This is a genomic window from Tardiphaga sp. OK245, from assembly GCF_900108575.1.
Lineage (GTDB): Bacteria > Pseudomonadota > Alphaproteobacteria > Rhizobiales > Xanthobacteraceae > Tardiphaga > Tardiphaga robiniae.
Window position 1 is genome coordinate 630,099 of sequence record NZ_FNWZ01000005.1, and the last position, 57,671, is coordinate 687,769.

The 57,671-nt window shown below is 60.8% G+C and carries 41 protein-coding genes (2 of these 41 cut by a window edge); 16 read left to right on the top strand and 25 right to left on the bottom strand.

Going from position 1 to position 57,671, the window contains the following annotated elements:
• Positions 1-671 carry the 5' portion of a formyltetrahydrofolate deformylase gene (gene purU, locus BLW80_RS26075; RefSeq protein WP_244528443.1) on the bottom strand. It extends 208 nt beyond the left edge of the window, so only the first 671 of its 879 coding nucleotides appear in the window; it begins with the start codon at positions 669-671; its stop codon lies beyond the left edge, outside the window.
• A 164-nt stretch (positions 672-835) separates the two neighbouring features.
• Here purU and BLW80_RS26080 point away from each other — a divergent pair, with 164 nt between their 5' ends.
• From BLW80_RS26080 to nadC, 5 genes are all read left to right on the top strand, one after another.
• Positions 836-1,906 carry a LysR family transcriptional regulator gene (locus BLW80_RS26080; protein ID WP_244528444.1) on the top strand — a complete coding sequence of 357 codons (1,071 nt, stop codon included), beginning with the start codon at positions 836-838 and terminating at the stop codon, positions 1,904-1,906.
• Positions 1,907-3,042: 1,136 nt separating this feature from the next.
• Complete coding sequence (locus BLW80_RS26090) at positions 3,043-4,035, top strand: NUDIX hydrolase (protein ID WP_093761006.1); 993 nt, start codon at positions 3,043-3,045, stop codon at positions 4,033-4,035.
• Between the two features lie 52 nt (positions 4,036-4,087).
• Positions 4,088-5,071: a quinolinate synthase NadA gene (gene nadA, locus BLW80_RS26095; protein WP_093761199.1), complete on the top strand. Its 984-nt coding sequence runs from the start codon at positions 4,088-4,090 to the stop codon at positions 5,069-5,071.
• Positions 5,068-6,597 carry an L-aspartate oxidase gene (locus tag BLW80_RS26100; protein ID WP_093761008.1) on the top strand — a complete coding sequence of 510 codons (1,530 nt, stop codon included), beginning with the start codon at positions 5,068-5,070 and terminating at the stop codon, positions 6,595-6,597. The genes nadA and BLW80_RS26100 overlap by 4 nt, the downstream gene beginning before the upstream one ends.
• A 14-nt stretch (positions 6,598-6,611) precedes the next feature.
• On the top strand, positions 6,612-7,478 hold the full coding sequence (nadC, locus tag BLW80_RS26105) for a carboxylating nicotinate-nucleotide diphosphorylase (RefSeq protein WP_093761010.1): 867 nt from the start codon (positions 6,612-6,614) through the stop codon (positions 7,476-7,478).
• Between the two features lie 208 nt (positions 7,479-7,686).
• On the opposite strand, the gene BLW80_RS26110 is transcribed toward nadC, so the two are convergent.
• The 14 genes from BLW80_RS26110 to BLW80_RS30530 all read right to left on the bottom strand — a co-directional run bounded on the left by BLW80_RS26110 (position 7,687) and on the right by BLW80_RS30530 (position 25,935).
• The gene (locus BLW80_RS26110) at positions 7,687-8,391 is read right to left on the bottom strand and encodes a Crp/Fnr family transcriptional regulator (protein WP_158550512.1); all 705 of its coding nucleotides are present in this window, start codon (positions 8,389-8,391) and stop codon (positions 7,687-7,689) included.
• 33 nt (positions 8,392-8,424) lie between these two features.
• Entirely contained in the window at positions 8,425-10,419 is a 1,995-nt protein-coding gene (locus BLW80_RS26115) for a S8 family serine peptidase (RefSeq protein WP_093761012.1), read from the bottom strand.
• 47 nt (positions 10,420-10,466) lie between these two features.
• Positions 10,467-11,651: a phosphatase PAP2 family protein gene (locus tag BLW80_RS26120; protein WP_093761014.1), complete on the bottom strand. Its 1,185-nt coding sequence runs from the start codon at positions 11,649-11,651 to the stop codon at positions 10,467-10,469.
• 18 nt (positions 11,652-11,669) lie between these two features.
• On the bottom strand, positions 11,670-13,409 hold the full coding sequence (locus BLW80_RS26125; protein ID WP_210185352.1) for an adenylate/guanylate cyclase domain-containing protein: 1,740 nt from the start codon (positions 13,407-13,409) through the stop codon (positions 11,670-11,672).
• A 197-nt stretch (positions 13,410-13,606) separates the two neighbouring features.
• Positions 13,607-13,942, bottom strand: a complete 336-nt coding sequence (locus BLW80_RS26130; RefSeq protein WP_093761018.1) for a hypothetical protein — start codon at positions 13,940-13,942, stop codon at positions 13,607-13,609.
• A gap of 146 nt (positions 13,943-14,088) precedes the next feature.
• A complete protein-coding gene (locus BLW80_RS26135; RefSeq protein ID WP_093761020.1) occupies positions 14,089-15,051 on the bottom strand; it encodes a hypothetical protein in 963 nt (320 codons plus the stop codon).
• Between the two features lie 41 nt (positions 15,052-15,092).
• Positions 15,093-18,404 carry a carboxyl transferase domain-containing protein gene (locus BLW80_RS26140; RefSeq protein WP_093761022.1) on the bottom strand — a complete coding sequence of 1,104 codons (3,312 nt, stop codon included), beginning with the start codon at positions 18,402-18,404 and terminating at the stop codon, positions 15,093-15,095.
• A gap of 72 nt (positions 18,405-18,476) precedes the next feature.
• Positions 18,477-20,192 carry an AMP-binding protein gene (locus BLW80_RS26145; RefSeq protein WP_093761024.1) on the bottom strand — a complete coding sequence of 572 codons (1,716 nt, stop codon included), beginning with the start codon at positions 20,190-20,192 and terminating at the stop codon, positions 18,477-18,479.
• Positions 20,193-20,219: 27 nt separating this feature from the next.
• Positions 20,220-21,095 (bottom strand): ABC transporter permease, encoded by an 876-nt coding sequence (locus BLW80_RS26150; protein ID WP_093761026.1) that lies wholly within the window; start codon positions 21,093-21,095, stop codon positions 20,220-20,222.
• Complete coding sequence (locus BLW80_RS26155) at positions 21,092-22,048, bottom strand: ABC transporter permease (RefSeq protein WP_093761028.1); 957 nt, start codon at positions 22,046-22,048, stop codon at positions 21,092-21,094. The genes BLW80_RS26150 and BLW80_RS26155 overlap by 4 nt, the downstream gene beginning before the upstream one ends.
• Before the next feature lie 63 nt (positions 22,049-22,111).
• Positions 22,112-23,665, bottom strand: a complete 1,554-nt coding sequence (locus BLW80_RS26160) for an ABC transporter substrate-binding protein (RefSeq protein WP_093761030.1) — start codon at positions 23,663-23,665, stop codon at positions 22,112-22,114.
• Between the two features lie 19 nt (positions 23,666-23,684).
• The gene (locus tag BLW80_RS26165) at positions 23,685-24,707 is read right to left on the bottom strand and encodes an ABC transporter ATP-binding protein (protein ID WP_093761201.1); all 1,023 of its coding nucleotides are present in this window, start codon (positions 24,705-24,707) and stop codon (positions 23,685-23,687) included.
• 8 nt (positions 24,708-24,715) lie between these two features.
• Positions 24,716-25,777, bottom strand: coding sequence for an ABC transporter ATP-binding protein (locus tag BLW80_RS26170; RefSeq protein ID WP_170849805.1), 1,062 nt, complete (start codon positions 25,775-25,777; stop codon positions 24,716-24,718).
• Complete coding sequence (locus tag BLW80_RS30530) at positions 25,774-25,935, bottom strand: hypothetical protein (RefSeq protein ID WP_170849806.1); 162 nt, start codon at positions 25,933-25,935, stop codon at positions 25,774-25,776. Before BLW80_RS30530 ends, BLW80_RS26170 begins: the two co-directional genes overlap by 4 nt.
• A 191-nt stretch (positions 25,936-26,126) precedes the next feature.
• Here BLW80_RS30530 and BLW80_RS26175 point away from each other — a divergent pair, with 191 nt between their 5' ends.
• Entirely contained in the window at positions 26,127-26,927 is an 801-nt protein-coding gene (locus BLW80_RS26175; protein WP_093761034.1) for a GntR family transcriptional regulator, read from the top strand.
• 108 nt (positions 26,928-27,035) lie between these two features.
• Here BLW80_RS26175 and BLW80_RS26180 read toward each other — a convergent pair whose 3' ends face one another.
• Positions 27,036-35,366 carry an ExeM/NucH family extracellular endonuclease gene (locus BLW80_RS26180; protein WP_093761203.1) on the bottom strand — a complete coding sequence of 2,777 codons (8,331 nt, stop codon included), beginning with the start codon at positions 35,364-35,366 and terminating at the stop codon, positions 27,036-27,038.
• Positions 35,367-35,929: 563 nt separating this feature from the next.
• Here BLW80_RS26180 and BLW80_RS26185 point away from each other — a divergent pair.
• The 3 genes from BLW80_RS26185 to BLW80_RS26195 all read left to right on the top strand — a co-directional run bounded on the left by BLW80_RS26185 (position 35,930) and on the right by BLW80_RS26195 (position 39,497).
• The gene (locus BLW80_RS26185; protein WP_093761036.1) at positions 35,930-37,708 is read left to right on the top strand and encodes a type I secretion system permease/ATPase; all 1,779 of its coding nucleotides are present in this window, start codon (positions 35,930-35,932) and stop codon (positions 37,706-37,708) included.
• 9 nt (positions 37,709-37,717) lie between these two features.
• Entirely contained in the window at positions 37,718-39,043 is a 1,326-nt protein-coding gene (locus BLW80_RS26190; protein WP_093761038.1) for an HlyD family type I secretion periplasmic adaptor subunit, read from the top strand.
• Between the two features lie 157 nt (positions 39,044-39,200).
• Positions 39,201-39,497: a hypothetical protein gene (locus tag BLW80_RS26195; protein ID WP_139285953.1), complete on the top strand. Its 297-nt coding sequence runs from the start codon at positions 39,201-39,203 to the stop codon at positions 39,495-39,497.
• 249 nt (positions 39,498-39,746) lie between these two features.
• On the opposite strand, the gene BLW80_RS26200 is transcribed toward BLW80_RS26195, so the two are convergent.
• Positions 39,747-39,968, bottom strand: coding sequence for a hypothetical protein (locus BLW80_RS26200; RefSeq protein WP_139285954.1), 222 nt, complete (start codon positions 39,966-39,968; stop codon positions 39,747-39,749).
• 115 nt (positions 39,969-40,083) lie between these two features.
• Positions 40,084-40,263 (bottom strand): hypothetical protein, encoded by a 180-nt coding sequence (locus BLW80_RS26205; protein WP_093761044.1) that lies wholly within the window; start codon positions 40,261-40,263, stop codon positions 40,084-40,086.
• A 300-nt stretch (positions 40,264-40,563) separates the two neighbouring features.
• Here BLW80_RS26205 and BLW80_RS26210 point away from each other — a divergent pair, with 300 nt between their 5' ends.
• The gene (locus tag BLW80_RS26210) at positions 40,564-42,066 is read left to right on the top strand and encodes an aldehyde dehydrogenase (protein WP_170849807.1); all 1,503 of its coding nucleotides are present in this window, start codon (positions 40,564-40,566) and stop codon (positions 42,064-42,066) included.
• Between the two features lie 192 nt (positions 42,067-42,258).
• On the opposite strand, the gene BLW80_RS26215 is transcribed toward BLW80_RS26210, so the two are convergent.
• From BLW80_RS26215 to BLW80_RS26225, 3 genes are all read right to left on the bottom strand, one after another.
• The gene (locus BLW80_RS26215) at positions 42,259-43,239 is read right to left on the bottom strand and encodes an aldo/keto reductase (RefSeq protein ID WP_093761048.1); all 981 of its coding nucleotides are present in this window, start codon (positions 43,237-43,239) and stop codon (positions 42,259-42,261) included.
• Between the two features lie 20 nt (positions 43,240-43,259).
• Positions 43,260-44,111 carry an SDR family NAD(P)-dependent oxidoreductase gene (locus BLW80_RS26220; protein WP_093761050.1) on the bottom strand — a complete coding sequence of 284 codons (852 nt, stop codon included), beginning with the start codon at positions 44,109-44,111 and terminating at the stop codon, positions 43,260-43,262.
• A 107-nt stretch (positions 44,112-44,218) separates the two neighbouring features.
• Complete coding sequence (locus tag BLW80_RS26225) at positions 44,219-45,295, bottom strand: substrate-binding domain-containing protein (RefSeq protein WP_068737365.1); 1,077 nt, start codon at positions 45,293-45,295, stop codon at positions 44,219-44,221.
• Between the two features lie 129 nt (positions 45,296-45,424).
• Between BLW80_RS26225 and BLW80_RS26230 the strand changes: the two genes are divergently transcribed.
• The 3 genes from BLW80_RS26230 to BLW80_RS26240 all read left to right on the top strand — a co-directional run bounded on the left by BLW80_RS26230 (position 45,425) and on the right by BLW80_RS26240 (position 49,366).
• Positions 45,425-46,909 (top strand): aldehyde dehydrogenase family protein, encoded by a 1,485-nt coding sequence (locus BLW80_RS26230; RefSeq protein WP_093761052.1) that lies wholly within the window; start codon positions 45,425-45,427, stop codon positions 46,907-46,909.
• A 97-nt stretch (positions 46,910-47,006) separates the two neighbouring features.
• Positions 47,007-47,720, top strand: a complete 714-nt coding sequence (locus tag BLW80_RS26235) for a glutamine amidotransferase (RefSeq protein ID WP_093761055.1) — start codon at positions 47,007-47,009, stop codon at positions 47,718-47,720.
• 152 nt (positions 47,721-47,872) lie between these two features.
• Entirely contained in the window at positions 47,873-49,366 is a 1,494-nt protein-coding gene (locus BLW80_RS26240) for an aldehyde dehydrogenase family protein (protein WP_093761057.1), read from the top strand.
• Positions 49,367-49,450: 84 nt separating this feature from the next.
• Here BLW80_RS26240 and BLW80_RS26245 read toward each other — a convergent pair whose 3' ends face one another.
• The 4 genes from BLW80_RS26245 to BLW80_RS26260 form a co-directional block, all read right to left on the bottom strand.
• A complete protein-coding gene (locus BLW80_RS26245; RefSeq protein ID WP_244528446.1) occupies positions 49,451-51,118 on the bottom strand; it encodes a methyl-accepting chemotaxis protein in 1,668 nt (555 codons plus the stop codon).
• A gap of 146 nt (positions 51,119-51,264) precedes the next feature.
• On the bottom strand, positions 51,265-52,782 hold the full coding sequence (locus BLW80_RS26250) for an acyl-CoA synthetase (RefSeq protein ID WP_093761061.1): 1,518 nt from the start codon (positions 52,780-52,782) through the stop codon (positions 51,265-51,267).
• 83 nt (positions 52,783-52,865) lie between these two features.
• Positions 52,866-54,050 carry an ABC transporter substrate-binding protein gene (locus tag BLW80_RS26255; RefSeq protein ID WP_502688637.1) on the bottom strand — a complete coding sequence of 395 codons (1,185 nt, stop codon included), beginning with the start codon at positions 54,048-54,050 and terminating at the stop codon, positions 52,866-52,868.
• 50 nt (positions 54,051-54,100) lie between these two features.
• Positions 54,101-55,075 carry an NAD(P)H-dependent flavin oxidoreductase gene (locus BLW80_RS26260; RefSeq protein ID WP_089268011.1) on the bottom strand — a complete coding sequence of 325 codons (975 nt, stop codon included), beginning with the start codon at positions 55,073-55,075 and terminating at the stop codon, positions 54,101-54,103.
• Positions 55,076-55,170: 95 nt separating this feature from the next.
• Between BLW80_RS26260 and BLW80_RS26265 the strand changes: the two genes are divergently transcribed.
• The 3 genes from BLW80_RS26265 to BLW80_RS26275 all read left to right on the top strand — a co-directional run.
• The gene (locus BLW80_RS26265) at positions 55,171-56,061 is read left to right on the top strand and encodes a LysR family transcriptional regulator (RefSeq protein WP_092149293.1); all 891 of its coding nucleotides are present in this window, start codon (positions 55,171-55,173) and stop codon (positions 56,059-56,061) included.
• A 230-nt stretch (positions 56,062-56,291) separates the two neighbouring features.
• Positions 56,292-57,266 (top strand): NAD-dependent epimerase/dehydratase family protein, encoded by a 975-nt coding sequence (locus BLW80_RS26270; protein WP_093761064.1) that lies wholly within the window; start codon positions 56,292-56,294, stop codon positions 57,264-57,266.
• Positions 57,267-57,270: 4 nt separating this feature from the next.
• A protein-coding gene (locus BLW80_RS26275; RefSeq protein WP_093761066.1) for an SDR family oxidoreductase crosses the window boundary here: on the top strand, positions 57,271-57,671 show its 5' portion. Its footprint extends 358 nt past the window's final position; only the first 401 of its 759 coding nucleotides appear in the window; its start codon is at positions 57,271-57,273; the stop codon falls past the right edge of the window.

The window sequence follows — 57,671 nt, forward strand, 5'->3', positions numbered from 1 at the left end:
CCGATCAGTTTCACGCCGCGCGCATGCGCCTGGTGATAGGGCCGCGCGCCCTTGAAGCCGGGAAGGAAGCTGTGATGGATGTTGATGCAACGCCCGGACAGATAGCGGGCGAAGTCGTCAGACAGGATCTGCATATAGCGTGCGAGGACGATGAGATCGGCGTTCGTATCGTCAACAATCTCTCTGATCTGCGCTTCCTGATCGGACTTGGTCTCTTTCGTAACGGACAGATAGTGGAACGGAATATCGCCAACCAAACTGACGTTGAGCGAGGAGCGTGGATGGTTGGAGATGATGCCCACAACATCCATGTCAAGCTCGCCAAGCCGATGCCGGTACAGCAAGTCACCAAGGCAGTGATCGAATTTTGAGACGAGAAGAACGACCCGCTTTCGTTCGGAGGAATCCGTGAGCCGCCACTGCATATCGAACTTCCGGGCGATATCGCCGAAGCTCGCCCTCACCGCCGCCGCGCCAGCGTCTTCGATTGCCACCCCGACTCTCATGAAGAAGCGGCCGCTCATGGCATCTTCCATCTGCGCCGCCTCGACGATGTTGCCGCCGCACTCGAACAGGCAACGGGACACGTCCGCGACGATGCCGGGTACGTCACGGCATGACAGGGTCAAAGTGTATTGTTGGGGCACACCCAGTTCGGACTGCAGCGACAAGTGAGCTCCTCAAAACCAAACCCGCGGACCAAGCAGCGGCTTATGCCTCTGCAATCGCGGTAGAATTCGAATTCGGGGGAGCGCGCGCGTGGCCGACTAGCCCATTTCCGGGCTGGCAAGATCGGCTTGAACGTTTCCCCTGATGGCCCGCTGGAGGGCTTCTCGTGGTCAATCTAGCCAGATCGCCGTCATTGAAAATCCAGTATTATCTGATACGAGATATCACTGTGATGGATATCCGACGTCTGGACCTCAACCTGCTGCTTTTGCTCGACGGGCTGTTCAAGGAGCAGAACCTGTCGGCCGTGGCGCGCCAACTCGGCATGAGCCAGCCCATGGCCAGCGCCGGGTTACGAAAGCTTCGCGAATTCTTCGGAGATCAGCTCTTTCTCTCGACCGGACGCGGCATGCGGCCGACGCCGTTTGCAGAATCCATAGCGGGACCGGTGCGGACAGTGCTCTCCACGGTCGATCATCATATCTTGCGGAAGCCGCACTTTTCGCCTGCGGAAAGCGATCGTGTCTTCACGATTACCACGACAGATATCGGCGTATTGATCTTCATCCCGCCGATATTGCAACGGATCCGGGCGGTCGCTCCGAATGTCAGCCTTCGCTGCGTCGCGACATCGCATGAGCATTTGGAAGATGCGCTCGAACGCGGCGAGATTGATCTAGCAATTGGCTACTTCCCCGACCTCATCGGCCCCAACATTGTCACGGAGGATCTTTTCGATCATCCCTTCACATGCATCGCCCGAAGAGACCATCCTGCAATAGGAGACAACCTTTCGCTCGATCAGTTTCTTGCGGCGGACCACATTGTGGTGAGCCAGCAGGGTCGTAGCCAAGAGATTTTTGAACGACGCATCCGTGAGCTGAAGCTGCAGCGCCGCGTCGTCCTTCATTTGCCCCATTTCATGAGCGTGCCGCAGTTGGTCGCGACAAGCGACATGATCGCAACGGTGCCTTTCTCGCTGGGAGCTTGGTACGCCAACGCCGGTCTCAAGTTGATGCCACCGCCAGTTTCCATCCCGCTTATCGAGCTCAAACAGCACTGGCATCGTCGGATGGATAACGAACCTGCGGTTCGCTGGCTGCAATCGATTGTAGCCGAAGAATTGCGCGATCGTGACCCCGCGCTCGCGATGTCCGCAGACTATGCTAGGTCGCGCGCAAAAGCTGCAGCGCTGGCCGCCGCCATACCCCCAGACGGAAAATCGCGTTACCGTTGAACGTGCAAATGCGTTCATCGGACGAGCCGAAAGAACTTGCGGACGTCTGTTACGTAGAGATCCGGCTATTCGAAGGCGGCAAAGTAACCGCCTTTCCCATCTCCGACCAGTGCCGGATGTTACTGAATGAAGTTTGCATCCAGCTCCTAACCGGCGTGATGACCTCCTGCGGGTAGACTATGACTCCAGTCGGAACATTGACGATCTGTGATACGTTGGGCTTACCCGAGCTTTCTCAGGCGGCAGCGATACGGTCAACGCCCCATCCGGTCGCGCTGCGCGGTTTCTCCGAGAAGCCGAAGCCAGGCAGGCGCTCATATCGTTGCTCGGCACTCTGGATACATCAGCTTCGCTGGCCCGGCATCACCGGACGCGCTGGCGACGACGCGCTTAGCTTCCAGCTGGGTAGATTTTGGAAAAGTGAGGTTCTGGATGACCTCCTGTCGGAGGGACCAAAGGTCAACATCCCATGCCGGGCTGAGTGTCGAAAAAACTGCGGAAAACGCCGTAAAGCCCCGATAACATACTGATTTTATTACGGTAGGTGTCGCCATCACACGGGAGAGGTCCAAGGTTCGATCCCTTGTGCGCCCATCATTTAAGCCCGTGATTGCTGGGCTTTTTTCGCTCCCAACTTTTCCTGATAAATAACTCAGCACAGAACGATGCGCGGACGATGCGCAACGATCCGTGGAATGTGCTCCCCTCTCGTTCGCTCGGGGGCTGGGATGAAGATCACGTGGGATGAATAGTGCGGCTCGTTTGATGGCCGCCCGTCGATGTTGATCAAGCGCCTGCTGGATCGCTGGGGCTGGCGTGTCTGGGAACAGAGCACGTAGACAGATAAGGGCGGTGGAAGAAAGTCGGTGAACACCTCGCCCAGCGCGTTTTTCGGCGAGCTTGCCCAGGTAAGATCTCCGACATGCTCGGGAATATCCGCAATCCGCACGCGATCTCATAAGGCCAAGTGGCCAACCGGGATGGCACGTCGGAAAAGTGCGCTGACGCGACCCATTCAAGTCTGGATGACCGCAATTGCCGTGCGCGTCGCGTTGCAGCTTCATGTTAAAATATCGGTGTGGATTCGCGATGCAGCCTTTCACCCTGTACCTACGAACACTTAAGCAGACGAGCTCATGAACCCGCTTGACAGCCCCAATTCCAGGCCAGCGCGTCTGGCAGCGCATTCATCGCCGCAAGGAATTGCGGCTGATCTTGTTGCCGTGCTGGTAGCCGTGACCTCGGGTGAGCCTCGTGTTCTAACGATCCAGGATCAGCGCGCCCTGCCCTCCGGACCTTTCGAACTCGCCCATCGTTCGCTGCAATCGGGGCTACGTGCCTGGGTCGAACGGCAGACACGGTTGCCGCTCGGCTATGTCGAGCAGCTCTACACCTTTGCCGATCGTGATCGCGCTGGCACCACTGCGCAGCATGTCATCTCGATCAGCTATCTTGGCTTGACACGAGAACAACCGACACTTGGCGAACACGAGGCCAGATGGCGCGGCTGGTATAATTATTTCCCCTGGGAGGATCATCGTGACGGCCCACCGCCGCTGGTGGAGAAAGCTCTGCAGCCAGGGCTCAAAGCCTGGGCTTCCGCAGCATCCGATCGGGCGGCGCAGCGTGCTCGTCGGCAGCGCGCCGCCATGCTCTTCGGTTTCGAAGAGCACAGCTGGAACGAGGAACTGGTTCTGCAACGGTACGAACTATTATATGAGGCGAGACTGATCCCGGAGGCGACACGCGGAAATTCCTCAGCATCCACGTCTACCCGTGCGGCTCTATCGAACACGCCGGGTCACCCCATGATCCTGGACCATCGCCGGATTCTGGCCACTGGAATTGCAAGACTCAGGGCCAAAATCAAATACCATCCGGTCGTATTTGAATTGATGCCGGACACATTCACGCTGCTGCAATTGCAACGCTGTGTTGAGGCGCTGGCGGGACGGCAAGTGCACAAGCCGAATTTCCGCCGTCTGATCGAGCAGCAGGAACTCGTTGAAGAAACTGGCGAAACCAGCCAGGACACCGGCGGACGTCCGGCAAAACTCTTCCGCTTTCGCCGTGCCGTCCTTGCGGAACGCGCCATCACCGGAACCAAACTTCCCGTCTCGGGGGCTTGACAATCCTTATACTCGATTACAGTATAATATATGCTCAATGAGAGTATATATCATGCTGTCGATACCTGAACTGCGTCCTTCGGAACATCTCTATGCGAAAGTGCGCCACGCGATCCCCGCGATCGAATGGTCGATGCTGTCAGAAGATATCGACGCGATCATCGCGTTGAAGAAGAGCCGCAACGCGGTCATCCTTGCCCACAATTATCAGACACCGGACATCTTCCACTGCGTCGCGGACATTGTCGGCGACAGCCTCGCTTTGGCGCGCGAAGCGACGCACGTGGAGGCAGACGTCATCGTTCTCGCCGGTGTTCACTTCATGGCTGAGACGGCCAAATTACTCAACCCGTCGAAGACCGTGCTGATTCCCGATCGCGGTGCCGGCTGCTCGCTTGCCGACTCCATCACGCCCGAGGACGTGAGGCTGCTGCGGCAAACTTATCCTGGCGTGCCTATCGTAACTTATGTGAACACCTCGGCCGCGGTGAAGGCAGAGTCGGATATCTGCTGCACCTCAGGCAATGCCAAGGCGGTGATCGAGTCGCTTGGCGTTGAACGCGTGATCATGCTGCCGGATGAATATCTGGCCAGGAACATCGCTGCCGAGACAGCAGTGAAAGTGATTACCTGGACCGGTCATTGCGAGGTGCACGAGCGCTTCAGCGCCGAAGAGGTGCGGCAATTGCGCGAGAACCACCCCGGTGTTGTCGTATTGGCGCACCCGGAGTGCCCGCCAGAGGTGCTGGTGGAGGCCGATTTTTCCGGCTCGACGGCCGCCATGTCGTCCTACGTCGCAAGCAAACGACCACCGCGGGTCGTGCTTCTGACGGAATGCTCGATGAGCGACAATGTCGCCATCCAGTACCCGGACCTCGAATTCATGCGTCCGTGCAATCTTTGTCCACACATGAAGACGATCACGCTCGGCAACATCCGTCACGCGTTGGAGACGATGCAGCACGAGGTCACGATCGACGACAGTGTTGCAGCGCGCGCACGCCTCGCGGTCGAGCGAATGCTGGCCGTCACATGACAGCATTGCACGATACGAACGGCGCTCCCGTCATCATCGGCGGCGGCATCGCTGGCCTCATGACCGCCCTGGCGCTCGCGCCGCAACCGGTGCTGCTCCTGACCGGCGCGCCGCTGGGCTCGGAATCGTCGAGCACACTCGCGCAAGGCGGTATCGCTGCCAGTATCGGGGCGGATGATAATGCTTCGCTGCATCTGGCGGACACACTCGCCGCCGGTGACGGCTTGTGCGACGAAACCATCGCGGCCTCTATCCTCGCCGCAGCGCCCGCAGCGATCGAACAGCTGGCGCGGCTCGGCGTCATTTTCGATCGGGATGCCTGCGGCAAGATCATCCTCGGCCTCGAGGCCGCGCATTCGCGCCGCCGGATCATCCATGCCGGGGGTGACGCAACAGGCCGGGACGTCATTCGAGCCCTGGTCCGCATGGTCCGCAAGACGCCTTCGATCATGGTGATCGAGGGAGCCACGGCACAGCGCCTGGTCGTCGAAGACAATGCAGTGGTGGGTCTTCTCGGCCATACCGGCCCGGGACCCGTGCTCTTTGCCACCGATCGTGTCGTCATCGCGACCGGTGGCATCGGAGGTCTGTTTCTGCATGGGACAAATCCGGCTGGATCCTTTGGCCAGGGCCTCGCGCTCGCAGCACGCGCTGGCGCCGTCATGGGCGATCTTGAATTTATCCAGTTCCATCCGACGGCGCTCGACAGCAAGTCCTCTCCACTGAAGCTCATCAGTGAGGCCGTACGCGGAGAAGGCGCGATCCTGGTCGACGAAAATAGCGATCGCTTCATGGCCGGTGCCCCCGGCGCCGAGCTTGCGTCCCGCGATATCGTTGCACGTGCCGTCTGGCGGCACATCGCGGCGGGGCATCGGGTTTTTCTCGACGCAAGGGGCGTGAAGAGACTCGACTTTGCGCGGCGGTTCCCGGCCATCACGGCACTTTGTCGCGATGCAGGAATCGATCCGGTTACGCAGCCAATCCCAGTCCGTCCCGCTGCGCACTACCACATGGGCGGCATACTGGTTGACCGGACCGGGCGGACCTCCGTCGACGGTCTGTGGGCCTGCGGCGAAGCTGCCTGCACCGGCCTGCATGGTGCAAACCGGCTTGCCAGTAATTCACTCCTCGAGGCGGCCGTGTGTGGCGGCTGGGTTGCCCAGAATATTGCCGCAACGACCTCCATCCGGCGGCGGCAGCCAATGTTGCCCGGTGGAGTAACACACAGCGACCCAAGTTTGGTGCGCCCTATTCTGTCGCGTGCCGCAGGCGTATTACGCGATGGCGAAGGCCTGCGTGCCGCCGCTCGCGCGCTCTATCCCCTCGCGATCTCGCAGCAAGCTGCAAGCGACCCCGCAATTGTCGGCCTGATGATCGTGATCGCTGCCTTGCGCCGCCAAGAAAGCCGCGGCGCGCATGCACGCACTGACTTCCCGAAGCACACGAGTCTGGCACAGCGTTCGACGCTGCGCCTTGATGATGCGCTTCAAGCCGCGCGAGACGACATCCCGGAACTCGTCGCCTAACCTAAAGGATCGCCATGACGCCCTCGCCGCTCCCCCATGTCATGATCGAGCCATTGGTTCGCATGGCGTTGCTTGAAGATCTCGGACGAGCTGGAGATCTCACGACCGATGCGATCGTGCCAGCCGGCCGACGCGCCACGACACTTCTTGTTGCGCGCCAGCCCGGCGTGGTGGCCGGGCTCGACCTCGCTCGACTCGCCTTTCAACTGATCGATCCCGCGATCGAGATGCATATCGAGCGCAACGATGGCGCAGTTCTGGCGCCCGGTGACGTGATCGCTACGATCACCGGCCCCGCGCGAGGTATTTTAACTGCTGAACGGGTTGCATTGAATTTTCTGTGCCGCCTGAGCGGAATCGCAACGGCAACGGCATCTGTGGTTGCAGCGGTCCGCGACTACCAGACGAAAATTGTTTGCACGCGCAAGACAACGCCAGGGCTGCGCGCCATCGAAAAATATGCGATCCGCGTTGGCGGTGGCAGCAATCACCGGTTCGGCCTCGACGATGCCGTGCTCATCAAGGACAATCACGTCGCCATCGCCGGCAGCATAGCCGAGGCGTTGAAGCGGGCGAAAACCGGTGTCGGCCATCTGGTCAAGATCGAGCTCGAAGTCGACACGCTCGATCAGCTGCGCGAGGCGCTCGATCACGGTGTAGACGCGGTACTCCTTGACAATATGGATCCACCGACGCTCACGGAAGCCGTCGCGATGGTCGCAGGTCGGGCGGTCACCGAAGCCTCTGGCCGCATCACACCCGCGACAGCGCCGCACATCGCTGCGACCGGCGTCGATCTGATCTCAATCGGCTGGCTCACCCATAGCGTCGGCGTTCTCGACATCGGGCTCGATTTCAAACCGGATGATCGGAAGATGTGAGGAAGGTTGTTGATGCTGTTGTGGCCGAACTCAATATCAACGGAAAGCTTCAGCAATTGTCCGATTGCAACTTTGTACCAGTAGCTTCGTCGATCCCGCGCCGCACGGCCTTCGTCCTCTAGCCAGCTCCTCTCGGGAGACCAAAAGCAGATCTTTTCACGGCTCTGCGACAAAATGAACATCCGATCGGCAACGGCATCGTCACGTTCTAACTTCGCGAGGCGATGTTCCTCAGTGCCTGAGGATTGAGAAGGACAAGTGTACGACTCTTGACCAGAACCCAGCCGCGGTCTGCCCAGGCGGATATGATTTTATTTGCGCGCTCCCGCGAAATGCCCACCATCTCGCTGACGCTCTGCTGTGTCATATTCACAACGAGGGAGCCGTCCATGCGCAGATTCCGCTCCGCAAGTCTGACAACGATATGAGCAAGACGCGCCTCGAGGCCGTGAAGGATCACCTCTTCCAGATGCTCGCTTGTCCATCTCAGGCGGGCGCATAACAGATCAATGAACTTTGCAGCCAAAGCCGGCTCGGTTCGAACCAGGGGAATCAGATCGCGCCGCGCAATTCCCCAGACCTCACAATCACTGTTCGCGATCGCATCTGTTGTCCGGTCGAGGCCATCCAGAACGGCAATCTCACCAAATGTCTGACCGGCACCAATCAGATTCAAGACCACGCTCTTTCCGTCAGGAGAGGATGCACACATCCGCACCGAGCCCTCCACAACTCCGAACAGGCACGTCCCAGGGTCTCCGCGTCGAAAAACATAGTCTCCCCGTTCGAAGGTCTGGAAAGACGCCCGCTGAAACAGCTGGGCAATCGTTTCGGGCGCGAGGTCGCTGAAGATCGCGTTCTTACGTATTGCCGCCTGGCGGCTCGCAGATCTCGCTGCCTTCGCTTTCGACACCGCGGTGTCCCCTGTGCTCCACACGGCCCATAATTAGGGTCTGTTTGGACGTCCGCACCGATCCAGCCGGCCAGCCCCGAGCCGCACAGCCAGTGGTGAGCCTGGACCCGGCGCCTTCGTGTCTCCTGTTCTCGCTATGCGCTGTACGTCCGGACGATCGCAGGCAAGCTGCGAGATCATCAACTCCGAGATCAATCGCGTCACCTGGGGAGCCGCCACACTTGTCCCATTCATCGTCACAACGGACCCACTGCGCGTGCCCGCGGCGAGCAGATTTCTGTACACTGACGACTCGTCTCCGACTGCCGACACGTCGGGGCTGCGGATTGGGGACGCGCCACCCGCAGTCGCGCGTCCTCCGCCCCCCGAATATTCGCTGACATCCTTGTCACTGCGACGATATGCACCCGCAACGATCGCGCGCGTTCCTGTTGCCAATGCGTTGATTGTACTTTCCCTCCGGACCGGACTGGAGCCCTTGTCGTCTTGCTCCAGTCGTCCGGCAAGATCGAAACGCACGTAATCCTCGTCTTCAAAGCGAGATTGTCGCCCTGACAACGGATAGCCAAACGGCGTGTCGCCGCGCTGAATCCAAACATCGACTGTCGTTGCTGCCCTCTTGTTTTTGAACTCGATCAGCCACGTCCCCGACGGCGCCGTACGTGGAGGAGTTGTAAAAGCAATGGTGGGCGCCATGGCAAGGAATATCTGTGATCGCTCCCCGACTGTAGCATCGTATTTCGCGAAGAACCGGAGCCGGCCTCCTACGCGCCACTGCCAGTTCTGGTTAGCCCCGATCCAGGGACTACGCTGGTTCGTCGGAGTGGTAATCCTTATGGCGATTTCGGGCCGGGACTTCTCTGTTGGCTGTTTGGGCAGCCAGAGCTCCATAAAGCTGTTGGCCTTATCGTCAGGCTGCACGCGCCACTTCAAGCGCTCGGGCTGCTGGCTACGGACTGACGCCTGAGACAGTTCGACGAAGGCATGACATCGCGCCAGATAGTGATTTCCGGCCGGCAGAACGACCCTGAGCGGTGCGGTGCGTGACGCTATCAACTGATCAATCGCAGCTTCCAGCTGTGACGTGCCGTCGTGCGGGCCTGCAATGGTCCCATAACTCAAATTGATGACCACAGGGATTGGCCCCGTCCCTTCAGCGGCCGAAATCTGATCCGCACGGCTCAGCACATAGGAGATGGCGGCGTAGACATTCGGAGTCAGGAATGCGCCCGACGTCTCCTCTGTCACCCACTTCGGCAATTGAACGCCGATAATATAGGGAAGGCTGGGATCTTCAGGAACCGCATGCTTTGGATCGCGCCCGCAGGCGATATCCATGACATGCGTTCCGTGCTTAGCGCGGCGAGCAACCAGCTTCTGGCCGGCCAACCGATAGAACTCATCCTCATCCAGCAGTCCAGTATGCGTGCAGGACGTCAGCAGCCGATTGATCTCGTTCTCCTGCAGCTCGCGCCCCCAGCCGAAGCCCGTCGGCATGCCTGTATTTGTGTGATCATCCTGGTTCCAGAAGTACTTCACCCGTGATCGGCCATTCCGAAAGCGGAATCTCTCATGCGCGAATGCCAATCCGTCATCGATGATCGCAACAATTGCCCGTCGCGACGGCCTTGTGGCAAGCAACGGCTGCTCGATCGGGTCCGTCTTCTCGAACAGATGTGTCGTCGGCGTTCCAAGCTCGATTCGATTGATCGAGGGCAGCAGGGGCGCAAACCGTTTGGCCTCTCCGCGCGATACGTTGCCACCAACAATTGCGGAAAGAGCCTCGCGCCTTGCGATCGCCATACAGCATGTTAGATCGGCACCTCTCAGCGAGGGCGGCGCCCCTTGATAGACCGCAGGAATTCGAATGGACTGATCCAGCCCCGAGCTCACGACGGAACGGGCAAAGGCTTCCGCGGGTCCATCAAGCTCCAACAAGACCCAGAACCACTCACCCGGCAGATAGGCGAACTCGGTCAGCACTGCCCATTCGAGATAAGGCGAAACCCGCTTCTGTCCTTCTGCCATAACGCACACCTCGCGAATGCGATCGCCCTACCGCCATTACCTAGCAACTACTTCACCTCTGCCAACGCCGCGTCCCACAACCACTTCAGAATCGGTGATACAGCCGGCGGCGTGGAGGCAAGAAAATCGACATAGGGCGGATCGATCAGGGGACTCGGCTTTTCCTGCCCGTTTGCTGGATTATAGAAATCATGGAAATCGAAATCCTGAGTAGCTGCGTATCGCCCGCCGTCAAAACGCCAGGCGTTGAACCTCGACCCACCTTTCGCCCGCAGAATGAAATAGCGGGCAAGTGACAGTCCAAGCACCTGACCGGCCGCAGTGTCGACCGGGAAATGGACACCCGCCACTGTGCGGTTGACCGCTATGCGGGCCGCCTGTCGCATCAACTGCTCACCCAGTTTCGGTTCGCGCCCGTACAGCTCCCACAGGATGCGCGCAATCATGTGATTTTCGGTTGAATGACCGCTCGGAAATGTCCCGTGGCCCGGCGTTAGAATGATCGGTTGAACCTGAGACGACAGCTCATATGGTCGCCAGCACGCCAGAGCATGCTTGATGCGCATTTCCACCGCGGTCGCAAACCGAAGCGCAGCATCGAGCAGCTCGATCGTCTTCTTGGTGCGCTCCGGATGCAAGTTCACGACCGAACTCCAGAACGCATATTGAGGACCGAGCTGGGTCACGATTTCTGAAACACGATCCTCGCGAAGATCGGAATATTGATCCAGAAACTCTAGCTGTCCTTTAAAAGTGTCGACCGGCGGGCGAATCAAAGTCGCTATCCGGCTCGATTTCGCTTTGGGGGACGGATCTGTCGCTGTGGTTTGAACGTGGAACTGCCAGACCGTGACCGACTTCTCGCTCGGTGTCCGGGAGACGTTCTTGCCCTGATGCTTATAGCTGAATCTCTCTGAGTGGCTCGTAAAATGGAGGTGCGACAGCAGTTCGAAGTCGATTACCGCCGCACGCACCCACGGCTCCCAGAGCGCGAGGTTCTTCTTGTCGTCCAGCGCACGTGGCGACCGATTGACGGTCTGACCGAGCCAGCTTCCGACGATACCGTCGCGGTGCTTGACGAGTGCATCGGCAACCAGCGGCGATCCATAACTGCCGTAGGGCCCAGCGCCAGCACCGCCTGCACCTCCGGCACCGCCCGCTCCCCCAGCACCACCGGCGCCGCCTGCGCCCCCCGCACCTCCTGCGCCGCCTTCAGGACCCATCGTGCACATGTTTTCGCTCCCGTTCTGCTAATTCGGTACACCAGCTCCCTGCAATGCGCTCGACCAGATGCGGCCGGTTTCATATCCCCCACTGGGGTGACGCTCGCGATATTTCGCGACCGTCAAGCCCGGCTCGAGTTTCATCAACTCGGTCACCGTCTTGCGCGCCTCTTGATGAAGGCCGAGTTGCCATTGCGCGATCGCCAGCGCGCGAAACGTAGATGTATGCGTGCGATTTGCGCGCAACGAACGGTTCGCAAGATCGATGGCACGCTTATATTGCCCGGCGGAGAGCGCAGCCGTTGCGGCCAAGGAATCGTAGAAATATCTGTGAGGGTCCAGCGGCGACAGTTTCAGCGCGTGCTCGGTGTGTTCGACTGCCGACTTTCCAGCATCCTTGAAGGCAAGAAGCGTTCCCTTTAGCAGCCACGCCATCGCATCGTTGGGATTGACGCGCAGCGCGAGGTCATACTGTTCCTGCGCGACGTCAAACTGTTTCAGCAGATTGGTATGAGCAAAGCCCATAACCACCAGCGCGAGGGAACAGCGCGGATCGGCACTCAGCGCTCGCCGCCCGCAATCGAGCGCCAGTTGCGTATCCGCACTCCAGTCATCGGTCCATCCCTGCTGGACCCGCAATATGTGCCACTTGGCCATCCATGCCCATGGTACGGCCTGGCGGGGCATACGCTCGGTCAGGACCTGGAGCATCTGACGCGACCTGTCAAAATCCTGCACCGAAAGGCGATGCATGAGTGCGATCGCCCCCATCAACAACGTGTAGCTCTCGACGGTCGGGAGTGATTGCGACTGCGCGCGTTCAAGCTCGCGCGCCATGATCGCCAAGCTGACCGCCGTCACAATACCCGCGACAGCACCGTCCTTTCCGCTGATCAAAGCTGTCGCGCTACAAACGAAGGAATCAGACCAAACGATCGTCAGATTCGACGAAGATGCCAGTTCGAGGTTCACCCGCAACTTACTTCCGGCCTTGCGGTAAGAGCCCGACAGAACGTAGTTCGCCGTCAAATAGCTACTGATCTCCTCGACCGAACTATCCCGCCCGCGAAAGACAGACGTCGACAGGCGCGAGATGACGTTCAGCTCCGATGAACGCGAAAGCGCGGATATGACTTCGTCGGCGAGCACTTCGCCAATGACCCGATGTTCCGGACCATCATCCAGCCCGGTAAAAGGCACGATCGCGACAGTGGCGCGCAACTTCGGCATTGATACAGCACCTGGCTCGATCACGGGTCGCGGCCCTGGTGGGCCGACACGATACGCTCGAACGGGTTCATGCACATGTTTAAGGTAACAAGCTCCCAAATCCTCGACGTCGGCATCCAATACAGGCACGAGTTGGTCGCGAACATCGGCCGATACAACAATTTCCCCCGGCCCCGCTAAACCTGTGAGTCGGGCTGCAAGGTTAACGTCAGCCCCGTAAACATCGTGCTCGTCGGCAAGAAGATGACCGACGTGAGCTCCTTCACGGACGAGGATATACTGATCTTGCGGAACGCCTTCATTGATAACCGCACACGCATTCTGGACTGCAAAGGCAGCTTTCACCGCGAGGGGAGATTGAGGGAATTCCATCAGGAGCCCATCCCCAAGGCTCTTTACAAGCCGCCCCTCGAACCGCGGCAAGATATCTTCATCTATCATTTTAACGAGTTTACGCCATCGCTGTACGGTGCTGGCCTCGTTCTCTTCCATCAATCGCACGGACTCGACCACGTCCACGAAGAGCAGTGTGCGCACCACCCATTCCGGATTCTCGAATGCGAGTGAAGCGCTTGATCTAGCCATCAGCCTCGCTGGTCACTGTTCTGATCCGCACTCTTGTGCACTAATGCGCACAAACTCGGTATCGCGGGCGGATCACACTCAATTTTGCCCGCCAAGAACTTGTTAGCTAGACTTGAACAACGGCGATTTCAGGACGCCGCTCCTGACGACTAGATTGCAACCACGTCGCCACGCGACTCGACTTTGATACGCCAGCCGTTGTCATCGATACCTGCCGCCGGACCGAATGGTACTATCCCGATCATAGACCAGGAGTTCTTCAGCCGACAACTGCGACCTGCGCGTAGCGACGGCGCCTCCGCCCCTGACGACGGATGTACATCGTTAAAGCCTGAAACGATTTGCTTCATGATGGCGGGGACTGCGGCGGTTTGCCCAACCACGATCGCACACATGAGGACGGCGCAAATCACTCCGGCCCCGATCATCAAGCGATGGTATAATCGACGATAGGACTGCTCCAGTTTATCTTCCGATGCACTCATGATTGCCTCCAGATAAGGCACATAGCCTTACTGCGTCCCGCTGGAGGTGGATGTGACGAGCGTCACATCCCGGGATGATTTTGTCTGATTGCCGACGCTCTTTGTCCCGGCCTGGCCGCCCCTTGAACCAAAGATAGCGTATCAGGCTACGCGCGGCTTCGAGGAAGCGCAGCGAATTCTTGGTCGTAGCTGGCGTAGGATTCCTTGAGCGTCGCCAGATTGAGCAGCATCGTCGCGACCAGCGCGTTCGAGCTATTGAAGACTTCGGTGCGCACCCACAGACTCTCGGTGCGTTTGCTGCCGGACATCGCGACGACCTTTCGGTCTATGCGGTAGTCTTCTCCAACAAACAACGGACCTCGTAGCAACCGGATTTCCTGATCGGCGAACAGGCCGACTGCCGGCCCCTTGACCGGCAGACGATCCTTCTTGCTGCCGTGCTGAAATAACACACTGAGCATTTCCATCGGAATGATCGCGCGTCCCCATGGCGAGTTGCCAGCGCTCTCTGGCGCGTAATAGGGCGACGGCTCAGTGATGACCTTAAGCTTCTGTTCAAGCGAGAATGGATAGAGCTCGCCCATGTTCTGATCGAAATCCAACCGGACAATCTGCGGTGCTGTGGTCATGCCGAGCTTGATGTCGCGCAGGATTACGGCATCACTCAGCGGCTTCAGCTCAGTGAGTCGGATATCCAGGGCGGAGGCTGGCGCATCGCCGCCGATTGAGGCACTGCCGCGCAACACTTCGGTGCCATCACGCTTCGCCATCCTGATCGTGCAATAATGCCCGCCATCGATCGGCTTTTCGACAACGGCCTGTACCTCCTCGCCCTCAAAGGCGGCAGCACGATAATGGGCCGAGATGCAGCCCGTCTCGAACCAGTCCTTGCCCCACAGTCGTTCGCAGAGCGGTGCAAACTGGCTGAAATGGGTCGGGCCCTCGATGGTCCCGCCCTTGAAGCCGAGCTTCTGCGCGGTGGCATCGTCATGGATGGATGCGTGAGAGTCGTAAGTCTGCGCATGGAGCATCTGTCGGGGCTGTCGCCACGGACCGATCAGTGCATTTCCGGCGTCCTCAATCACCGTATCGAATGTTTTTGATATCATTGGAACCCCCTCCGGGAATGTGAGCCGTCGGTTCGTTGTGGCTACCAGGTATCGACACAGGGGCGCTTGCGACCCTCGCGTTGCGGCGGCTTCGGCACCGAACGCAGGCCGGCCATCACCCAGCGGCGCGTCTCGGCGGGGTCGATGACATTGTCGATCTCAAACACCGAAGCGATCGAGGTCGCCTTCCCGTTGGCATAGAGCTCGGCGACCTTGTTCTTGTAATAGGTCTCGCGCTCCACCGGATCGGCGATCGCCTCCATTTCCTTGCGGTAGCCGAGCCGGACGTAGCCTTCCAGCCCCATGCCGCCGAATTCGCCGGTCGGCCACGCCGCGGTGAAGAACGAGGCGTGAAAACCGCCGCCGATCATCGACTGGGCACCGAGCCCATAGCCCTTGCGCAGCACGATGCCGAACAACGGCACTGTGATGCTCGCGCCGGTGACAAACATACGCGCGACATGACGCACGATCGCGGTCTTCTCCGCCTCCGGCCCAACCATGAAGCCCGGCGTATCGCAGAGCGACACGATCGGAATGTCGAATGCATCGCAGAGCTGCAAGAAGCGCGCGGCCTTGTCGCCGGCCGCGGCGTCGATGGCGCCGCCGAGATGTTTCGGATTGTTGGCAATCAGGCCGAATGGCTTGCCTTCGATACGAATGAACGCAGTGATCATGCCGACGCCGAAATCGCGCCGGATTTCGAGCACGGAATCCTCATCAGCGATCAGATCGATCACCGCGCGGATGTCATAGACGCGCAACCGGTTCTCCGGAATCGCACGCCGCAGCAGGCGCTGGTCAGGCGCACGCCATTCGGTGACGGCGCCTTGGAAGTAGGACAGATATTTCTGCGCGGCCCATGTCGCTTCCTCTTCGTCCTCGACGAGAATATCGATGACGCCGTTCGGTGACTGGAAAGAGACGGGTCCGACTTCGGCCGGATGATAGACGCCGAGACCCCCGCCTTCGATCATCGCAGGACCCCCCATGCCGATCGAGGCGTTCTTCGTGGCGATGATAACGTCACAACAACCGAGCATCGCAGCATTGCCCGCGAAGCAATAGCCAGACACCACGCCGACCACCGGGACGAGACCCGAGAGTTTCGCGAATTGCACGAAAGACGGCCCGTCGAGACCCGTCATGCCGAGCCGATCGGTATCGCCGGGACGACCACCGCCGCCTTCGGCATAGAACACCAGCGGCATTTTCCACTGCTCGACCAGCGACAGCATGCGGTCGATCTTCTTGTGATTCATATGGCCCTGGGTACCCGCCAGCACGGTGTAATCATAGGAAATCACCATGCAGCGAGCCTCATGCTCGCCGAATTTGGCGGCATTGACCGTGGCCGGACCGGCGACCAGACCATCGGCCGGCGTGTTCTTGATGAGATCATCGACCGCGCGGCGGCGCCGCTGGCCGGCGATGGCGAGGCTGCCATATTCCATGAACGAGCCGTCATCGACCAGTTGTGCAATATTCTCGCGCGCGGTGCGCTGATTGGTCTTGCGCCGGCGCTCGACCGAAGAGGGCCGGTTTTCATCGAGCGTGATCCCCTGGCGAGCGATCAGTTCGGCAAGGTCGGGACGAATGTGGTCGAGATCGATATCGGTTTCTTCCGTGGCGAGGTCGCCGGCCACGTCCTGAGGTTCGATATACAGAATGGGCTCGCCCTGCATCAACGTGACGCCATCGGATGCCGCGATCCGGGTGACGCGACCGCCCTGCTCCGCAGTCACCAGATGCTCCATCTTCATGGATTCGATGATGGCGAGTTGCTGGCCGGGCCTGACAACATCGCCTTCGGCCACCGGAATGGACACGACCGTGCCCTGCAGCGGCGCCGCGACCGGGATCGATCCTTCCGGCGCGGGCTGTACGACGCCGGCGGATGTCCGTGCATCACCGGTTGATCCGCTGGCGGCGAATAGCGGCTTGCCCGCTGTCAGTGTGGCAGCGACCAGATCGGCGACGTTGCGATCGATGAAGCTGGTGCTGATGCGATTGGCCTGGAAATCGGCATTGGCCAGGATCGCCTGCATCAGCGGGATATTGGTGGCGACGCCCTCGATGCGGAATTCGCGTAACGCCCGCGTGCCCTTGGCTATGGCGTCGGACCATTTCGACGACGGCGTGTGGACGATCACCTTGGCCAGCAACGAGTCGAAGGCCGCACTGGTCTTGTAACCGGCATAACCGAACGTATCGACACGCACACCCGGGCCTGACGGTGGCTCGAAAATCGCGAGCGTGCCGCCGGTCGGTTTTGTGGCGCCGGTGGCATCCATGGTTTCCATATTGATGCGGAGCTGCATGGCGAAACCGCGCGGGCTCGGCACCGAGGCCTGATCGAGGCCGAGCGACGCCAGCGTGGCGCCGCCGGCAACGGCGAGCTGCGACCGCACCAGATCGACCGACAGCGCTTCCTCGGTCACGGTGTGCTCGACTTGCAGCCGCGGATTGGCCTCGATAAAGGCGAAGGCGCCATCGCCCTCGCCAACCTCGCCATCGACCAGGAATTCGAACGTACCGAGGCTGTCATACTTCGCCTCCGCCGCAAGATTTTTGGCGGCTTCAACGATGCGGCTGCGCAATTTGTGTGACAGCGACGGACTCGGCGCTACTTCGACCAGCTTCTGATTGCGGCGCTGGATCGTGCATTCACGCTCCCAGAGCTGGCTGATATCGCCGTGACGATCGCCGATGATCTGCACTTCGATATGACGGGCATTGCGAATGAGACGCTCGACATAGACGCCGTCGCTGCCGAAGGCCGCCTTGGCCTCAGACTGACAACGCGCATAGGCGTCGTCGAGATCTGCGGCGCGTTCGACCACGCGCATGCCGCGGCCGCCGCCGCCAGCCATGGCCTTGATCATCACGGCGGCATTGCTCCCGAGCGATGTGAAGAACGCTTTCACCTCATCAAGCGTCGAGGGGCCCGTGGTGCCCGCGATGATCGGCACACCACAGCGCTTGGCGAGTTGCTTGGCCGCAACCTTGTCGCCAAACAGCTGCAATGCCGCGGGTGACGGGCCGACAAAGGTGATGCCCTCTTCGGCGCAGCGGCGGGCCAGATCGGCGTTCTCGCTGAGAAAGCCGTAGCCCGGATGCAGCGCATCGCAGCCGGTGGCTTTCGCTGCACCAATCACACCTTCGATGTCGAGATAAGCACGCGCACCACGGCCGGGGATTTCCGTAGACTCGTCGGCGATCCGTACATGCAGCGACAGCGCGTCATCGGCTGGATATATGGCAACGGTGGCAAGGCCGGCGTCCGCCGCGGCGCGCGCGATACGAATGGCGATCTCGCCGCGATTGGCAATCAGCAACTTGCGAAAGGGCATAAAAACTCTCCTGAACAACAGACGCGATCCGGGGTGGCATCATCCACACCGGAGGCCATGTAACGTTTCGATTTACTGCGGCGCGTTTGCGTCGAGTTCCTGCTTCTTCACCTTGCCGGTGGCAGTCATCGGCAGCGCGTCGATGATGCGGATCTCAGGCACCTTGTAGACGGCCATCCGTTCGGCACACCACGCCTGCAGTTCCGCTGGCGTGATGGTGCCTCTCTCTTCCGGCTTGAGCTGGATGAATGCGACCGGCACTTGCCCCTTGCTGGCATCTTCACGGCCGACCACGCCCGATCCGAGAACCTTCGGATGCTGCCCGAGCAGCGCCTCGATCTCCGGCGGGAATACACTCATGCCCTTGACCTTCAGCATCTCTTTGCGACGACCGAGAAAGTGCAGGAAGCCGTCGGTATCGATGGTGCCGATATCGCCGGTGCGCAGCCAGCCATCGATCAACGACTCCGCTGTTGCTTCCGGCTTATTCCAGTAGCTCTTCAGCAGCGATGGTGTCCGCACGCGGATCTCGCCCTCGCCGCCGAGCGGTACGAGTTCACCTGTCTCGAAATCGGTGATCTTGAACTCGGCACCGGGCACCGGGAGCCCAACGAAGATCGGCTGCGACAGCAGATCGAAATCATCATCCTGGAAACCGGCCGTAAGGGTGTTGGATGTATGGGTTTCGGTCATTCCCCACGACGCTTCGGTCAGGATCGTGCCGGTGAGATCCTTCCAGCGCTTGCGATAGGCCGGATTGAGCTTCTTCACGAAGGATACGACACGCACCTGATTAAGCGACGACAGGTCGAATTCCCCGAACCGCGGATGATCCATCAGCTCGACGGCGCCATCCACCGGCATTGCAGTGACATTGACCTTGTAGTGATCGATTGCCGACAGTGCCCCGATCGCATCCCAGCGCGCCAGCAGGACAAGCGTTGCGCCCGTAAACATCGGGAAGATCAGGCCGAAATTCTCACCGGCAATCCAGAACTCTGGAAAGAACGACAGAAAGACGCTGTTTTCATTGGCAACGACGGAGATGCCGTGATTGGCGGCGGCCGTATAGACCATATCGCGCTGTGTGTGCACGCAGCCCTTCGGCATGCCGGTGGTGCCACCGGTGTAATTCAGCGCAGCGATATCATCGGGTCCGGCGGGCGGAAGCGGCTTTGGCGCGGGCAGCGCAGCCAGTGCCAGTAGCAGATCGGTCGCACCGGAGATGGCAATGCGCGGCGCACTGATCGAGTCAGGGACGGGAATGGTCGGCTTGGCCGGAAGTACATCCGCGAAACTGGTAACGATCACTTCGCGCAGCTTGGACTCGCTCCGCACCTGGTCGACCACTGGCGCCAGCTGATCTAGCGCCACGATGACTTCGGCGTCGGTATCATTCAATTCGTAGGACAATTCGAACGCGCGCGACAGCGGGCTGACGGGGACGTGGATAGCGCCAAGCTTGAGGATGCCGAAGAATACGATATGGAATTGCGGGCAGTTCGGCAGGAACACCGCGACACGGTCACCCTTGCGGACCCCCTTCTCCATCAGCAATGCGGCAAAGCGATCGCTCTGCGCGTCGAGTTCGGCATAGGTAGTGACGTGACCATAAAAGATCACCGCAGGCTTTTCAGGATTACGCTTGGCCCACGCGCGCAAATATTCGGTCAGCGCCACCTCGCCATGCAGATATTGCGGCTTGTTCGGCGTGCCCTTCGGCCAGGCCTTAGCCCACAGCTCGTGCAGCCTGGCGAGATATTCAGTTTCTTTGGCGCTTGCGGTCATCACCGTCTTCCTTTTTCTTGGTCTTGGTCAATTGCGTTTCATGGTCGGATCGAGCGCGACGCGCAGCGATTCACCCAATGTGTTGAAGGCCAGAGCGGTAAACAGGATGGCGAGGCCGGGCGGATACATCTGCTCGGGCGCGATTTCCATGTTCTGATAGGCGCGCGCCAACATCGAACCCCAGCTCGGATCCGGCGGCTGAATGCCGAGGCCGAGAAAGCTGAGACTGGCTTCGGCAAGCAATGCCGCGGCCAGCAACAGCGTGACCTGCACGATAACGGGCTGGATCGCATTCGGCAGCACGTGACGCCACAGGATACGTGGTGTTGATCCGCCAAAGCAACGCGCGGCATCGACATAAAGCTCATTGCGCACCACCAGCGTGCGCGCACGGACGAGGCGCGCAAGCTGCGGCGAAAACACGATGCCAACCGAGATCATGCCGTTCGTAAGGCCGATGCCGAGCGCACCTGTCACGGCGATCGCCAGCACGATGGCCGGGAACGACAGGAAGCTGTCGATAACACGGCTGATCACCGTATCGACCCAGCCGCCAAGATAGCCGGCGAGAATGCCGACCGGCACGCCGATCAGAACGGCGATCGTAACCGCAAGGAAACTCGCATAGAGTGACGCCATACCGCCATAGATCAGGCGGCTGAGCGTATCGCGACCGAGATCGTCAGCACCCAGCCAATGTTGAGTCGACATGGTCGCCAGCGCCGCGTCGAGATCCTGTGCAGCCGGCGCGTATGGCGAGATCCACGGGCCGAGAACCGAGATCGCGAACAATGCGACGAGGAAAGCCAGGCTGAAAGCGCCGCGTAGATCACTGACGAACCAGCGTACAAAACCCGAGAAAGGTCCCGGCCGATGCTCGGGCGCCATCACAGCATCCGTCATGACGAGATCCTCGGATCGAGGACGCTGTAGAGAATGTCCGTGAGCAGATTGAGCGTCACGACGATCAGGACCATGGTGAACACGACGCCCTGCACCACCGGGAAATCGCGGTTCATCGCGCCGTTGACGATCAGGCCGCCCATGCCGGGAATCGCGAACACTGCCTCGACCACGACGGTCGCCGCGAGCAGGCGGTTCGCTAGCAGGCTGACGACGGTGAGCAGGTTAACGCTGACATTCTTCAAGCCGTGACGCCACAGGATGGACGATGGCGGCAAACCCTTGGCGTGCAGCGTGCGAACCTGTTGCGACGACAGTATCTCGACGAGTGACGACCGCAATTGCCGCGCCACCTCGGCAATGCCGCCGGACGCAAGCGCCACCGCCGGCAGGATGGCATGACTGAGCGACGCCCATGGATCTTTCATGAGCGATACTGCACCCGTGGCCGGCAGCCAATTGAGCTGCAGCGAGAAGAACGCCACCAGCAGCATGCCGAGCCAAAAATTCGGCACGGCGACACCGAGCGAGGCGATGGCCATGACGAAGCCGTCGATCCACGAGCCCGGCTTGGTTGCCGCGGCAATGCCCAAGGGGATACCGACCAACATCGCCATGAACAGCGCGAGTGCGACGATCAGCAGCGTATGCGGCAGGCAGCGCTGGATCGAGGTCAGCACCGCTTCGTTGGAGATCAGCGAGCTGGAGAGATCACCATGCGCCGCCTTCCAGAGCCATGAGCCATATTGCAGCAGGAACGGCTGGTTCAGACCATAGAGCTCGCGGATTTCGGCGATCCGCTGCTCCGACGCATTGTCGCCAGCAAGCGTCACCGCAACATCGCCCGGCACCAGCTTGAGCAGGCCGAACACGATGAAGGTCGACAGCACCACTACCGGGATTGTCTGCAGCAGGCGACGACCGATGATGCGGAGACGTCCGGAATTCAACATGCGCAATTCACACCAGTTAAGGGCGCCGCGATGATCGCGGCGCCGGTTGCTGTGTCGGACGGATTAGCCGAGCGAGATATTTTCGAATTTCGGCTTGCCGAGCAGATTGGGCCTGAAGCCCTTCACCTTGGCGGACAGCGCATCGAGTTCGAACTGGAATGCGAGCGGTGCCGACAGGGCGTTCTCCACCGTGAATTTCTGGATCTTGGCGAACACATCGGCGCGCTTGGCGAGGTCTTCGCTGACGCGGCTCTCCTGGATCAACTTCGACAACTCCGGCTCGCCGCTGCGGCCCGCATTGTAATAAGCGCCTTTGTCGAAGCTCAGCCCGTAGGTCATGCTCGGATCTGGACGCCCGGTCCATGCCGAGACAAGAAGGTCGAACTTCTTCTCGGTGGCGAAGAACTGCGCGCTGATTTCGGCAATGGTGCCGCGGGTGAATTTCAGGCGGATGCCAGCCTTGCCGAGCTGATCCTGGATCACCTCGCCACGCCGCACGGAATCCTGATCCATATAGCCGCCTATGGTCAGTTCGAGACCATCCTTGTAGCCGGCCTCGGCGAGCAGCTGCTTCGCTTTCTCTGTATTGTTGGGATACATCCCCGCGACGTTCTTGTTGAACGCCCAGTGCGAGCTCGGCAGCGTCATGCGCGCCGGTTCGCCAAGGCCGTTGAGCGCCGCCTTGACGAAAGCATCGCGGTCGAGCGCGAAGTTGATCGCCTGACGGACCTTGACGTTGTCGAGCGGTGCGCGGCCGTAATTGAAGTAGACCTGAATACAATACAATGTCGGCGAGCTGACGGTTTCCAGATTCTTGGCGCGCTCGATCACCGGCTTCAATCGCGCCGGCAGCTGGAACGCCATATCGTTCTGGCCGGCGACGACCGAACGCAAAGCGGTGGCATTTTCCGGAATGATATTGAATTCGATGCCGTCCAGATAAGGCCGGCCCTGGCGCCAGTACTGATCATGGCGGGTGACGACGATGATCTCGTTGTCATTCCAGCGTACGAATTTCCACGGCCCGGCGCCGACCGGCTTGCGGTCGGTCTCATTGCCGAGCACTTTGATATTGGTCGGCGACACCATCATGCCGGCGCGATCCGACAGGATCGCCGGCAGCGCGGTGTCGGGATTCTTTAGCTTCAGCGTCACCTGCAGCGGACCGGTGACCTCGACCGCATCCACACTGGACAGATCGGGCTTGACGTTGGAGCGCTGGTCGGTGCGGTTGCGCTCGAGGTTGAATTTGACGGCCTCCGCATCCATCGGCGTGCCGTCGTGGAATTTGATGCCGGTGGTGATGTCGAGCACCATGGTCTTCGGATCGGGGAACGCCCATTTCGCCATCCCCGGCTTCGGCTTCAACGTCTCGTAGTCCCACTCCACCAGTGTGTCGTACATGGTCCACAGAATGCTGTGGTCGGAGCCGGCGCCGCCGGTGGCGGGATCGAGCGACGACGGATTGGCCGGCGCGGCGACCTTCAGCACGCCGCCTTTCTTGGCCTCCTGCGCCCAGGCTGGCAGGCCGAGCGCGCCGGTGGCGGCAGCGCCACCCATCAGCGCGAGAATGTCACGACGGCGTAGGGTCCGCTTGCTGAGGTCGATGGTGGTCATTCGAAAATCCTCCCGTTGATTATGATGCGCGTTGCGCTTTTTGATTGTCTGACGGTGGACCGTTCGCCGTGGCGAAATGGCAGGCCACGCGGTGTCCCGGCTTGACGTCGCGCCAGGCTGGCACTTCTTCGGCGCAACGCGGTTGCACCGACGGGCAGCGCGTGCGGAAGCGGCAACCCGATGGCGGCGCCACCGGGCTCGGAATTTCACCTTCGAGAATGATGCGGCGGTCGACCCGCAAATGCGACGGCAACGGCACCGGCTCGGCCGACAACAGCGCACGCGTATAGGGATGCAGTGGCCGCTCGACCACATCCTCGGCCGGACCGAGCTCCATCAGCTTGCCGAGATAGGTGACGGCGATGCGGTCGGAGATGTGCGAGACCACCGAGATGTCATGGGTGATGAACACATAAGTCAGACCGAATTCGCGCTGCAGGTCAGCAAACAGATTGAGCACGTCGCCGCGGATGGAGACGTCGAGCGCCGCCACCACCTCGTCGCAAACGATGACCTTGGGCCGCAACGTCAGCACGCGCGCGATGTTAACGCGCTGCTTCTGGCCGCCGGACAGCTGATGCGGATAGCGATCGGCCGCTTCGGCGGCAAGGCCGACGCGCTCCAGCACCTCGATGCCACGGCGATGGCGCGAGGCATGATCGCCTTCGCCCATGATCTCCAGCGGCTCGACCACGCTGTCGATGATCGTCATGCGCGGATTGAGCGCGGCATTCGGATCCTGGAAGATGATCTGGTAATCGCGGCGATGCTTGCGAAACGCGCTTGCACCGAGGGCAGCTGGATCGGTGCCGTCATGCAGGATCTGACCATGGCTCGGCGGTAGCAGCGACACCAGCGCGCGGCCAAGCGTGGTCTTGCCCGAGCCAGACTCGCCGATAATGCCGAAGGTCTCGCCAGCGCGGACCTCGAAATCCATGCCGTCGATCGCCTTGACTGTGTCGCGGCCATCGCGGGTCGGAAACAGGATCCGCAAGTCACGCACTGCGAGAATCCCGCCGCTGTCCCGCTTGTGGCTCCGCATGCCTGACATCAATTCACCGCTCCCGGCAGCACGAGTTCGGGAGCACGCCAGCAGCGCGCAGTACGACCGCGTTCGATCTCGACCATCGGCTGGCTCTGCTCGCAGCCTGCCACGGCATGCGTGCAACGTGATCGGAAGCGGCAGCCGGCCGGCATCGCATTCGGCGATGGCACACGACCTGGGATCGAGGCCAGCGCACCGCGGCGCGGGCTGAGGCTAGGCAGCGAGCGCAGCAGTCCGGATGTATAGGGATGACGTGGCCGCGTCAGCACGTCATCCACCGGCGCGTCCTCGACGACCTCACCGGCATACATGGTGATCATGCGGGTGCAGGTTTCGGCGACGACGCCAAGATCATGGGTAATGAAGATCAATGCCGTACCGGTGCGCTCGCTCAACGAACGCAAGAGATCGGTGATCTGCGCCTGCACGGTCACATCGAGCGCTGTAGTGGGCTCGTCGGCCACAAGCAGCTGCGGCTTGCAGATCAACGCCATCGCGATCATCACGCGCTGGCGCATGCCGCCCGAGAGTTGATGCGGATATTCGTCGCAGCGCCGCTCCGGCGCGGGGATACCGACTTCACGCAACGCAGCGATGGCGCGCTCGCGCCCCTCCGCGCGACTGACCGGAAAATGGATGCGATAGGCTTCGCTGATCTGATCGCCGACCGTGAAGACAGGATCGAGCGCGCTCATCGGCTCCTGAAAAATCATCGCGATCTCACGGCCGCGCACGGCGCGCATGCGCCGCGGCGACAGCGTGGCCAGATTGGTCCCGTTGAACAGGATATCGCCTTGGATCCGCGCCGATTGCGGCGGCAGCAGGCGCAGCAGCGACAGACCAGTGACGGTCTTGCCACAGCCGCTTTCACCAACCAAGCCAACGCGCTCGCCCGGCGCGATGGTGAAATTTACGTTCCGGGTGATCGGCAATGCGCCGCGCGCCGTCGTGAATGACAGCGAGAGATCGCGCACTTCGAGCAAAGGCGGCTGCGGCGAAACGCCCGCGTCGGGCATTCCAGCAACGCGCGTTGCCGTGGGAGCGGAGATGTCGATCGCACCTGTCATCGCGCTTCGCCAGCAGGAACACGGCCAGTGACGCCGCGCATCATCCACTGCTGCAGGGTTTGCCGGTGCTGCACTTGCACATACGGATGAAAGCCGCAGACGCGTGTCTGTTGGGGTGTTGTCAGTCGGACATGCGCCGACGCGAACAGAGCCGCCATGTTCACCTCCCTTGCCATCCCTGTTCTGCAGATCTTGCACCGGGACGTTCCATCGCAGTCCAGCTTGTGCCGGTATGTATTGAAGCGACAGTAGCCCAATGAAAGGTCATCGACTGTCAATTGTCAACAATTGACTTCTGCGGTAGACAGGACCGTATGACGCGGCAAGCGTGCATCGACAGGAGGCAGCCATGGCAGCGACACTTCGCAAGCCATTCAATGATAACCAGCACGACGTCGAACGCAGATTTGCGCCGCGTACGATCCCCGATCAGGTTGCGGAGGAACTCGGTGCCGAGATCGTCTCCGGCCGCCGCAAAGCAGGCGAGCGCCTTGTCGAACTCGACCTGGCGCGCGATTTTGGCGTCAGCCGTGGCCCTATTCGTGAAGCGATACGCATTCTCGAGCGCCGGCGCCTGGTCGACATCTTTCCGCGGCGCGGCGCCTATATCAGGCCGCTGTCACTCAAATCGGTGGCTGACCTGTTTAATGTCCGCACCGCACTGTCGATGCTGGCAGTGCGCACCATGGCGACCACGCCGGTCGAAAGCTTCATCGACACATTGGCGCGCCGATGCGACGAGTTGAGAGTCGCAGTCGAGATCGATGATCCAATGGCTTTCGCACACACCACAACGCGCGCGGTAAAGACCATTGCGCGCGGCTCGGGCAACGAACTGCTCGTCGAACTGCTCACCGACCTTGCCAATCAAACCGTATGGGAAACCATATGGAAGACGCCGCTGGACTATCAGACCCGCGACATCCGCCGACTCAGCGCCGACCTAATGGCGTCGACATTGAAGGCGATCCGGCAGCGCAAGCCGAACGCTGCTGTCACACATCTCGGTCAGCTTCTGGAAAGTGATCGCGACCGCGCCTTGTCCACCCTATCGCGCATTCGCGGAGAGACATTCGACCTGAGTGCGCTAACACATAGCGATGGGCACGATAATGTGCTGGCGGACATTGCGCCCGCTCCGCGCGGGTGAAATGCGACGGAGCGGCAGGCTCGGACGGTAGCGACTCGCAATTCATCAAGGCAAAAACGTAAGGTGCACACGGGGCGTCAGTAACGCCCCGTGTGCCATGTTCCGCCGCTAGACGAAGCGGAAGTCGTCAGCGGTAAGCGACGCCAGGCTGGTGTTGGCGAGCGTAACTGCATGGTTTTCATCCAGCGTCACCACGATGCTGCTGCCGACCTGGGCGGTGTGAGACATCACATCGGCATAGTCGGAGAACAGATCGCTGGAGAACTGGATGAAGTCCTTGGAAGATCCGCTCGCGGCGAAGTCGGTGATCATATCCTTGCCGAACCCGGCGGCAAACACGAACACGTCGGAGCCAGAACCGCCGGTCAGGATATCGTCGCCGGTTCCACCGCCGATGATGTCGTTGCCGGAGCCGGCATTCACCTTGTCCGCACCCGCACCGGCCACGATGATGTCGTCACCCGAGCCAGCATCGATGATGTCGTTGCCGTCACCGCCATCGACGCTGTCATCGCCGGAGCCGGCCTTCAGCGTATCGTTGCCGATGCCGCCGGACACCACGTCGTCGCCGGAACCGCCGTCCATCGCGTCGTCACCAACGCCGCCGCTGAGCGCATCGTCACCCGCACCGCCATTGATGGTGTCGTTGCCGGCACCGCCATCGAAGGTGTCGTCACCGTTGCCGCCGGTGATTTGATCATTGCCCGCACCGAACAGGATCTCCTCGATGCCGGTGAAATGATCGGTCCCGATCCCGGCACCCGTCACCGTTCCAGCCGCGTAGTTGACCGTCAACGCTCCGGTCGCATCCGACAGGTCGAGCACATCGTAGCCCGCTCCGCCGTCGATCGTGTCGTTGCCTGCACCGCCGCGTAGGATGTCGTCGCCGTCACCGCCGTTCAGAACGTCGTTGCCCGCGCCCCCGATCAACGTGTTGGCACCGCTGGTTCCGATCAGAAGATCGTCATAGCCGGTCCCGATCGCATTCTCGATATTGCTGAAGTGATCGGCGCCGGCGAGATAGCCGGGGTAGTAAGCGAGCCCGGAGGCAAGATCGACCGTCACCTTGAATGTGATCTGGCTGTAGTCGATTGTGTCGGTTCCGTCGCCGCCGTCATAGGTATCCAGCCCGCCGGTGCCGAGGAAAGTATCATTTCCGCTGCCGCCAAACACCAGATCATTGCCGGCAGAACCGGTGATCGCGTCGTCGCCGTTGGTGCCGACCACTAGCTTCCAGGCCCCGTCGACAAAATTGAGCTGCTCGATATTACGCAGCGTGTCGATCCCGTCCGGCGCACCATTGCGCAGGTCGGTGACCTTGACGGAGCCATCACCGTTCAACGCGTAGCCGTGGTTATTGAACGTTCCCGTGTAGAAGACGGTATCGTTCCCTTCGCCACCATCGATGCTGTCATTGCCGCCATCACCATGAATGGTGTCAGCTCCAATGCCGCCGGCGATATCGTCATTGCCGGATCCGCCCTTGATCAGGTCATCGCCGTCATTGCCATAGAGCGTATCGTCGTCAGCCCCGCCATCGACCTGATCGTTGCCTGCACCGGCATAGATGTAGTCGTTGCCGTTTCCGCCGCTGAGGATGTCAGCACCGCCATATGCGTAGTCCATGGCCATCGTATCGCTGCCGTCGCCGCCATCGATCTCGAAGCCACCAGCCGAGGTGGAGAGAGCGACGTCGTCGCCGGTTCCGAGCAGGATCTTGCCGGTCACCGTCGCACCGACATAGAGGTTCACCTGGTCGTTGCCGGCGCCCATGTCGATGGCCGATCCACCGGTCGCGATGATCGAGCCGGAGTTGTTCAGGGTGTCCCTGGCTCCGCCCATCGATATGCCGCCGATGATCCGGCCCGTGCTGTTGTTGCCGACGAAATCCTCATAGTCGCCAACCAGATTGATCGCCTCATTGCCGCGTAGGTCGAAGCGGGCAGCGTCTTCCGCAGAGACGCCTTCCGGACCGTGACCGTCGCCGCGGATCAGGCCATCATTCACGATCGTGGACACACCCAGCGCGTTGCTGTTGCTGGAATTATCCACCTGGATAGCACGACCGTAACCGTAGATCTCGCCAGTAGCACTGTTGACGACGGAGCCTCCTCCGATGGCGATACCCTCGGAGACGTTCGGTTCGCCATCATGGTAGCCCTCGGCGCCGAGGCCGGCGATACGGCCGTAGTTCAGGACCTGCACCAGACCATCGACGTCGATGGCATCGCCATCGGAGTCGGACAGTTCCGCCGAGCGACCTTCCATCGTGCCGTGGTTGGTGATGAAGACCTTCTCGGCTTCAGAACCGCCATTGTCGATGTTCACCGCCGAGCCGTTGCGGCCGATCATCGTGCCTGAATTGACGACGGTCACAGCATTGTCGCCGGTCACGGCATGGCGCGAACCTTCCATCCAGCCGCCGGCATAGTTGTTGACCTTGCCGCCGGTATCGCTCTGGAAGTCGATCAGGTCACCTCCGCCGACGAAGCCAGGATCGGTAGTGATGGTACCCCAGTTGTTAACAATCCCGTCATTGCCGGGGCGGATCACGTCGGTGTCGCTCCCGTACTGGCGGATAATGCCGCCGGCGAGATTGTTAATCACCGCCGAAGCGCCGGCTCCATCGAAGCTGCGGAAGTCGATGACGCGACCGCCCGCTTCCATCACGCCAGCATTGTTGATCGTGATGGTTGCATCAGCGTGTCCCGCCTGTTGTGGGCTCAGCGCACCGCGAAGAATGCCGCCTGCTTCGTTGTTGAAGGTCAACGAGCCCGTCACACCGCTCGTGGTGTTGAGCACGCGGCTCGATCCTTCGATCAGGCCGGCATTGTCGACCACGGCGGCTCCGCCGCCCGACCAGAGGATGGCGGTGCCGGTGATCAGCTTGCCGCCAGCATGGACCGAAAGCAGATCGCCGTTGTTGACAGCCACGTTGCTGATGAGTGTGGCGCCGCCCTCGACTGTAACCGTGGAGTAGTCGCTGCCGGTGACCGACCAGGTACCTTCACTGACCACGAGATTTTCGACGTTGATGACAATGTTGCTGGTGTCGATGACGCCGGTACCGGAACCCACCAGTTTCAGGATGTCATTGCCGTCACCGCCATCGATCAACGCCGGCGCGTAATCGTCGGTCGAGACCACGATAATGTCGTCACCATCGCCGCCGGATGCGCTATCGCCGGCTCCGGCAACGAGCCGGTCGTTGCCAGCACCGCCGTCGAGGGTGTCGTAGCCTTCGCCGCCATCGAGCTCGTCGTCACCGGCGCCGCCGGAGAGCGTGTCGTCACCTTCGCCGCCGGCCAGGACGTCGTTGCCGGCATCGCCGCTGAGAGCGTCGTCACCTTCGCCACCGGTGAGATTGTCGTTCCCGGCACCGCCGAGCAACGTATCATCGCCCTCCCCGCCGTCGAGTTCGTCATTGCCGCCAAGACCCGTCAGTGTGTCGTCGCCGTCGCCGCCCGAGAGCGTATCATTGCCGAGTGCGCCGGTGAGGATGTTGTCATCATCGTCGCCGACCAGCACGATCGGCTGCACGGACAGCACCGTATCCTGCCGGTAATCGAGATTCTGGATTCGTGTGTCATGCGCGCGGTCGGTGTCGAGGACATCGTAGGCCGTTTCGGAATAGTGCGCCGCGAGATATTCGGCGAATGCGTCCTGTTCGGTGCCTTCGGCCGCGAAGTTGGCCACCTGACCAGCATCGGGGACGAGATTCGGAGACAGGTTCACAACATTGGCAAAGGCCGGATTGGCCGCAATGAAGCTCGCGAACGGATAGCCGTCGCCGCCCGTGAGCAGGAAGCTCAGCGTCACGACCCGGATCGCCATGTCGGCGTTGACGACGAGTTCACCGTTCTCGACCAGAACAAGGACGGGATTGCCGTTCTCGTCGATCAGCGCTGCCGACTGGATGCGGTTGCCGGCCGGGCTATCCTTGTCGAAGGAGTAAGCGATACCGCCAACCTGAGCGAACTGACCGGGGGTGGCGCCATTCGCGGTCGCGGCCACCGCATGCTCCAGTACCGTCAGCAACTGTGTTGCCGTCACGGTCACCATGGACAGGGCATTGTTGAAGCGCAGCGAGTTGGCGATGTCGAGCTGCGAGATGTCGCCCTCTTCCTTGCCGACACCGGGATTGGCCGATGGCGGATTTTCCTGGGCGACGCCGCCCACTGCGGAGACGCTGCCGATCGAATCGCGGACACCGCCGCCATTCTTGATCGAGACCATCACCGTCGCATCGGCCTTCTGGGCGTACCAGAGATTGGCGTCGGCCGTGAGGTCGCCCAGATTGGTCTCCTCGGTGCGGACCTCGCCGCGACGGCCTTCCAGATAGACATTGGTGCTGCCGAACAGATTGCCGTCCTGAGCGTCGATCACATTACCGCCCCCCTGGGCGATGTCGTTGACGAGATCCCCCTTGCTGCCTTCGGCGAACGGATTGGCATCCGCCGCATCGATATCGCCGTCACCGTCGACGTCGATGACGTTGTCATAAAGATCGGCGACCTCTTCGTCAGTGGTCGCATAAGCACCGCTGACATTAGGATCGACACTTCCCGCGATAACGTTGCCATTGGCGTCGAAATCGACCACCAGCCGGCCGACATAGGAGTATTCACCGTCAGTATTGACGATCAGCGTGGTGTTGCCGTCGGCATTATGGGTCACGATCGGGTAAGTGCCATCGGCAGTGTCGCCTGGACGCAGCGTATCCTGCGCATCGGCGAGCAGCGTGTTCGATCCGCCCGAGATGATGATGTCGACGCCGTGCAGCAACGGTGCAAGCGCCTGCTCGAACGCGATCTGCTGGAGATGGCTGACCAGGATGATCTTGTTGATACCCTGAGCGATCAGGCTATCGATAGTTGGCTGCAGGATCGCAGCAAGTGCGGCCATGTCGTCAACATCGTCGCCGATCACCTCGACGCCGCCGGTCGAGGAAATGCTTTCGACGATTTGGGTGGTGGCGCCCACCACACCGATCTTTTCGCCGCCCTCCTCGATGATGGTCGCAGGCGCGATCTTCTTGCCGATGCCGGCGGCCGGCGGGAATCCGGAATAGTTGTCAGCGTTCTGGATGAGGCTGGTGTAGAGGCCGGCAAGATTGGGATCGCCTGAGAAATCCAGATTGGCAGATAGGAAGGGGAACTGTGCGCCCGGGAAGCCGGCAGTTTGCCGAATGATTGCTGCGAGCGGATTTGTGCCCGCGTCGAATTCGTGATTTCCGATCGCCGAAGCCTGCACGCCGATGATGTTCAGCATCGAGATGTCAGCACTGCCGAAGCCGGGCGTGATGTTCAGCGTGCCGCTGGCAAGACCGTAATAGGTCTCTAGCGCAGTCTCATAGACTTCCTTCAACGAGGCGTCGCTGCCGGCGCTGAAGAACGGGCTAGGGATGAAGTTGTCGCCCGACGACAGCGTGATCGAATTCGCCTGTGTTTCTTCGAGGTAATCGACGATGGCGGCGAAATTGCCGGCGCGATCGACCGCATCGAGACCGGCCTCGAAATCCGACGCATGCAGGATCTGCAGCCTGTAGGTCGACGGCGTCTGGTTCTGGTTCAGATCGAGACCAACGATGACCGGATCGTGGTCGGAAACGCGGACATTCGTATCGGCATCGAAGATCGCCGGATCGCGCGAAAAGTCCGTGTTGTAGTCGAGGGCATCGGCCTCATCGGCATTGATGTGCCAGGTGGTGACGCCAGTAACCTGCGACGACAGGCTGTCATTCGCGAACGCGTAATCGAGGGTGCCGGTTTGACCGTCGAAGACGTAGGAATAAGCACCGTCCTCCCGGCCATGCAGGTTTTCATAGCCTGCGTTCTCGATGATGCCCGTTGCCTGCTCCTTGGCGTAGCTGTTGAAATCGCCGAGCATCAGCACGTCGCTGTCGCCGGAGCCGGTCGGGTCGCTGTTGGCCCAAGCGGTGAGCGCAGTCGCTGCGAGCTCGCGCTGGTTCTGCCAGTTGCCCTGACCGTCACCCTGGTCAGCATCGAGGCCGGTACCGGTGCCGCTCTTGGATTTGAGGTGGTTGGCGATTGCGGTGAAAGTTTCACCGGTGGCGATCTGCTCGAACGTCACCGCAAGCGCATTGCGGCTGGTATTCGCGCCGTCGAAAACATGCCCGACGGTGCTCTGGCTCAGCAGGCCAGAAAGCCCGAGGCCAGGCAGATCGGCATCGTTGAGGATCGCGACCGTCGTCCCGTCCGCGATTTTCACATCCGCGGTCTTGTAGATGAAGCCGACCGCGATGGCATCGCCACCAACAAACTGCTGACCGGGACTGACCCAGGCATAGGCGCCGGGGCCTGCAGCGGCATTGAGCTGGCCGACCAGATATTCGATCGCATTGCCCGACGAGCCGGGAAGAAAATCGTTCTCCAGCTCAGTCAGCGCCAGCACGTCGGCGTCCATTGCAAGAATGGTATCGACCAGCTTGCTGGTCTGGCGCGATAATTCGACGGCGTCGTTGGCGCCGCGCGGCTCCTGACCGATGGCGGTGCTGGCGCCATTATCCAGCGTCTTGAAGAAATTCAGGACGTTGAAGCTTGCGACCTGGAGCGTACCTCCGACATCGTCGGGTGCAGTAGTCCGCGGCGCGGCGCCGTCTTCAAACGTATTCGTGCCGTTCTCGACGGAGCGGACCCGCCAGGTCGCGCCCGATGCGGCATTGCCAGCCCATTGATAGTCCAGTACGCCGGTCAGTCCGGTGATCGTGTCTCCCATCCGCGGCGCGGTGGCGGTGTTGTAGGTCGGGCCGAAGCCATCGAGATTGCTGATGGCCGCGTTCTGGGCGTTCAGGCCGTCATCATAGGTGATGGTGCGCGAACCAAGTTCGGCAAGATAAGCCTGATAGGCTGCAGCGTCCGGCGCATTCTCCGTGAACTGTGCGGGGCGATCGCCTGCCACCAGCTTGATTTCGTTGAAGCGATCGAGGTTGAACTGCTCGGTGATCACGAGCGTTTCTGGCAGCGTGACCAGCATGCCCTCATAGGCTTCGAGGTTCGGCTGATAGTCGCCGTCCTGGCTCAGCGTGGTGCCGGCACCCGGCAGATCGATCACGGTCGCCATCGTGTTGATATCGGCAACTGCTCCCGCTTCAACCACGGAAATGTTGGTCGCGGTGAGTTCGGTGAGACCGAAATACTCGCTGATCGAACCGGTGACACGGACACGGTCGCCGACGGCCACGTCACCGTTGCCGCCGAATACGAAGATGGCTTCAGAGGTCAGGACATTACCGTCGGAGTCGGTCACCTCTTCCTGAACATAGAAGCCGTTCAGGTTGCGGCTGTTGTCGCCGTCCCCATTCTGGAAATCACCGACGACGATGGCTTCGACAGTGACCGTCTGGCCGACCATTCCGCTGGTGGCGCCCGTACCCTGGATGGCGCTGATCTTGGTGATCGCGACGTCATCATTGACGATGGTGCCGGTGGCTTGCGCGGTGCCGATCGCGGTCGCCACGGCGGTGGAATTGGAAGCGCTCTGAAGCGTCAGCGTGAAATTTTCATTCGGCTCGCTGGTGGTGTCACCGGCGACCATAACGGTCACCGTTGCCGAGCCCTGCCCAGCCGGGATCACGCCGCTAAAGCTGCTCGGCACGCTTCCAACAAAATCCGATGCGTCGGTCTGCGCAGAGGCAATGGTTCCGGAGAATGAGACATCGCCATCGGTGCCACCACTGCGCTCCACGGTGAATTGATAGACCGTCGAGCCGCTATTGCCCTCGTCATGCGAGACCGACACCGTGCCTGCAGAAAAGCCGACAGTCTGACCTACGACCGGGGTGCTGGCATTGCTCGTGACGCGGATATCGTCGATCCCGACCCACTCGTCATTGCCACCGGCATTGGTGGTGAGAATCCGGACCTGCAAGTCCGCGTGACCATTGACTTCGGACGGCAGCAGTAAATTGAAAGGCGTCACTTGAGTTGCGGCATTCGCAGTGGTCACGTCGGCAGCGTAGCCACCCGGCACATTCGTCCAGGACCCGGCGGAACCGACCCGGTACTGCACGGCAATTGGCTGGGACGCATCGTCTGCACTGCCGTCGAGATCGCGCGCATTGAAGGTCAGTCGCACATTATCGCGGCCGCTCGCATCGAGATAAAGCACGAGGCTCGGTGCGTCGGCAGTACCCGAGCCGTTCAGCGCAATGGTCGGATTGGCAACAGCGAATTCCGCAACGCCGCCATTGGTAAGAGAATTCGGGGCAGTCTGATTGGCGATCACATCGACGGCGCCGAGCCCAGCGCCGGTCAATGTCCGCGGATCGGTGCCAGTTGGCGAACCAGCGTTGATGTCACCGAGATAGCCGACGATCGATGGAACGGAAGACCAATTATCATCGGCGTTGATTGCGCCGGCATTGGACCAATCCTGGACGAGATCGCTAACGGCAAGGGCGTGATATGTCGTTGACATGAAATCGGCTTCCATCGTTGAGGCGTGCGTCGAACATCGCTCGCTTCGCAGAATGCGAAGACGCGCGACCGACTGCCTTTGGTTAACGAAAAGTTAATGCGCCGGATGTAGCCACGTCGATTTAACAGCCGCGTGACTGGTTTCTAACGTCGCAGTGAAGCCACGCGCCGACCGCTCTTTTTGCTCGACTATACAAAGGCGACACAGCAAATCGCGACATCGTGCCACACCCGCAAAAGTGCAAAGCGTTTCGGGTTGCTCCACCGCGGATTGGTAGCAGCGCATTGAACGACGATGGAACTGATCGAACTAAACCGAATTCGAAATCTCCAACGATCACGTGTCAGACAACGGTCGAAATTCACGGACACGACGTGCAAGAACAAATGTGTTTGCTGTTGCAGTGTCTTGCCGCGCAACATCGCTCGCAATTCGTATGGCTGATCGAGCGACTGCATCATTGCACGCGCACGCAATTCACGCGCTGTCACGCAGTTGACGCTGAAGCCAGATAACGAACTCGACCGGCGCGCATCGCTGTCGCTTACTGGCCCAGGTGAAATATGACCGCAGCAATTTCGGCAGACAGAACAGCCGGATCGAAGTACCAAGATCTTCCGAGTGCCGCTCTCGCATCATGTCGCAGCGCGTTCCTGTCTGTCGGGTTGTTCTCCGCCGTGGTCAACATCCTGATGCTGACCGGATCCATTTACATGCTGCAGGTCTATGACCGCGTCATTCCCTCGCGCAGCATTCCTACTCTCGTATCGCTCTCGATTATCGTAATTGCGATCTACGCTGTGCAGGGTGTTTTCGACTGGTTGCGCCAGCGGATCCTGACGCGCATCGGAGCTGCCCTTGATGGCGCGTTGTGGGAGCCAGTGAATTCCGCCATTCTGCGATCGCCTTTGAAGTCCAGCCGCGGCGGCGGTGTTCAACTCGCTCATGATCTGGATTCAGTGCGCGGGTTCCTGTCCGGCCTCGGGCCGACAACGCTGTTCGATCTGCCGTGGATGCCGCTGTATCTCGCCGGGTGCTTCCTGCTGCATCCGTATCTTGGATGGACCCTGGTCGGTGGCGCAACCATTCTGTTCGGCATTGCTCTTGTTACGGAAATTCTGACACGGAAGCCCACGCGAGAAGCATCCCGCCATGCCGCCATACGCAACATCCAGCTGGAGGCAGGACGCCGCAATGCCGAGGTCGTCGCCGCCCTCGGCATGGAGCGACGAGTCATCTCACGCATCGGCGCAGCCAATGCCGATCAGATCGCCGCTCAGCAGCGCGGTTCTGACATTGCTGGTGCGCTCGGCACGCTGTCGAAGACCCTGCGGTTCATCTTGCAATCGGCATTGCTCGGATTAGGCGCTTGGCTGGTAATCGAAGGACAGGCCAGCAGTGGTGTCATGATTGCCTCCTCGATCATGGGCAGCCGTGCGCTGGCTCCCGTCGAACTGGCGATCTCGGTTTGGCGTCCTTTCGTCGGCGCCCGCCAGGCCTGGCAGCGGTTACGCGACGTGCTGTCGTCTCAAGACGAGAGCCCTTCTGCCGTTGCGCCAGAACGTGCCCAACACATTCTCACGGTCGGTCAGGTTTTCATTGTCGCGCCGGGCGGCACCAAGGCCATCGTTCAGAATGCCACGTTCCAACTCAAAGCCGGCCAGGCTGTTGGAATCATCGGATCGTCGGCGTCGGGCAAATCCACATTGGCGCGTGCGCTGGTCGGGATCTGGCCTGCAGTGCGCGGCGAGATCCGCCTCGATGGCGCAACCCTCGACCAGTGGCCCGCCGAAATTCGGGGCGGCTTGATGGGCTATTTGCCGCAAGACGTCGAATTGTTCGACGGCACGGTGGCCGAGAACATTGCCCGCTTCGATCCGGAGATGGATGGACCGGCCGTCATTGCCGCCGCAAAAGCCGCGGGTGCCTATGACATGATCCTTAACCTGCCAAAGGGCTTCGAAATGCGAATCGGTGAAGCCGGCGCTGCCCTCTCGGGTGGACAGCGGCAACGGGTAGCGCTTGCACGTGCGCTCTACAGGGACCCGTTCATGGTGGTGCTCGACGAACCGAACGCCAATCTCGACGTCGAAGGCGACGCTGCATTGACCCAGGCAATCAAGGGCGTGCGTGAGCGTGGCGGAATCGCCATCATTGTCGCACACCGCCCGGCGGCTCTCGCAGGGGTCGATCTCGTGATGACGCTCGCCAATGGCCAGGTCCAGGCATTTGGTCCGAAAGATGAAGTCCTGCGCAAGGCGCTTGCCTCGCAACACCCTGCAAACCAGGTGGCGTCACAGCCGGTGCACGAAGTCCGCATGACCGCTGACGGCCGAAGCTGAGGAAACCTGATGCCAAATTCTGCAGCGTCCAACTCAAGCCGCCCTGATCCTTTCCGCGATATCCGGCGCACTGCATATGCGGGACTGGCTATACTCGCCGTGGCGATCTCCACCGCTGGCGTCTGGGCGGCAACCGCGCCGCTCGCGAGCGCGGTGATAGCCCCGGCACAGATCGTGGTCGATAGCAACGTGCGCAGGATTCAGCATCCGACCGGCGGGGTGGTCGCCGAAATTCTTGTCAATGACGGGGACCGCGTGCGCGCAGGCGACGTTCTGGTCCGGCTTGACGAGACCATGACGCGAGCTAACCTGGCGCTGATCGAAAACCAGCTCAACCAGTTCTGGACGCGTCGAGCGAGGCTGCGCGCGGAACAAGAGGGTCGCGACGCTTTCGTGATACCGGGCGAACTTGCGGACCGTATCGAGTTGCCCGCGATCGCCGACATCATCGCCGGTGAGACGAGCCTGTTGCTCAGACGACGCGAAGCCGTCAGCGGCCAACAGTCGCAACTGCGCGAGCGCACGTCGCAGATCGGTGAGGAGATCCACGGCCTCGCCGCTCAAATCGAGTCAAAGCGCGAACAGATCCGACTGATTCAGCGCGAACTCGAAGGGGTTCGCCAGCTCTTCGAGAAAAATCTAATTCCCTACGCACGGCTGACCACACTCGAACGCGAAGCCGCGCGGCTGACCGGCGAGGAAGGACAATTGATCGCCGAAACGGCGCGGGCCAAAGGCCGCATCACCGAGACAGAACTACAGACGCTTCAGGTCGTGCAGGATCAGCGACGCGAGATCGCGACCGAGCTGCGCGAGGTGGAGATCAAGATGGCCGATCTCTCCGAGCGCCGGATCGCAGCAGTCGATCAACTCGCGCGCGTGATGCTGCGGGCGCCGCAGGACGGGATGGTTCACCAGAAGACGATCCATACGGTGGGCGGCGTTATTACTGCGGGCGAACAGTTGATGCTTATCGTCCCGGAGAAGGATTCTCTCGTGGTCGAGGCGCGGGTCGATCCGCAGATGATTGACCGTCTCCGACTAGGTCAATCCGCGAAGCTGCGCTTCACGGCTTTCGATTCCGCGATCACACCGGATCTCAACGGAAGGCTTACCCGCATAGCGGCCGATCTCACAAAAGACCAGCAGTCCGGCGCGTCCTATTATGTAGCGCGCATTAGCCTCATCGACGGAGAACTCGCCAAGCTCGGCGGGAAGGCACTTGTGCCGGGCATGCCGGTCGAAGCCTATATTCAGAATGGCTCCCGTACCGCGTTCGCCTATCTCCGCAAGCCGATCGAGGACCAACTGGCTCGCTCGTTCCGTCACGACTGAATCGAGTCGCGCCGGCCAACCTCCGCATTGATGACCCCATCAATCTGCGCAAGGTTTTCCGTGACTATTCATTACCCATACCGCGGCACCCTTCCCTCAGCGTCAACCTAAGCGAATCGGCGGCGACATCATGGACAGGCATGAGGGACGCGAACTGTTGCTCGCAGATACGATAGCATTCCTGCAGCAGGCGATCGGAGAAGGACTGGTGCTCGCCGTCAAGCTGAAGGCCCCGCTTTCGCCGGAGATCGTCGCCGCGGCCAGGTATTTGCGGGGATATCACGAGGGACCGAGACCGACGCAGATCGAAGAGCTGCGCAGGGAGCTCCGTACTGTCGTCGAGGTGTTCGGCAAGATGCAGTCAGCCCTGCGTCGCAGGCAACTGGGTGACGATCAGATCGCTGCCGACTGCACAACTGGAAACGATAAGCCGACAATGATGAAGGCCGCCTGACAGCCCAATCCACTGCTCTTGCTGCTCCACTGAACCCGAGCCGCGCTATCTGCGACTAATCGGTATGCCACATGCCCTGACACGCGCCTGGACGAGATTGATGGACTGGATCGAGAATGCCGTCCACTTTGTGGACTGGCTGACGGACGACCCATCCCCGACCAACAAATTTCTGGAAGAGCCGCCAATTAAGGAACGAGCCACACCGGACAAACGCTCGACACGCTAGCGCGCAACGTCACACGGATTTCAGTTGACCGAGACCGATCGCCGGCCACGGGAGCCGCGCCAGCTTGCTGGCGCATAGGGCAGCGCCGTGTATGCCGATGAGCGCCTCACCGGTGCGGCGCCACGCGACACGCGGTTCTTCGGCGCAAACATCCATCCGATCAGGCCAAGCGTCGTTTTGCACGCCGTCGCGGGCGTTGACGCTGCAATCGATGTCGCCTTCAATCCAAATTGTCTGGGCATTCAAACCTCCATCCCGGAATTCCGATTACGCCAAAAGGGCGCTCCGAATCCCAGCCGAGATTGAATTTATACACCGCGAATCTTGTGGCGCACTTGCGCTGCATCAAGTCACCAATCAGTGCAGAACGGCGTGCACCATCTGCTCATCGAACGGCCGTGCGGCCATCTGCGCACGCAGCTCGGCCAGTTCGGTCTCAAGTTGCTGATTGACGAGAATGAGTGCTGCCACGGTACCGCGGGTGTCGCCGTGGCAGGCGGCGATGAGATCGTCGACTTCCGCGTCTAACTTGGTCATTGAAAAAATCTCCTGCCGCGCTTTCGGTTGCCTTCAATAATCGGCTGAGCGTTGCATCAATATTAAACGATACCGGAGTCGTTGGCGTCATCGCCAACGTGCATGAATACCGGTTAAGAGCGCCTTTCCGGGCTCAAAGAATCCACAAGCGACTTTCTGCAATCGGTTTAAGCGACCCGTTTCAATCACCGCGCTGCAACCGCGCGTTGATCGCAAAATCACCTGTTTCTGATTAGTCATAGTCCGCCGAACCGGCTACCGCCGTCAGGCCGATCACGATGCAAATTCAAGGACATGCCAATGATGAACGATGGTCGCCCGTTCGGGCTTTATATCAATGGCCGGTTTCAGCCAGCCTCGACCGGTCGCACCATCAAGGTGGAGAATCCGAAGGACCGCAGCCATCTGGCCGATGTCGCCGAGGGGGACGAAAAGGATATCGATCTGGCCATCGACGCCGCCGAACGCGCCGGCAAAATCTGGGCGGCGACACCGGGCGCGGTCCGCGGCGACATCATGCACCGGGCTGGCGAACTTCTGGCCAAAAAGCTCCCCGAACTGGTGACCATCGAGGTCGATCAGATCGGCCGCGCCCGCCGCGAAATGACCGCGCAGCTGGGCCGGCTGCCGGAATGGTTTCGCTATTTCGGCGCTCTGGCGCGCACCCATGAGGACACCGTCCCGCCCTTCGGCGGCAATTTCCTGAATTATACCCGCCGGGTGCCACTCGGCGTCGTCGGCCATGTGACGCCATGGAATCATCCGTTGCTGATCCTCACCAAGAAGATCGCGCCGTCGATGGCGGCGGGCAATACGATGGTGGTGAAGCCCAGCGAACTGGCGCCGATCACACCTCTTCTGCTCGGCGACATCTTCAAGGAGGCCGGGGTGCCCGACGGCGTCTATAATGTCGTGCCCGGCTATGGTGCGACCGCCGGCAAGGCTCTGACCACCAGCAAGCGCATCAAGAAGATCGACCTCACCGGCGGCACCGAGACCGGCAAGATGGTGGCATCACTGGCGGGCGCGAACCTCACCAAGGTCGCGGCCGAACTTGGCGGCAAGGCAGCGGTCATCCTGTTCGACGATACGCCGATCGAGCGCGGCGTCGCAGCCGCGCTGTTCGCGTCCTTCATCGCAACCGGCCAGACCTGTGTGCAGGGTGCTCGGCTACTGGTGCAGCGTTCGGTGCATGACGCCGTCGTCGCAGAGCTGGTGCGCCGAACCAATATGATCCGCATCGGCGATCCGCAGGACATGGCGACGCAGATGGGCCCGCTGGTCTCGGCGAAGCAGCGCGAGCTGACCGAACGCTACGTCAAGATCGGACTCGAGGAAGGCGCGACGCTTGCCGCCGGCGGCAAACGTCCGGACGGCAAGGCCTTCGAAAGCGGCTATTATCATCAACCGACCATCTTCACCGGCGTGACCGGCAATATGCGAATCGCGCAGGAAGAGATCTTCGGGCCGGTGGTCGTCGTCATTCCGTTCGATACCGAAGAGGAAGCGATCGCGCTGTCCAACGGCACCGAATTTGGTTTGGCCACCTCGATCTGGACTCGTGACGTCACCCGCGCCCACCGTGTGGCGCATCGGCTGGAGAGTGGCATCGTCTGGATCAACGACCACCACCGCATCGATCCCTGCTCGCCCTGGGGCGGCTTCAAGATGAGCGGCATCGGCCGCGAGAACGGCATTGTCGCCTATGAGGAATATACCCAGATCCAGAACGTGATCGTCAATCTCTCGGACGAGCCGTTCGACTGGTATGCCGATGATGGGCACGAGAAGCGGTATAGCTGAGACGAACGTCGTTTCATTAGACAGGCAAGGCGCCCCTCCACTCGGTCGTCATACGCGGGCTTGACCCGCATATCCATCCTCGCCCAACGCTCGAACATGCGGCCTGAAGTTGGATTGCCGGGTCAAGCCCGGCAATGACGTGAGGAGGGGTGCGAGCGCATCACCATCGATTCTAGCTTTCTAAAGCCAACGCTAACCGAACCCCGCCACCGCATGCGGCACATAGGGCGCTTCGAGCGAGGCGATCTCCTCACTCGTCAGCTTCAACGACAGCGCCGCCACAGCATCCGTCAGATGCGCCGGCTTCGATGCACCGATGATCGGTGACGTGATGCCTTTTTTCTGCAGCAGCCAGGCCATCGCGACCTGCGCCTGCGGAACGCCGCGCGCCTTGGCGACGGCAGCAACCTGCTCGACGATCTTGCGATCGGACTCCTCGGACTGCACATAGAGCGTTTTGCCGAATTCATCGGTATTTTGACGCTCGCTGGTCTCGTCCCAGGCCCGCGTCAGGCGCCCGCGCGCCAGCGGGCTCCACGGCATGACCGCGATCTTCTGGTCGGCGCAGAGCGGCAGCATCTCGCGCTCTTCCTCGCGGTTCAGCAGATTGACATGGTTCTGCATGCTGACAAATTCAGTCCAGCCGTTCAGCCGCGACGTATACAGCGCCTTGGAGAATTGCCACGCATACATGCTGGACGCACCGATATAGCGAACCTTGCCGGCTTTCACGAGGTCGTGCAGCGCCTCCAGCGTCTCCTCGATGGGCGTGTTCTTGTCGAGACGATGGATCTGATAGAGATCGATATAATCGGTGCCGAGCCGGCGCAGGCTGTGATCGACCTCGGTCATGATCGCCTTGCGCGACAGGCCTGCCCCGTTCGGTCCCGGCCGCATCCGGTTGAAGACCTTGGTCGCCAGCACCACATCGTCACGGCGCGTGAAGTCCTTCAGCGCGCGACCGACGATCTCTTCCGAGGTGCCATCCGAATAGACATTCGCCGTGTCGAAGAAATTGATGCCGAGCTCAATCGCCTGCTTGATCAGCGGCCGGCTCTTGTCCTCGTCCAGCGTCCATGCATGCGCGCCGCGATCGGAGACGCCATAGGTCATGCAGCCCAGACACAGACGCGAGACGTCCAGGCCGGTGTTTCCAAATTTCACGTAATCCACTGCGTTTCTCCCTTGTTGTTCTATTTGCGTTTCACGAATTCGGCGAAGGCATCGGCATAATCGGGATGCCAGCGCGACAGCGCCGGTCGATTTTCCACGACGTCGCCGATGGCCCACAACATGCGGCGTTCGTCGAGTGCGCGCGGCACGTCGTTGTCCGGGCACAGGATATAGAAGTCGCCGGCGTCGAGCCGTTGCATCATGAAGTCCACGGTCTGCTCGGCTGTCCACGCTGCATCCGGCTTCTCGCTGCGCCCGCCAGCCGCGAGCGGCGTGAAGACAAAGCCGGGGATCAGCAGATGTGCGGAGACCTGACATCCCTCGGTGTTGCGCAGCTCGTGCGCCAGCGCTTCGGTATAGGCTTTCACACCGGCCTTGGAGACATTGTAGGCGGGATTGCCGGGCGGCGTTGTGATGCCCTGCTTGGAGCCCGTATTGATGATCAGGCCCGGCCGCTTGCGCGCGACCATGTCCACAGCGAAGGCCTGACAACCATTGACGATGCCCCACAGATTGACGCCGAGCAGCCGCTCCCAATTCTCGCGCGGACCGAGCGCCGAGGTCGGCACCTGAACGCCGGCATTGTTCATCAGCACATCGCAGCCGCCGAAACGGGCCTGCACATCGACCGCGAGTCTGGTCATCACGCCGACGTCACTGACATCGACCGCGGCGGTCATGACATCGTCACGCTCACCGCGCGCCGCACCGGCGATCTTGCCAGCCGCCTCAGCCAAACGATCCTCGCCAAGATCCACGATGCAGATGCGCATTCCCAGTCGCGCAAACGCCGTCGCTGCGGCCAAGCCGATGCCAGACGCACCTCCAGTAACGACGGCAACAGAACCTGCGGACAGAGCGGGATGGGACATGATGTTCTCCAGAACTGGGAGGTTTGCGCAAATGCGTATAGCATCAACGCGCGCCTTGGCATCTCACAACAGCGCTAACGCATGGACAGGCGTCCGTTCGCGCATGGCTACGACTTCTTCCCGTGAAACACCTCGTTCACGGTCTTGATCGCGCCGGTGTCCGACGCGGCATAGCCAGGCAGCTTGACCAGCACGTCATGAAACTCTGCGCTGCGCAGCAATGCGAGGATATGCTTCATCGGCTCCTGGTCGAGCAGCGTCTCGCGGCAAACGAAATAGTAATCCTCGGTCAGCAACCGCACGAAATCCAGCCCGAATTGCCGCGCCGCAGCCTCGACGCCGAAGGCGACGTCGGCCATGTCGCTAGCGACATAAGCGGCGACGGCCGCATGGGTGAACTCCACCTGCTGATAACCGTTGATCTGTTCGGGATCGATCTTGTGTTGACGAAGCAGCTGATCGAACAGCAACCCCGTGCCGGAATCCTGATCGCGGTTGACGAAGCGGATCGCGGGATTGATCAGCGCTTCCATGGAGGTGATGCGCAGCGGATTGCCCGGCTTCACCATCAGCCCCATTTCGCGGGTCGCGAAACCGACAACGCGATGGACGCGGTTGTCGACCCACTCCTTGCAGGCATTGACGCTGCGCTTGCGCAATTCGCCGCGCGGCAGATGCACGCCGGCGAGATCGCAGGTGTTATGCGCCAGCGACACCAGCGAGGTCTGGTTGCTGACATAGCGCAGATCGATGCCCGTGCCCGCCGTGGTGTTCAGCATCTCGCGCAGTTTCGACACGGCAAAACCGTGACTGGCATGAACGCGGATGACCGCAGGATGGTTGGGCAGCAGCTCCTTGAGTTCGGTCGCCAGTTCCTGCGCCAGATTGTCGAGCTGCGGTCCGAGCCGCGCTTCCAGCCGTTCGCCGGCCCAGACCAGTTTCTCGCCAAATGCCGTCAGCTTGGTGCCCTTGCCCTTGCTCCGCTCGACCACCGGCACGCCGAAGAAGGCCGACCAGTCATTCACCAGGCTCCACGCATGGCGGTATGACAGCTGGTTGCGGCTCGCCGCAAGCGTCAGCTTGCCGGTCTCATTGATGTCCTTGAGAAAGCCGAGCATCACCGATGTCGGCTGGCGCGAACCCGGCTTGCGGAATCGCCAGATGGTTTCGATATCGATGCGCATCGTGCTTCCTATCGCCCTGCCACCTATGTTCGCGATTGCATATGTGCCGCCGCGCTGTGACTCACGTTCTCATATTTACTGTCGATGCCCCTCCTGATCCGATCGTCGAAACATCGGGAGGTATACACTATGCCAGAGATCTCACATGCCGATCTTGCCATTTCTGTATCGTCGAAACTGACGCGCAAACGGCTCCTCATCGACGGCCAGCAGGTCGAACCGTTGTCCGGTCGCTATTTCGATGTCCTCAATCCCGCGACGGGCGAGATCATCGCCGTCGTCGCCGAAGCCGACAGCGGCGATATCGACCGTGCGGTCCGCGCGGCGCGCAAGGCGCTTGAGGGTCCGTGGGGCCGCATGCGCGCGGCCGATCGCGGTCTCGTGCTGCAGCGTTTCGCACAACTGCTGGAAGATCACGCGCAGGAACTGATCGCGCTGGAAAGTCTCGATACCGGCAAGCCGCTCGCCGCCGTGCAGCGCCAGGACCTGCCTGCCGCCATCGATACGCTGCGTTACTATGCGGGCTGGGCCGACAAGATCAACGGACAGGTGATCCCGGCGCGCCATGACGCGCTGACCTATACGGTGCGCGAGCCGATCGGCGTCGTCGGCGCCATCGTGCCATGGAATTTCCCGCTGATGATCGGGATGTGGAAGATCGCGCCGGCGCTGGCCTGTGGCTGCACCGTCGTGCTGAAGCCGGCCGAGATCACGCCGCTTTCGGCACTGCGGATTGGCGAGTTGGCACTGGACGCCGGCCTGCCGCCAGGCACGCTGAATATCGTGCCGGGATTTGGCAAGACCGCCGGCCGTGCCATGGTCGATCACCCCGACATCGACAAGATCACCTTCACGGGATCGCCGACCGTCGGCCGCGAAATCCTCGCCGGCGCCGCCGGCAATCTGAAACGCGTCACGCTCGAACTCGGGGGCAAATCGGCCAATGTGATCTTCGACGACGCCGATCTGGATTCCGCCACCAAGGCCGCCGCTTCCGGCATCTTCTTCAATTCCGGCCAGGTCTGCTCGGCCGGTTCGCGCATTCTCGCGCATGCGTCGGTCTATGACGAGGTCGTGGAGCGCATGACGACCCGCGCCAAGGCCATCCGCGTCGGCGATCCCGCGCTGTCCGGTACGACAATGGGACCTATCGTCTCCGAATTGCAGATGAAGCGGGTGCTGGAATATGTCGATATCGGCACCAAGGAAGGCGCGACTGTGACGACCGGCGGCACCCGGATCGGCGACCGCGGCTATTTCGTCGCCCCCACAGTGTTCGGCAATGTCGACCACGAGATGCGCGTCTCGCAGGAGGAGATCTTCGGCCCGGTCGTCAGCATCATCAGGTTCTTCGACGAGGCCGATGCCATCAGCAAGGCCAATGGCACCAAATACAGCCTCGCCGCCGGTGTCTGGAGCTCGGATATCGGCCGCGTGCAGCGCTTCGCCAAACAGGTGAAAGCCGGCACCGTGTGGATCAACACCTATGGCTATACGGATGTCCGGCTCCCCTGGGGCGGCTCGCGCGATTCCGGCTTCGGCCGCGAACACGGCGATGCGGCGCTGGAGAACTTTACCGAGCCCAAGGCCGTCTGGATGAATCTCAACGTCTGAGGCAACCAGCGGCGTAGTGCGCCACACAATTGGCTGTTGATCGTTATATTCTTATGGATATAACGATCGCCGGTCAATTGCGTGTGAGCCCTTCTTCATGAACCGTCACCGGCGTTCTGCCGTCGCCCTGCGTCATGTCGCTTTCGAGGACCTGGGCCTGCTGTCGTCGGTACTGGATCGTGAGGGATGGGACGTCTCGTTCTGCGATGCCGCCATTGATGACGTCTCCCACCGCTCCATCGAAGATGCCGACCTCCTGATCGTGCTGGGCGGCCCCATCGGCGTCTATGAGGCCGATGCCTACCCGTTCCTGACACGTGAGATCGCCCTGCTGGAACGGCGTCTCGCGCAGGGGCGCCCGACCCTCGGCATCTGCCTTGGCGCACAATTGATGGCCCGCGCGCTCGGCGCCCGGGTCTATGCCGGCGGCATCAAGGAAATCGGCTGGGGTCAGGTATCCCTGACGAAACAAGGCGCGGCCTCATGCCTCGGGCCGCTGGCGGAGGATGGCGCCAGCGTTCTGCATTGGCATGGCGACACCTTCGATCTGCCGGAGGGTGCCATCCGTCTGGCTTCGAACGATGCCTATGACAATCAGGCCTTTGCCTATGGTCGCCATGCACTGGCGCTGCAGTTCCATCTCGAAGCCGATCCACGGCAGCTCGAGGAATGGTATGTCGGTCACGCGGTCGAACTGGCCGCCGCCGGCATTCCCATCGCGCAACTGCGTTCAAGCACCGCTGCCGTCGCCAACCGACTGCCAGCCCAGGCCGATCGCATTTTCACGCGCTGGATCCACGAGATCAGTTGAACGATTCCAAGCATCAATTCACGATCATGAATTGGTCGCGAAGACCTCCCATGCAAGTCGTTTCGGGTTCCCCGCCTTTACCCGTTTCGCGAAAACGATATATTCCGCGCGCTACAACGACACTTTAATCAAACGTCCGGGAGGATCACATTATGGGCTTGATGCAGCCAATCTCTGCCACCGCGCACCCTTACGCGAACGGCTCCTACAAGCAGATGCTGATCGACGGCAAATGGGTCGATGCGAAGTCGGGCAAGAAATTCGAGACGCATAACCCCGCTACCGGTGAGCTGCTCGCCACCGTCGCCGAAGGCGATGCTGGGGATATCGACCTTGCGGTCGCCGCAGCACGCCGCGCCTTCGAAGGCCCGTGGAGCAAGGCCAAGCCTTACGAGCGCCAGGCGCTGCTGCTGAAATTCGCTGAGCTCGTCGAGAAGCATTTCGATGAACTCGCGATGCTCGATACGCTCGATATGGGCGCGCCGGTCATGCGCACTTTCGCTGGCAAGCAGCGCATCCTCGGCATGCTGCGCTTCTATGCCGGCCAGGCCACGCTGATCTATGGCGAGACCATCGAGAATTCGCTGCCGGGCGAAATCTTCTCCTACACGCTGAAGGAGCCCGTCGGCGTCGTCGGCGCGATCATTCCGTGGAACTCGCCGCTGTCAGCCAGCATCTGGAAGATCGGCCCTGCCATCGCCACCGGCTGTACCATCGTTCTGAAGCCCGCTGAAGAAGCCCCGCTGACCTCGCTGCGTCTTGGTGAACTCGCTCTCGAAGCCGGCTTCCCGGCTGGCGTCATCAACGTCGTGCCAGGCTATGGCGAGACCGCAGGCGCCGCGCTGGCCTCGCATATGGACGTCAACAAGGTCGCTTTCACCGGTTCCCACTTCACCGGCCAGTCGATCATCCGCGCCTCGGCCGGCAACCTCAAGCGCGTGTCGCTCGAGCTCGGCGGCAAGTCGCCGAACATCGTGTTCTCCGACGCCGATCTCGATGCGGCTGTTCCTGGCGCTGCCATGGCGGTATTCGCGAATTCCGGGCAGATCTGCAGCGCCGGCACCCGCCTGTTCGTCGAAAGGAAGATCTATGACGAATTCGTCGGCCGCGTCGCCGAATTCGCCAAAAAGCTGAAGGTCGGCAACGGTGCCAGCCCCGACACCCAGCTCGGGCCATTGGTCTCCAAGGAACAGCTCGACCGCGTCACCGGCTATCTCACCACCGGAAGCGGCGAAGGCGCCAAGGCGCTGTCGGGCGGCGGCCGCCTGACCGACGGTGACCTCGCCAAGGGTTACTTCGTGCAGCCAACCGTGTTCGCCAACGTCCAGGACAACATGAAGATCGCACAGGAAGAAATCTTCGGACCGGTTATCTCTGCGATCTCGTTCACCGATATGGACGAACTGGTACAGCGCGCCAACAATACGACCTTCGGTCTCGGCAGCGGAGTCTGGACCAGGGATGTCAGCAAGGCGCATCGCCTCGCGAAGTCCCTGCAGGCCGGTTCGGTTTGGATCAATTGCTATCAGGCGATGGATCCCGCCGTGCCGTTCGGCGGCTACAAGATGAGCGGCTATGGCCGCGAGTCCGGCGTGCATCACATCGACGAATATCTCAACATCAAGGCCGTCTGGATCAATACGTGATCCTTGGGATCAACACCTGATCCAAACGAAAGGCGCGAGGCTATCGGCCTCGCGCCTTTTTGTTGGCTTGATCAGTCGACCCGCTCAGGCCAACTCGGCTGCAGCCCTCTGCATGTTCACCGACATATCGGCCGTCACCGTGCTCTGCTCCTCGACTGCTGCTGCGGTCGAGTTGACGAATTCGTTGACCTCCTCGATCGCCGTTTTGATGGCGCCAAGGGCACTTACCACGTCGCCGCTGACGCCGTTAAGCCCGTCGATCTCGGCCGTGATCTTGTCAGTAGCCTGTTTCGCCTGATTGGCGAGGTTCTTCACTTCCGACGCGACCACTGCAAAGCCGCGACCGGCCTCGCCCGCGCGGGCGGACTCGATGGTAGCATTCAGAGCAAGCAGATTGATCTGGCTGGTGATGTTGCCGATCAACTCCACGATGCCACCCATGGCCTGCGCCGCGTCATTGAGCCGCTGCGCCTGCGCGTCAGCCGCCTGAACGCGTTCGGCAGCGCCTGTCGCCGTCAGTCGTGATTTGACCATGGTCTCGGAAATCTCCCGGATCGACGCGCTCATTTCCTCGCTGCCGGACGCGACCGAGTCGATCAGGGTGCGGGCGCGCGTCGCCTTGATGCGGCCGATGGCGAGCGCGGTGGTGTCGGTCGCATACTTCACGACCTTGAAAGGCTTGCCGTTGAGATCCAGGATCGGATTGTAGGAGGCCTGAATCCAGATCTCGCGACCGCCCTTGCCGACCCGCTTGTACTCGGCCGCCTGATACTGCCCCTGATTGAGCCGCGCCCAGAATTCCGCATAGGCGGCGCTGCCGCGCTCGGCGGGTTCGACGAACATGCTGTGGTGACGGCCAACAATCTCGCTCAGCGCATAACCGACAGCATCGAGGAAGTTCTGGTTGGCCTTGACGATAGTGCCGTCCATGCGGAATTCGATCACCGCCTGCGACTTCTCGATCGCCTCGATTTGCCCACCATTGTCGGCAGAAATCAATTTCTGCTTGGTCACATCGGTCGCAAATTTCACGACCTTGAACGGTTTGCCGCGCTCATCGAGGATCGGATTATAAGTCGCAAGAATCCAGATCTCGCGGCCGCCCTTGCCGATTCGCTTGTATTCGGCAGTTTGATAATTGCCGCGACTGAGGCTCTCCCAGAACGCCCGATATTCGGCGCTCTCGCTCTCCACGGTCGGCACGAACATCCGATGATGCTTGCCCTGGATTTCCGGCAGTGCATAGCCAACCGTCCCGAGAAAATTATCGTTGGCGGTGATGATCGTGCCGTCCATGTTGAACTCGATCACGGCCTGCGCGCGATCGATGGCCGCGATCTTGCCATCGGCCTCCATGCTACGGATTTTCTCGGCGGTGATATCGGTCGCAAACTTGATGACGCCGGTCGGTTTGCCGTGCCTGTCCAGAACGGGATTGTAGGAGGCCTGGATCCAGATCTCGCGACCGCCCTTGCCGACGCGCTTGTACTGCGCGGCCTGAAATTCGCCCCTGCCGAGTTTCTTCCAGAATTCGCGATAGTCCGCGCTGTCACGCGACGTTGGTTCCACGAACATGCTGTGATGCTTGCCGCGGATTTCGTCGAGCGAGTAACCCAGCGTCTTCAGAAAATTCTCGTTGGCCGTAACGATCGTGCCATCAAGCTTGAATTCGATCACCGCCTGCGAGCGGCTGATGGCGTCCGCCTGCGCCTGGGCAGATTGATGTGACTTACGTTCAAGGAAATAAAGCAATATGGCCCCCCGGCCCATGGTCAACCATGCGGTGCCGCGAACCCCGCCGCCACGCAACCGTTGGTATATTGCTACGTCCCCATTACCAATTGGTAACGCGGTATGCTTTCGTTTCTGATCGGTCCATCCATTTTGCTGATGTGCCTTTAGGCCACCGTCGACGATCCATACTGATCCCGCAGCTTGCGCTTGAAGATCTTGCCGGTTGATTCACGCGGCAGCGCATCGTGGAAATGGATTTCCTTCGGCACTTTGAAGTTCGCGAGCTTCTGCTTGAGCCAGGCCTGGATCTCAGGCACGGTGAGCGTCACGCCGCTTTCGAGCTCGACGCAGCCGACCAGCCGTTCGCCGAACTCGTCGTCGGGCACGCCGAACACCGCGCAATCACGCACGCCGTCCATACCGATCAGCGCGTTCTCGATCTCGGCGGGATAAATATTCACTCCGCCGGAGATGACCATGTCGCGTTTGCGATCGCACATGAAGAGATAGCCATCCTCATCGAGATAGCCGACGTCGCCGACGCTGATCAGGCCCTCACGGCCGGCTTCCGCCCGCGCTTCCGGGCGTCCTTGATAGTCGAAATCCGGCACGGAGGTCTGCCGCATGAAGATTTCACCAGGCACATTGACCGGACATTCCTTGCCATCGGCGTCGAAGATCTTGACCACGCCACCCTCGATGGTGCGGCCGACCGTGCCCGGCTTCCTCAGAGCTTCCTCAGACGAATGCCAGATCGGCACCCCGGTTTCGGTGGAGCCGAGATATTCGTTGATCACCGGTCCCCACCACGCAATCATCGCCTGCTTCACATGGATCGGGCACGGCGCTGCGCCATGGATGATGAAGCGTAGCGACGACAGGTCGTAGCGCGACTTCACCTCGTCCGGCAGACGCAGCAGCCGCACGAACATAGTCGGCACCATATGCATGTTGGTGATGCGGTGCTTCTCGGTGAGCTGCAGCAGATCCTCGGGATCGAAACGCGGTTCGAGCACGATCGTGCTGCCATGACGGAATGCCATCAGCCCGTAGGAGCTTGGCGCCGAGTGATACATCGGCCCGTTCATCAGGATGATCTGATCCTCGTTCGGCTTCAGCCCATAGGCGATGCCGCCGACGCGCTCGGATGCCGCAGCCTGTTCCGGCGTCATGGCCGCGCGGGTCACGCCCTTGGGACGGCCCGTGGTGCCCGACGTGTAGAACATGGTCAGCGCGCGCTTGGGAACGTTCTCCATCGGCACCTGCTGCTCGCGCCAGATATCGAAGTCGGTACAGCCGGCACGCACTTCGGTCGCGGCCTCGGGAATACCATAGGCGACTGAGATTTCCGGCGGCGTGCGGACGACCAGAAGCGGCAACCCCTTTGGCAGGTTTTCCGCGATCTGCGGCAACAAGTCGGCGTGGCAGACCAGCAGCTTCGCGCCACTGTCAGCAAGAATATAGCTGACCTCTTCACCTTTCAGATGCCAGTTGATCGGGACCACACGCGCGCCGAGCGCACCTGCGCCGAACGCAGTCTCGAACAGCGCGAAATCGTTACGCAGCATCATGCCGACCGGCGCATCGGCGCCTGCGCCGAGGCTCTTGAACCCGGTCGCCACCTTGGCGATGCGCTGCATGATGTCCGGATAGCTGATCGCCCGGTTGCCGCTGATAATCATTGTCCGCCCTTATATTGTTCTTGAATCGATCGAAGCCATCGCTGGCTTCGATCCTTGTTCTGTCGATGTGATGGTACAGATGCTCACTGGTCGTCGAGCAATTCGCCAAAGCCTTCCCAGTTCTTGCCGTTGAAACGGCGCAACCGCAGTTGCTGGAATGAAAGATAGTCATCCTTGTCGGTATTGACCGTGACACCCGACAGCAACAGCGGCAGCTTGACGTTCTTCATCGACGTCGCCTGACGCAGGATATTGTCCCGGCTGACGTCATCGCCGCACGCTTTCAGGATATGCGTGATGAGATGCGCATTCAGGAAGCCGGTTGCATAATTGGTGTTGCGCGGATCGGCTGACGGCAGGCTCTCTTTCATGAAAGCGAAATAGGCCTTCACGTCCTCGTCGTTGGCCCATGACGCGTCGTTGATGTCTTTCTGATAACTCGACGTGATCAGGCCAGTGGCGTTGTCCAGACCTGCCGGCTCCAGAAAGGTGATCGACGAAGCGGACGTGGGGACGAACATCAGGTCCGGCTTCCAGCCGATTTCCGCAACGCCCTTGATCATCTGCGACGAGAATTTGCCAACCACCGCACCGAACAGCACATTCGCGCCGGACGATTTGAGCGCCGCAAGCTGCGACGAGATCGTCGGCGCACTGGTCTCATAGGTCGCCTCGGATACGATCATACTGGCGGCCTTGTCGCCCAGCGCACGTTTAAAGCCAGCCACATAGTCTTTGCCGAGATCGTCGTTCTGCGCGAGAATGGCGATCTTGGCATCCGGCTTGGTCTTCAACACGTGCTTGGCGTAGACAACGCCTTCCGATTCATAGGCGGCCATGCCCGGCATGGTCCACGGAAAACCCTTCGGATCCGCCCATTTGGTCGCGCCTGATAGCACGAACAGCTGCGGGATTTTCTTGCTGTTCAAATAGCGATGCACCGCGTTGTTGGTCGCGGTGCCGAGCGTCCCGAACATCATCAGAACCTCATCCTGCTCCACCAGTTTGCGGGTCTGCTCCACGGTCTTCGGCGGCGAATAGGCGTCATCGAGACTGATGAACTTGATCTTGCGCCCGTTGATGCCGCCTTCGGCGTTGAGCTTGGCAAAATAGGCTTCCTGCGCACGGCCGATCACGCCGAAGCCCGAGAGCGGACCGCTATAGGGAAGCGTCTGCCCGATCTTGATCTCTTCCTTGCTGTTGGCCGCAGCTTGCGTCGGCGCATTCACGCAGACGGCAAAAGCGAAAAGCCCAAGCGTCCTCAGCATGACTGATGTCATGATTGTCTTCTCCCCGTTATATTTTTATCGGGCCGCGCTTATGCGCGTGCCCGTCTCGCAAAGTCTCCGGTCGCTTCCGCATATTCGCGCTTCAGGCGATCCACGAGTTCTGCCACCGGGGGAGCATCAACGATCTGGCCGATACCCTGGCCGCAACCCCAGATGTCCTTCCAGGCCTTGACCTTCATGTTACCGCCGGAGCCGAAGTTCATCTTGGTCTTGTCAGCCACCGGAAGATTGTCGGGATCGAGGCCGGCGGCTGCGATGGACGGGCCGAGATAGTTGCCGTGAATACCGGTGAACAGGTTGGTGTAGACCGTGTCATGCGCGGCGAATTCGGTCAGCGCCTTCTTGTAGGCCGGGTCGGCATTGGCTTCTTCGGTCGCAATGAAGCGCGTGCCCATATAAGCGAGGTCTGCGCCGAGCGCGAGCGCCGACGCAATCCCGTAACCGTCGGAGATTGCACCAGATACCAGCACAGTCCCCTTGAACCACTGCTTCACTTCGCGCACCAGCGCAAAGGGCGACAGCGTGCCGGCATGGCCACCCGCACCGGCGCAGACCAGGATCAGTCCATCGACGCCCTGCTCGGCTGCCTTGCGCGCATGCTTGACGTTGATAACGTCATGAAACACGACGCCACCATAGGAATGCGCGGCCTCGACGATCTCCGAGGGCGGGCGCAACGAGGTGATGATGATCGGAACCTTGTGCTTCACACAGGTTTCCATGTCCTTCATCAACCGGTCGTTGGACGCGTGGCAGATCTGGTTCACCGCATAGGGCGCGACCTTCTTGCCGGGATTCTTCGCTTTGTATTCGCCGAGCTCATCCTCGATGCGCGTCAGCCACTGATCGAGCACTTCCACCGGCCGCGCATTCAGCGCTGGAAACGAACCGACGATACCGGCCTTGCATTGCGCAATGACGAGTTCAGGACCGGAGACGATGAACAGCGGGGAACCGAGCACAGGCAGCTCGAGGGTGCCATCGAGAGCTTTGGGGAGCGACATAAGCGTTTCCTTATATTTTTATAATCGAACTATAGGGGTTGACCGCCCGCGCGTGTTGTTCGAATTTGAACAATAAGCCTTCCGGATTTGATCACATGGACTGGGATCTCTGTCGCACCTTCAATGCCGTGGTCGACGCCGGAAGCTATCTCGGCGCGTCCAGGCAGTTGCGCACCAGCCACCCGACCGTCAGCCGCGAGGTCGCGGCGCTGGAGAAGCAACTTGGCACCAAGCTGTTCGTGCGCTCCGACGAAGGGCTGGTGCTGACGGCGCGTGGCCGGCGCTTTCATGAGAGCACCAAAGCGATGGCCGAGGCCGCGCTGAAAGCGGAAGCCGCCGCCGGCGCGTCGGGCCAGAGCGCACGCGGCGTGGTCAAGGTGTCCATCGGGCCGACGCTCGCGAATTTCTGGCTGATGCCGCATATCGGCGCCTTCATCCGCCAGCATCCGCATGTCGAGATCCAGCTGGTGACGCATCCCTTCCCGGTCAGCGTGCGCAAGCGCGAGGCCGACATCGTGCTCCGGCTGTATCAGACCGGCGACGAAAATCTCACCGGGCGGAAAATTGCCAAGCTCGGCGTTGGCTTCTACGCCTCGCGCGATTACGCAGCGCGATGCCCGCTGCCCGAACAGCGGGCCGCTTGGAAGGACCACACTGTCATCGGCTTCGCCGACAAATCGTCGAATTCCGAACTCGGACGCTGGAGCGACCACATCACCAAGGACGCCACCGTCGCCATCCGCTGCTCGTCGCAGGCCGACATGCTCGCAGCGGTCCGCGCAGGGATCGGCATCTGCGTGCTGTCATGCATCGTCGGCGACGCCCATCCGGATCTGGTCCGCGTCGCACCGCAGAAGCTGGCCAGCCTCTCAGACATCTGGCTGCTGGCCCATCCGGACCTCGTCGATCAGCCGTCGGTGCGCGCCGTGCTGGAATTCATCACGGCCTGCGCGCGCGACGATCGTGCGTTGCTGCGCGGCCGTTGATGCCATCCTTGCCGGAGGAATGGCGGACGGCAATCGCGAAAGCGGCCATTGCCGAAAATTCGCCGGCGAGTGACATCAGTCACAAGATGCGACAAGCTCAGGCTGCGTCAAATTATTGCTTCCGACTGCCACTCAACTGTGCGCCACACGCCTGCAAAACGTGCTTGGGGCATCGAGCGCGATGGTCCAAACAGGGACGAAGGACCGCCTCGCGGTTCACAGGTTGATCGATGAAGATTCTCGTTTTTGGCGGCACCGGCTTTGTCGGGCTGAATATCGCGGAAGCCCTGTTGAAGCGCGGCCATGTGGTGACCCTGTTCGACCGTTCGGGCCTGCCACCGGCGGCGCAGCTTGCCTTCGCTGACCATGGCGACAGGCTTTCGGTGATCATCGGCGATGTGCTCCACCGGACATTGATCGACAGTGTCGTCACCACCGGCTTCGATGCCATTGTTCTCGGCGCTGCGATCACGGCAAGCACAGAGCGCGATGCCGCTGATCCGGAAAGCATCCTGCAAGTCAACCTGATGGCGCAAACACCGATCCTCGCGGCAGCACACCGCCATGGCGTCAAACGCGTGATCAATCTGTCATCTGCCGGTGCATACGGCGCCTCCGCGTTCAAATATCCTGTTCTCGATGAAGAACTGCCCTGCGATCCTGTCTCGCTCTACGCGATCACCAAATTCGCATCTGAGAAGGTCGCATCGCGTCTTGCCGCGCTCTGGCAGACCGATTTCATCAGCGTGCGGCTCAGCGCCGTATTTGGACCATGGGAGCGTGCAACAGGCGTACGGGATACGCTCAGCCCGCTGATGCAGATTTTCACGGCGCACGCGAAGCAGAGCGCCGCCATTCTGGTCCGTTCCGGCGTGCGGGACTGGATCTATGCGCCCGATGTCGCCGATGCCATGACTTTGCTGATCGAGGCGCCGAAGACGCAGCATCGCCTCTACAACATCTCAACCGCCACCCCGTGGTCAGCGCTGGAATGGGGCCAACAATTGGCGGAATCCCATCCGGGCTTTGTTTGCCGCCTGGCCAGCACCGGCGAAACCCCAAGCATCGATCTGCACAGTGACAGCGACAGGGCACCGCTATCGGTCGCGCGATTGGAGCAGGAATTCGGATGGCGCGCCAAATTTGGCTGCGCCGACTCAGCCGCGGATCTGATCGACTGGTCGGCGCGGCACAGCATAGGGTGATGACATGAGACTTCAGGGACGTACAGCAATCATCACCGGCGGAGGCTCTGGCATCGGCCAGGCCAGTGCCATGCTGTTCGCACAGGAAGGCGCGTTTGTCGCACTGGTCGATCGCGACGAGGCCGGCCTGAAAGAAACGCTGGCGACACTGCCCAATGCAACCAAGGCGTCGACGCATCTCGGTGATGTCGGCGACGGCGATTTTGCGCAGACCGTGGTCGGGGAGATCGTCGCCCGGCGCGGTCAGCTCGACGTGTTGATGACCTCGGCTGGCTTTTCCTGCGGCGGCACCGTGGTGACTACAGCGCCAGAAGATTGGGACGCCGTGTTTCGCACCAATGTCGGCGGCACCTGGCTATGGGCGCGCGTGGCCATTCCGCAGATGCAGAAGCAGGGCAAGGGATC

Coding starts and splice junctions, on each gene's coding strand:
- BLW80_RS26090 (WP_093761006.1), top strand. CDS start 3,043: ATGAACCCGCTTGACAGCCCCAATTCCAGGCCAGCGCGTCTGGCAGCG.
- nadA (WP_093761199.1), top strand. CDS start 4,088: ATGCTGTCGATACCTGAACTGCGTCCTTCGGAACATCTCTATGCGAAA.
- BLW80_RS26100 (WP_093761008.1), top strand. CDS start 5,068: ATGACAGCATTGCACGATACGAACGGCGCTCCCGTCATCATCGGCGGC.
- nadC (WP_093761010.1), top strand. CDS start 6,612: ATGACGCCCTCGCCGCTCCCCCATGTCATGATCGAGCCATTGGTTCGC.
- BLW80_RS26115 (WP_093761012.1), bottom strand. CDS start 10,419: ATGGCAGAAGGACAGAAGCGGGTTTCGCCTTATCTCGAATGGGCAGTG.
- BLW80_RS26120 (WP_093761014.1), bottom strand. CDS start 11,651: ATGTGCACGATGGGTCCTGAAGGCGGCGCAGGAGGTGCGGGGGGCGCA.
- BLW80_RS26130 (WP_093761018.1), bottom strand. CDS start 13,942: ATGAGTGCATCGGAAGATAAACTGGAGCAGTCCTATCGTCGATTATAC.
- BLW80_RS26135 (WP_093761020.1), bottom strand. CDS start 15,051: ATGATATCAAAAACATTCGATACGGTGATTGAGGACGCCGGAAATGCA.
- BLW80_RS26140 (WP_093761022.1), bottom strand. CDS start 18,404: ATGCCCTTTCGCAAGTTGCTGATTGCCAATCGCGGCGAGATCGCCATT.
- BLW80_RS26145 (WP_093761024.1), bottom strand. CDS start 20,192: ATGACCGCAAGCGCCAAAGAAACTGAATATCTCGCCAGGCTGCACGAG.
- BLW80_RS26150 (WP_093761026.1), bottom strand. CDS start 21,095: ATGACGGATGCTGTGATGGCGCCCGAGCATCGGCCGGGACCTTTCTCG.
- BLW80_RS26155 (WP_093761028.1), bottom strand. CDS start 22,048: ATGTTGAATTCCGGACGTCTCCGCATCATCGGTCGTCGCCTGCTGCAG.
- BLW80_RS26160 (WP_093761030.1), bottom strand. CDS start 23,665: ATGACCACCATCGACCTCAGCAAGCGGACCCTACGCCGTCGTGACATT.
- BLW80_RS26165 (WP_093761201.1), bottom strand. CDS start 24,707: ATGCGGAGCCACAAGCGGGACAGCGGCGGGATTCTCGCAGTGCGTGAC.
- BLW80_RS26170 (WP_170849805.1), bottom strand. CDS start 25,777: ATGACAGGTGCGATCGACATCTCCGCTCCCACGGCAACGCGCGTTGCT.
- BLW80_RS30530 (WP_170849806.1), bottom strand. CDS start 25,935: ATGGCGGCTCTGTTCGCGTCGGCGCATGTCCGACTGACAACACCCCAA.
- BLW80_RS26175 (WP_093761034.1), top strand. CDS start 26,127: ATGGCAGCGACACTTCGCAAGCCATTCAATGATAACCAGCACGACGTC.
- BLW80_RS26180 (WP_093761203.1), bottom strand. CDS start 35,366: ATGTCAACGACATATCACGCCCTTGCCGTTAGCGATCTCGTCCAGGAT.
- BLW80_RS26185 (WP_093761036.1), top strand. CDS start 35,930: ATGACCGCAGCAATTTCGGCAGACAGAACAGCCGGATCGAAGTACCAA.
- BLW80_RS26190 (WP_093761038.1), top strand. CDS start 37,718: ATGCCAAATTCTGCAGCGTCCAACTCAAGCCGCCCTGATCCTTTCCGC.
- BLW80_RS26200 (WP_139285954.1), bottom strand. CDS start 39,968: ATGCCCAGACAATTTGGATTGAAGGCGACATCGATTGCAGCGTCAACG.
- BLW80_RS26205 (WP_093761044.1), bottom strand. CDS start 40,263: ATGACCAAGTTAGACGCGGAAGTCGACGATCTCATCGCCGCCTGCCAC.
- BLW80_RS26210 (WP_170849807.1), top strand. CDS start 40,564: ATGATGAACGATGGTCGCCCGTTCGGGCTTTATATCAATGGCCGGTTT.
- BLW80_RS26220 (WP_093761050.1), bottom strand. CDS start 44,111: ATGTCCCATCCCGCTCTGTCCGCAGGTTCTGTTGCCGTCGTTACTGGA.
- BLW80_RS26225 (WP_068737365.1), bottom strand. CDS start 45,295: ATGCGCATCGATATCGAAACCATCTGGCGATTCCGCAAGCCGGGTTCG.
- BLW80_RS26230 (WP_093761052.1), top strand. CDS start 45,425: ATGCCAGAGATCTCACATGCCGATCTTGCCATTTCTGTATCGTCGAAA.
- BLW80_RS26235 (WP_093761055.1), top strand. CDS start 47,007: ATGAACCGTCACCGGCGTTCTGCCGTCGCCCTGCGTCATGTCGCTTTC.
- BLW80_RS26240 (WP_093761057.1), top strand. CDS start 47,873: ATGGGCTTGATGCAGCCAATCTCTGCCACCGCGCACCCTTACGCGAAC.
- BLW80_RS26250 (WP_093761061.1), bottom strand. CDS start 52,782: ATGATTATCAGCGGCAACCGGGCGATCAGCTATCCGGACATCATGCAG.
- BLW80_RS26255 (WP_502688637.1), bottom strand. CDS start 54,050: ATGCTGAGGACGCTTGGGCTTTTCGCTTTTGCCGTCTGCGTGAATGCG.
- BLW80_RS26260 (WP_089268011.1), bottom strand. CDS start 55,075: ATGTCGCTCCCCAAAGCTCTCGATGGCACCCTCGAGCTGCCTGTGCTC.
- BLW80_RS26265 (WP_092149293.1), top strand. CDS start 55,171: ATGGACTGGGATCTCTGTCGCACCTTCAATGCCGTGGTCGACGCCGGA.
- BLW80_RS26270 (WP_093761064.1), top strand. CDS start 56,292: ATGAAGATTCTCGTTTTTGGCGGCACCGGCTTTGTCGGGCTGAATATC.